At 62.5% G+C, this 49,330-nt stretch carries 42 protein-coding genes; 17 read left to right on the top strand and 25 right to left on the bottom strand.

What is annotated here, in order from left to right:
* Positions 1-210: 210 nt before the first annotated feature.
* Genes NKI24_RS30345 through NKI24_RS30330 form a run of 4 tightly spaced genes read right to left on the bottom strand, consistent with a single transcriptional unit; the run spans position 211 to position 4,293 of the window.
* Complete coding sequence (locus tag NKI24_RS30345; protein ID WP_352742602.1) at positions 211-864, bottom strand: ABC-type transport auxiliary lipoprotein family protein; 654 nt, start codon at positions 862-864, stop codon at positions 211-213.
* 37 nt (positions 865-901) lie between these two features.
* The gene (locus tag NKI24_RS30340; protein WP_352540616.1) at positions 902-2,275 is read right to left on the bottom strand and encodes an MlaD family protein; all 1,374 of its coding nucleotides are present in this window, start codon (positions 2,273-2,275) and stop codon (positions 902-904) included.
* A 13-nt stretch (positions 2,276-2,288) separates the two neighbouring features.
* The gene (locus tag NKI24_RS30335) at positions 2,289-3,107 is read right to left on the bottom strand and encodes an ABC transporter ATP-binding protein (protein ID WP_352471729.1); all 819 of its coding nucleotides are present in this window, start codon (positions 3,105-3,107) and stop codon (positions 2,289-2,291) included.
* 1 nt (position 3,108) lies between these two features.
* Positions 3,109-4,293, bottom strand: a complete 1,185-nt coding sequence (locus tag NKI24_RS30330; RefSeq protein ID WP_352540617.1) for an ABC transporter permease — start codon at positions 4,291-4,293, stop codon at positions 3,109-3,111.
* 78 nt (positions 4,294-4,371) lie between these two features.
* Here NKI24_RS30330 and dgcA point away from each other — a divergent pair, with 78 nt between their 5' ends.
* Positions 4,372-5,355 carry an N-acetyl-D-Glu racemase DgcA gene (gene dgcA, locus NKI24_RS30325; RefSeq protein ID WP_352502484.1) on the top strand — a complete coding sequence of 328 codons (984 nt, stop codon included), beginning with the start codon at positions 4,372-4,374 and terminating at the stop codon, positions 5,353-5,355.
* On the opposite strand, the gene NKI24_RS30320 is transcribed toward dgcA, so the two are convergent.
* Positions 5,326-6,543 (bottom strand): MFS transporter, encoded by a 1,218-nt coding sequence (locus tag NKI24_RS30320; RefSeq protein ID WP_352540619.1) that lies wholly within the window; start codon positions 6,541-6,543, stop codon positions 5,326-5,328. The two genes, dgcA and NKI24_RS30320, sit on opposite strands and share 30 nt — an antisense overlap.
* A gap of 127 nt (positions 6,544-6,670) precedes the next feature.
* Positions 6,671-7,492, bottom strand: a complete 822-nt coding sequence (locus NKI24_RS30315) for a UDP-2,3-diacylglucosamine diphosphatase (RefSeq protein WP_352502515.1) — start codon at positions 7,490-7,492, stop codon at positions 6,671-6,673.
* 120 nt (positions 7,493-7,612) lie between these two features.
* Between NKI24_RS30315 and NKI24_RS30310 the strand changes: the two genes are divergently transcribed.
* Positions 7,613-8,392 carry an SDR family oxidoreductase gene (locus tag NKI24_RS30310; RefSeq protein ID WP_352750197.1) on the top strand — a complete coding sequence of 260 codons (780 nt, stop codon included), beginning with the start codon at positions 7,613-7,615 and terminating at the stop codon, positions 8,390-8,392.
* A gap of 140 nt (positions 8,393-8,532) precedes the next feature.
* Here the strand turns inward: NKI24_RS30310 and NKI24_RS30305 are convergent, their stop codons facing one another.
* Positions 8,533-9,198, bottom strand: a complete 666-nt coding sequence (locus tag NKI24_RS30305) for a hypothetical protein (protein ID WP_352448725.1) — start codon at positions 9,196-9,198, stop codon at positions 8,533-8,535.
* A gap of 24 nt (positions 9,199-9,222) precedes the next feature.
* Positions 9,223-10,623, bottom strand: coding sequence for a selenium-binding protein SBP56-related protein (locus tag NKI24_RS30300; protein ID WP_352750196.1), 1,401 nt, complete (start codon positions 10,621-10,623; stop codon positions 9,223-9,225).
* A gap of 397 nt (positions 10,624-11,020) precedes the next feature.
* Between NKI24_RS30300 and NKI24_RS30295 the strand changes: the two genes are divergently transcribed.
* The gene (locus tag NKI24_RS30295) at positions 11,021-13,345 is read left to right on the top strand and encodes an NADP-dependent malic enzyme (RefSeq protein ID WP_352750195.1); all 2,325 of its coding nucleotides are present in this window, start codon (positions 11,021-11,023) and stop codon (positions 13,343-13,345) included.
* Positions 13,346-13,357: 12 nt separating this feature from the next.
* Here NKI24_RS30295 and NKI24_RS30290 read toward each other — a convergent pair whose 3' ends face one another.
* Positions 13,358-13,978 carry a DUF1287 domain-containing protein gene (locus NKI24_RS30290; protein WP_352750194.1) on the bottom strand — a complete coding sequence of 207 codons (621 nt, stop codon included), beginning with the start codon at positions 13,976-13,978 and terminating at the stop codon, positions 13,358-13,360.
* 263 nt (positions 13,979-14,241) lie between these two features.
* On the opposite strand from NKI24_RS30290, the gene NKI24_RS30285 reads away from it, so the two are divergent.
* Positions 14,242-15,453 (top strand): DUF2865 domain-containing protein, encoded by a 1,212-nt coding sequence (locus NKI24_RS30285; RefSeq protein ID WP_352750193.1) that lies wholly within the window; start codon positions 14,242-14,244, stop codon positions 15,451-15,453.
* Here the strand turns inward: NKI24_RS30285 and gltX are convergent.
* The 5 genes from gltX to NKI24_RS30260 form a co-directional block, all read right to left on the bottom strand.
* Positions 15,371-16,744 (bottom strand): glutamate--tRNA ligase, encoded by a 1,374-nt coding sequence (gene gltX / locus NKI24_RS30280; protein ID WP_352750192.1) that lies wholly within the window; start codon positions 16,742-16,744, stop codon positions 15,371-15,373. The two genes, NKI24_RS30285 and gltX, sit on opposite strands and share 83 nt — an antisense overlap.
* Positions 16,745-16,878: 134 nt before the next feature.
* Positions 16,879-18,684, bottom strand: a complete 1,806-nt coding sequence (locus NKI24_RS30275; protein WP_352750191.1) for an ABC transporter ATP-binding protein — start codon at positions 18,682-18,684, stop codon at positions 16,879-16,881.
* 281 nt (positions 18,685-18,965) lie between these two features.
* Positions 18,966-19,469 carry a GNAT family N-acetyltransferase gene (locus NKI24_RS30270; RefSeq protein ID WP_352750190.1) on the bottom strand — a complete coding sequence of 168 codons (504 nt, stop codon included), beginning with the start codon at positions 19,467-19,469 and terminating at the stop codon, positions 18,966-18,968.
* 27 nt (positions 19,470-19,496) lie between these two features.
* Positions 19,497-21,179 carry an NAD+ synthase gene (locus tag NKI24_RS30265; protein ID WP_352750189.1) on the bottom strand — a complete coding sequence of 561 codons (1,683 nt, stop codon included), beginning with the start codon at positions 21,177-21,179 and terminating at the stop codon, positions 19,497-19,499.
* 65 nt (positions 21,180-21,244) lie between these two features.
* Entirely contained in the window at positions 21,245-21,958 is a 714-nt protein-coding gene (locus tag NKI24_RS30260) for a DNA-3-methyladenine glycosylase I (RefSeq protein WP_352540625.1), read from the bottom strand.
* 83 nt (positions 21,959-22,041) lie between these two features.
* Between NKI24_RS30260 and NKI24_RS30255 the strand changes: the two genes are divergently transcribed.
* Positions 22,042-22,605 (top strand): DUF1003 domain-containing protein, encoded by a 564-nt coding sequence (locus NKI24_RS30255; protein ID WP_352750188.1) that lies wholly within the window; start codon positions 22,042-22,044, stop codon positions 22,603-22,605.
* Complete coding sequence (locus tag NKI24_RS30250; protein ID WP_352750187.1) at positions 22,602-23,189, top strand: DedA family protein; 588 nt, start codon at positions 22,602-22,604, stop codon at positions 23,187-23,189. The genes NKI24_RS30255 and NKI24_RS30250 overlap by 4 nt, the downstream gene beginning before the upstream one ends.
* Before the next feature lie 3 nt (positions 23,190-23,192).
* Here NKI24_RS30250 and NKI24_RS30245 read toward each other — a convergent pair whose 3' ends face one another.
* From NKI24_RS30245 to NKI24_RS30220, 6 genes are all read right to left on the bottom strand, one after another.
* Positions 23,193-23,780 carry a hemerythrin domain-containing protein gene (locus tag NKI24_RS30245; protein ID WP_352750186.1) on the bottom strand — a complete coding sequence of 196 codons (588 nt, stop codon included), beginning with the start codon at positions 23,778-23,780 and terminating at the stop codon, positions 23,193-23,195.
* A 99-nt stretch (positions 23,781-23,879) separates the two neighbouring features.
* Positions 23,880-24,239 carry a diacylglycerol kinase gene (locus NKI24_RS30240; RefSeq protein WP_352705814.1) on the bottom strand — a complete coding sequence of 120 codons (360 nt, stop codon included), beginning with the start codon at positions 24,237-24,239 and terminating at the stop codon, positions 23,880-23,882.
* 76 nt (positions 24,240-24,315) lie between these two features.
* A complete protein-coding gene (locus tag NKI24_RS30235; protein WP_352448711.1) occupies positions 24,316-24,735 on the bottom strand; it encodes a GFA family protein in 420 nt (139 codons plus the stop codon).
* A gap of 149 nt (positions 24,736-24,884) precedes the next feature.
* A complete protein-coding gene (locus tag NKI24_RS30230; protein ID WP_352750185.1) occupies positions 24,885-26,258 on the bottom strand; it encodes a class II 3-deoxy-7-phosphoheptulonate synthase in 1,374 nt (457 codons plus the stop codon).
* Positions 26,259-26,437: 179 nt separating this feature from the next.
* Positions 26,438-29,935: a transcription-repair coupling factor gene (mfd, locus tag NKI24_RS30225; RefSeq protein WP_352750184.1), complete on the bottom strand. Its 3,498-nt coding sequence runs from the start codon at positions 29,933-29,935 to the stop codon at positions 26,438-26,440.
* Positions 29,936-29,948: 13 nt separating this feature from the next.
* Positions 29,949-30,236 (bottom strand): FAD assembly factor SdhE, encoded by a 288-nt coding sequence (locus tag NKI24_RS30220; RefSeq protein WP_023680023.1) that lies wholly within the window; start codon positions 30,234-30,236, stop codon positions 29,949-29,951.
* Between the two features lie 91 nt (positions 30,237-30,327).
* On the opposite strand from NKI24_RS30220, the gene recG reads away from it, so the two are divergent.
* The gene (gene recG / locus NKI24_RS30215) at positions 30,328-32,436 is read left to right on the top strand and encodes an ATP-dependent DNA helicase RecG (protein ID WP_352682933.1); all 2,109 of its coding nucleotides are present in this window, start codon (positions 30,328-30,330) and stop codon (positions 32,434-32,436) included.
* Here the strand turns inward: recG and NKI24_RS30210 are convergent.
* Positions 32,388-33,140: a DUF502 domain-containing protein gene (locus NKI24_RS30210; RefSeq protein ID WP_023680026.1), complete on the bottom strand. Its 753-nt coding sequence runs from the start codon at positions 33,138-33,140 to the stop codon at positions 32,388-32,390. The two genes, recG and NKI24_RS30210, sit on opposite strands and share 49 nt — an antisense overlap.
* An 80-nt stretch (positions 33,141-33,220) precedes the next feature.
* Positions 33,221-35,044, bottom strand: a complete 1,824-nt coding sequence (gene glmS, locus NKI24_RS30205) for a glutamine--fructose-6-phosphate transaminase (isomerizing) (RefSeq protein WP_352455656.1) — start codon at positions 35,042-35,044, stop codon at positions 33,221-33,223.
* A 227-nt stretch (positions 35,045-35,271) separates the two neighbouring features.
* On the opposite strand from glmS, the gene NKI24_RS30200 reads away from it, so the two are divergent.
* Complete coding sequence (locus tag NKI24_RS30200) at positions 35,272-35,625, top strand: ADP-ribosylation/crystallin J1 (RefSeq protein ID WP_352742573.1); 354 nt, start codon at positions 35,272-35,274, stop codon at positions 35,623-35,625.
* A gap of 1 nt (position 35,626) precedes the next feature.
* Here the strand turns inward: NKI24_RS30200 and glmU are convergent, their stop codons facing one another.
* Together glmU and NKI24_RS30190 are read right to left on the bottom strand one after the other, a co-directional pair.
* On the bottom strand, positions 35,627-36,988 hold the full coding sequence (gene glmU / locus NKI24_RS30195) for a bifunctional UDP-N-acetylglucosamine diphosphorylase/glucosamine-1-phosphate N-acetyltransferase GlmU (RefSeq protein ID WP_352750183.1): 1,362 nt from the start codon (positions 36,986-36,988) through the stop codon (positions 35,627-35,629).
* A 130-nt stretch (positions 36,989-37,118) separates the two neighbouring features.
* Positions 37,119-38,066, bottom strand: a complete 948-nt coding sequence (locus NKI24_RS30190; protein ID WP_352742570.1) for an AraC family transcriptional regulator — start codon at positions 38,064-38,066, stop codon at positions 37,119-37,121.
* A 129-nt stretch (positions 38,067-38,195) separates the two neighbouring features.
* Here NKI24_RS30190 and NKI24_RS30185 point away from each other — a divergent pair, with 129 nt between their 5' ends.
* Complete coding sequence (locus NKI24_RS30185) at positions 38,196-39,101, top strand: SDR family oxidoreductase (protein ID WP_352750182.1); 906 nt, start codon at positions 38,196-38,198, stop codon at positions 39,099-39,101.
* A gap of 53 nt (positions 39,102-39,154) precedes the next feature.
* Here the strand turns inward: NKI24_RS30185 and NKI24_RS30180 are convergent, their stop codons facing one another.
* The gene (locus NKI24_RS30180) at positions 39,155-39,901 is read right to left on the bottom strand and encodes a cytochrome c biogenesis CcdA family protein (protein WP_352750181.1); all 747 of its coding nucleotides are present in this window, start codon (positions 39,899-39,901) and stop codon (positions 39,155-39,157) included.
* 200 nt (positions 39,902-40,101) lie between these two features.
* Between NKI24_RS30180 and NKI24_RS30175 the strand changes: the two genes are divergently transcribed.
* From NKI24_RS30175 to rpmG, 8 genes are all read left to right on the top strand, one after another.
* Positions 40,102-40,479 carry a COG4315 family predicted lipoprotein gene (locus NKI24_RS30175; RefSeq protein ID WP_352750180.1) on the top strand — a complete coding sequence of 126 codons (378 nt, stop codon included), beginning with the start codon at positions 40,102-40,104 and terminating at the stop codon, positions 40,477-40,479.
* Between the two features lie 447 nt (positions 40,480-40,926).
* Complete coding sequence (gene topA / locus NKI24_RS30170) at positions 40,927-43,542, top strand: type I DNA topoisomerase (RefSeq protein WP_352750179.1); 2,616 nt, start codon at positions 40,927-40,929, stop codon at positions 43,540-43,542.
* Between the two features lie 6 nt (positions 43,543-43,548).
* A complete protein-coding gene (rnr, locus tag NKI24_RS30165) occupies positions 43,549-45,855 on the top strand; it encodes a ribonuclease R (RefSeq protein WP_502901501.1) in 2,307 nt (768 codons plus the stop codon).
* Positions 45,855-46,307 carry a DUF983 domain-containing protein gene (locus NKI24_RS30160; RefSeq protein WP_352724859.1) on the top strand — a complete coding sequence of 151 codons (453 nt, stop codon included), beginning with the start codon at positions 45,855-45,857 and terminating at the stop codon, positions 46,305-46,307. The genes rnr and NKI24_RS30160 overlap by 1 nt, the downstream gene beginning before the upstream one ends.
* A 72-nt stretch (positions 46,308-46,379) precedes the next feature.
* The gene (locus NKI24_RS30155) at positions 46,380-47,114 is read left to right on the top strand and encodes an NUDIX hydrolase (protein WP_352750178.1); all 735 of its coding nucleotides are present in this window, start codon (positions 46,380-46,382) and stop codon (positions 47,112-47,114) included.
* A 16-nt stretch (positions 47,115-47,130) separates the two neighbouring features.
* Entirely contained in the window at positions 47,131-48,306 is a 1,176-nt protein-coding gene (locus NKI24_RS30150; RefSeq protein ID WP_352448698.1) for an MFS transporter, read from the top strand.
* Between the two features lie 110 nt (positions 48,307-48,416).
* Positions 48,417-48,872 (top strand): YqfO family protein, encoded by a 456-nt coding sequence (locus NKI24_RS30145; RefSeq protein ID WP_352750177.1) that lies wholly within the window; start codon positions 48,417-48,419, stop codon positions 48,870-48,872.
* 138 nt (positions 48,873-49,010) lie between these two features.
* Positions 49,011-49,178, top strand: coding sequence for a 50S ribosomal protein L33 (gene rpmG, locus NKI24_RS30140; RefSeq protein ID WP_006201775.1), 168 nt, complete (start codon positions 49,011-49,013; stop codon positions 49,176-49,178).
* Positions 49,179-49,330: the final 152 nt, after the last annotated feature.

Here is a 49,330-nt window from a genome sequence, read left to right as displayed (position 1 = left end):
GGTCGCGTCATCCGATGCTGGCCTCCACTCCAGCCAGCATCTTGAATCACAAAACCGACTGATCCGGAATCCCCTTCGATTCCGTTAAATCAGGAACCGCTCTAAGCGGCGGGACAGAGAACAAACGAAAAGGCGGGATTTCCCGCCTTTTTTATGCCGTACTGAATTCCATTGGCGCTGTAGAGTGCCGTGCCGGCAGTTCCGGCTGTGTCAGATCACGGTGTCCGTCCAGCGGACGATTTGCCCTGCCGCATCGCCGAACGCGGCATCGAGCGCGCCGACATAGGCCTGGTTGCCATTGCCCGAAACGGGCGCGATGGCGCTAAACGTCTTCGACGCCCGCACTTCACCGTTGCGATCGTTCAACAGGCGCACGAACAGCTCGACCTCGGCATGTTCGCCGCCGTCGACACGCACCTCGAACGAGCGGATCTCGACGATCACCTGATAGTCGATCGCCAGCCCCTCGCCTGGCTTGCCAACGCCGGTGAAGCTGCCCGAGCGCTGGAACGTCTCTGCCAGCCGCGCCTGTACGATCATCGGCAGCCGGTCGGCCCATTGCGCGCCCTTGAGATACTGGATCGATCGCGGCGATGGCTTAATGACGATGTTCTGGCTGTCCAGCGCCTTGAGCGCCGATGGCTGGGCGATGAGGATCTGGCGACGGCTGTGGGCACGCGCTTCCAGCGACGGCGCCGAAAGCTCGAACGTATCCAGCGGCGCCGGCTTGCCGCCCAGCGCCGCGCAGCCGGCGAGCGAAAGCGCCAGCAGTGCCACTCCGGCCTTGAACCCACTCGATCTGACGCTGCCTGAACTGATCGACTTCAAACGCGATCCCCCCCGGATCGTGGAAACAATGCGCATCTGCCAGCTATGTTCTTGCGGTGGGCGCAGGCCGAAGTCAACGGCGCACCCTGCCGTCGAACTGCCGGACCTCACCCTCGCCGCCGGACAGGATCCGCTGTGGATTGCGGCTGAGGTCGGTCACCGCCTCTTCGATGCGGTTGATCGAACGACGGCTGTCCTGGACCAGCGATTCGACGTTTTGCAGCCCCTGTCCCGAGAACCGCGCCAGATTGTCGGTGATGGTGCCGAGGCGGGCGTTCAGCGTGTCGGCGACCTGCTTGAACGATTTGAGCGTCGCCCTCGCATCGGCCATGACGCCGTCGGCCTGACCGGAGCCGAGCAGTTTGTCGACCTTGGCAAGGATACCGTCGACTCGCACCGAGGCATCGTTGAGGCGTCCTGCGAGCTGGTGCGCGTCTTTGATGGTTTCATCGATGTCGTCGGCTCGGTTTGCGAACTTGTTGGTCACCTTGGCGATGTCGGCGGCAGCCTCGTTGGCGTTTTCGCTGGCCTTCTGGATATTGGCCAGCGCGGTGCGAACCTCAGCCGGATCGATGCCGTCGAGAACGCCGTCGACCTTGGCCAGCGTGCCTTGCGTCTTCTGGGCGAAGTCGTTGATCGAGCCGACCGCGGTGTCCACGTTCTTGATGACCGTGTCGAACTGCTTGCTGGTTTCCTTCAGGTTGGAAGTGACTGTGTCGACATTGGCGACGATGCTCTTGATCTGGTCCTTGTCGACGGCGTTGAGTAGCCCTTCCGCCGCCTTCAGGGTGCCGTCGAGCTTGCCCGAAACACCCTTCAGTTCGTCCGCCAGCGAGCTGACGCTAGCCAGGAACTTGTCGACGCCGTCCGCATTCCTGGCCAGTGCATCGGAGAAGGTCTGGACATTGTTGACGGTCTGCGTCAGCGGCCCGCGAACATCCTTGGTGAAGCCTTCGAGCTCCGAAAGAACCTTGTCGGCGCGGGTGAAGATGTTCTGCGCCGTCTGCAGCAGGTTGGTGACCGCCGACGGATTGGCGACGATCTCGGCGACACGGCCTTCCTTTTCCGCCTCGTCGAGAAGTTTTGGCTCCTTGGGGTCGGCGCCCTTGAGCTCGATGTTGGCCTGGCCGGTGAGGCCGGCAAGCCCGATATCGGCCTGCGTCGACTTGGTGATAGGTGTATTCCGGTCTATTTCGGTGTCGGCGATAGCAGCGGTCGGATTGTCGACGTCGATATAGACACGGCGCACGTCGCCGACTTTGACGCCATTGAACAGCACGAAACTGCCACGGCCGAGCCCCGAAGCGGAGCCTGGAATGCGCACGCGCAGCACCGTCGTCTCACCCTTTTCGCCGATTGCCGCCGTCCAATAGACGAAAGCGAAAGCCGCGAGGATCGCGGCCAGCGTGAAAATGCCGACAATGACGTAGTTGGCCCTGGTTTCCATTGCTCACTTATGGCTATGCGCGCGCCGCAAGATCAAGTTGCCGGGCGCGTTTTCCGCGGAAATAGGATTTTACCCAGGGTTCCTCGCTCCTGAGCATGTCGTCGATCGTGCCCTCGACCAGCACTTTCTTTTTGCCAAGCACCGCCACGCGGTCGCACGCCGTAAACAGCGTGTCGAGATCGTGCGTGACCATATACACGGTCAAATCCATCGTATCGCGCAGCTTGACGACCAATTCGTCGAACTCAGCCGCGCTGATCGGATCGAGCCCGGACGTCGGTTCGTCGAGAAAAACGATGTCCGGGTCGAGTGCCAGGGCGCGCGCCAGCGCAGCACGCTTGATCATGCCGCCCGAGAGCTCGGAGGGGAATTTCTGCGCCGCATCCGGCGGCAATCCGACCAGCTCGACCTTGAGCATGGCAAGTTCGTCCATCAGCTTCTTCGGCAAATCGAGATATTCGCGCATCGGCACCTGAACGTTTTCGAGGACCGTCAGCGCCGAAAAAAGGGCGCCATGCTGGAACAGCACGCCAAGCCGCATGTCGATGCGAAGGCGCTCCCTTTCGGTTGCCTTCTCGACGTCGACGCCGAACAGTTTGATTGTTCCCGATTGCTTGCGCGTCAAGCCAAGGATGGTGCGCAAGAGAACAGATTTGCCGGCACCCGAGGCACCGACGAAGCCGAGAATCTCCCCGCGCCAGATATCGAGCGACAATTTGTCGAGAACAACCTGGTCGGCGAACGACACCGTGATGTCGTGCGCCGACAGCACGATCTCGTCTTCTTTGGCCTTCGCCGCCACCTTGGTCGTGTTTGTGCCCGGCAGCGCCATGTCAGAACTCGATCGCTGCATAGAACATGGCGAAAAGCCCGTCGAGGATAATAACCACGAAGATCGACTTCACCACTGAGGCGGTCACATGCTGGCCAAGCGATTCGGCGCTGCCGCCAACCTTCATGCCCTCGACCGAGGCAATTATGCCGATGATCATGGCCATGAACGGCGCCTTGATCAGGCCGGCAAAGATGGTGCTGAGGTCGATTGCGACACGCAGCCGGTCGATGAACGCTGCCGGTGCAATATCGGAGTAGAGCCATGCAGCCAAAATGCCGCCGCCCAGTGCGGCAAAGTTGGCGATGATCGTCAGGCAAGGCAACGCGACGACCAGCGCGACGAGCCGCGGAAACACCAGCACGCCGATTGGATTAAGGCCGATCACCTTCAGCGCATCGACCTCCTCGCGCATCTTCATCGAGCCGATCTCGGCGGTGATCGCACTGCCGGAGCGGCCGGCGATCATGATCGCCGTCATCAAAACGCCGAGCTCGCGCAGGATCAGCACGCCGACCAGGTCGACGACGAAGATGTCGGCGCCGAAATAACTGAGCTGATAGGCGCCTTGCTGGGCGACGATCGCACCGACGATGGCCGACATCAGCACGACCACCGGTATGGCGCCGACACCCATGCGATCGATCTGGTTGAAGATCGCCGCCATGTTGACGGCATGGCCGCGGCCAAGCTTCATCTGAGAGCCGCGTATCGTGGCGCCGAGGATATTCATTGCGGCCAGGAAATCGTCGCGCATCTCATAAACGCGCCGACCTACCGCCTCGAGCCCGCGAATGATGAAGTTGGGCGGCTTTGCCGGACCTGATTCGGGCTCGCGACGAACGGCGTCCCCGACGGCGCCAAGCAGGATCGAGGCGATCTCGCTCTGCCCCTGCATCGTGATCTCGACGCCCTTTTTTTCGAAGCTGCTGACCAGGCGGTCGATCAGCCACGCCCCGGCAGTGTCCATCTTCTCGATTTGTGAAAGGTCGAGCGCCAGCGTCTTGAAGCCGCCGCGCTTCTCGATCTTGCGCATCTCGGCATCGACCAGCGCCACGGTACGTGTCGTCCAGGTTCCCGAGAAAGCGCAGCCGAGAACGTCGCCCTCCTCGCCGATCGCGATGCGCGGCTGGTGGTCGGGCTCCTTGGCAGGGCCGCTTGCGTCGCGTTTGCGGATGGTCAACATGGCGTCCTGTTTAGCCTGACGGGGCCGACCTGTCGATTTGCCGACATCCTCCTTGTTGCACAGCCGGAGCAGAAAAATATGGCGCGTGTCATTTCGGTCGAGGCCGAGCGCTTTCCGATAGCCGGGACCTTTACCATTTCGCGCGGCTCGAAGACCGAAGCGGAGGTGATTTCCTGCGCTATCACCGAAAACGGCCGTACAGGACGCGGCGAATGCGTCCCTTACAAGCGCTATGGCGAAACCATGGAGGGTGTGCGCGACGCGATCGAGGCGATGCGCAGCGAGATCGCGCACGGCATCAGCCGCATCGCCCTGCTCGATGCCATGCCTGCCGGCGCGGCACGCAACGCCATCGATTGCGCGCTCTGGGACCTGGAAGCGAAGATCAGCGGAACACCGGTGGCGCATACGATACGAACCGTTCCGTTACGACCGCTCGAGACTGCGTATACATTGTCGCTCGCCGAGCCGGAGGCGATGGCGGCGCAGGCCCGCGCCAACGCCCAGCGCCCGCTACTCAAGGTCAAGATCGGCGGCGACAACGACATCGCGCGCATCCGTGCAGTGACGGCGGCAGCACCCGACAGCCGAATCATTCTCGACGCCAACGAGGGCTGGAATAACGACAACATCGTCGCAAACCTCGCCTTTGCCGCCGAGCACGGTATCGCCTTGATCGAACAGCCGCTGCCGGCGGGACATGACAGTATTCTTCGCCACATCGCGCATCCGGTACCGATCTGTGCCGACGAAAGCGTGCACGAGGCGAAGGACCTTGAAGCACTTGTCGGCCTTTACGACGCCGTCAACATCAAGCTCGACAAATCGGGTGGCCTGACCGCTGCACTCGTGCTTCGCGACCGCGCCCGCGAACTGGCTCTTGGTGTCATGGTCGGCTGTATGGTCGGCACATCGCTTGCGATGGCGCCGGCCGTGCTGTTGGCGCAGGATGCCGATTTCGTCGATCTCGACGGTCCGCTGCTGCTGGCCCGCGACCGCGTTCCCGGTCTCGTCTACCAAGGTTCGCTGGTGTCACCGCCCGAGCGGGCGCTGTGGGGCTGAACGCGCGGCAAGCCCGATCAGAGCCAGGCCCGTCAGGGCGATCGGGATCATCGCAAAGAAGCCATTCGCGCCGAAGCGGTCGTAAAGAGGACCGGAAATCAGCGTCGCCGCCGCCATGAAGAAGCCATTGGAGAAGTAGGCGATGCCTTGCGCCGCCCCGGTGCGTTCTTCCGCGACCGTCTCACCGATCATCTTTTGCAGGCCGATCAGCACCAGCGCCACCGAAACCGCGTGCAGCGTCTGGATCGCGAAAAACCCGCCAACGCCAAGCCCAAGCGGCCAGATCAGCGGAAAGGCGAACCAGCGCACGATCGCGCCGATCCCGGCAATCAGCATGATCGAGACGACCGAGAAGGAGGCGAAAGCGCGGGTGAAAACGACGAACATGCATATCTCGGCGACGACGCCCCACCCCCACAGAAGCCCGACAACCGAATCGCTGATGCCGATCGACTTCCAGTAGATCGACACGAAACCGTAGAGAAATGCGTGGCTGGCGGTGATGACGCCGACGCCTGTCGAAAAATAGAGGAAGTACCGGTTGAGGAGTTTCGGTGCCGATTGCTGGATATCGGCGGCCGAAAGCGGCGAGGCGCGGCGTGGACGGCCAAGGCGCGGCGCAATCAGTCCGGCGGCTAGCGCGGCACACAGCGCCGCGAAGATGATCACCGGGACAGCCTGGGCACCGCTCGCCGACAGGATGAAACCGCCGGCGAGATTGGCACAGAGATAGGAGATCGAGCCCCATTTGCGCATGCTTGCGTAATTCGAGCCGAAGCGGCGAACACCTGAAAGGGCGAGCGAATCGGCAATCGGCGAATGCGGCGTCCAGACGACCGTCAGGGCCAGCGACACGGCAAGTACCGTTGCGTAGGTCGGCGGCAGGAGGTAGCCGGCGGACAGGATCAGCGATGCGGCGACCAGCGCAACATAGACATTGGCGCGGTCGCTCGCTTTGTCTGCGAGCGCAGTAAGAAAAGGCGTCGTCGCCACGCGCAGGAACATCGGCGCGGCGAGGATCACGGCTATCTGTTCGGCATGGAACCCCTTCGCCTGCAGCCACAGCGGGAAATACGGCACATGCGTCCCGAGCGGAACGAAGAGCGTAAAGAAGATCAAGCTCATGCGCAGTTCGAAATGGCGTGGCTTGACGAGCTGTTCGGGCGAAAGCGGCGGCAGCGAGGACATTGACAGGCGATCCGTCGGCACGGCATTCAGCCGGGTCGGCCCGCCACACCTGCCGCTGCTTAACACGGCGAAAAAGTCGATGAAACCGCTGGACTAACCGATTGAAGCGAGATGCGGCCGGATTTGGTCAAGCCGCCTGGACTGCCCTGCCCTTGATGTCGATCGGCACGAGCACCTCGCTGCCGACCGGAGTCTCCGGCAGGACATGCGCCCAGTGCAGGATCTCCATCCTGCCGTCAAAATGCTCGACCACCGCCGTGCAGCTCTCCACCCAGTCGCCCGTGTTGATGTATTGCACGTCCTCATAGCTTTCGATCGCGGCATGGTGGATGTGCCCGCAGATCACGCCGTCGACATGCGAGCGGCGCGCCTCCTCGGTCAGCACGGTCTGGAACGAGCCGATGAAATTCACCGCCTTCTTGACCTTGACCTTGGCCCAGGACGAGAACGACCAGTAAGGCAGGCCGAGCACCTGGCGCAGACGTGTGATGACGCGGTTGAGCAGCATCGCCGCGTCGTAGGCATAGTCGCCGAGATAGGCCAGCCAGCGCGCATTATGGACGACGGTGTCGAACTGGTCGCCATGGATGACAAGAAGGCGTTTGCCGTCGGCGGTCTCGTGGATGGCGCGGTCGGCGACGACAATGCCGCCGAAATGAACGCCCTGGAACTGTCGCGCGAACTCGTCATGGTTGCCGGCGATGTAGGTGATGCTGGCGCCCTTGCGCGCCTTGCGCAGCAATTTCTGGATCACGTCGTTATGGCTTTGCGGCCAATGCCAGCTTCGTCTCAGGCGCCAGCCGTCGACGATGTCGCCGACGAGATAGATGATATCGGCATCGTGATGGCGCAGGAAATCGATCAGGAATTCGGCCTTCGCCGCCTTCGATCCGAGATGGACGTCGGAGATGAACATGCTGCGGAAAGTGCGAGGCTCTGCGCCGGACATCATTTGTCACCGTTGCTTTCGCCTGAGCCTATGCTCCGATTCATGCAACAACCGTATGACGGTTGCGATTGGTCCAGCCATCCAGATAGGTTGCCGCGGCAATCAGAGGAGAAAATCACCATGGATCTCGGCATTCGCGGCAAGAAGGCCATCGTCTGCGCTTCGAGCAAAGGCTTGGGACGCGGCTGCGCCATGGCACTGGCAGAGGCAGGCTGCGATCTGGTCGTCAATGGCCGCAACGCCGACGTGCTGGCCAAAACCGCCGCTGAACTGCGCGAGAAATTCGGCGTCAAGGTGACCGAGATCGTCGGCGACGTATCCAAGCCCGATGTCCAGAAGGCGCTGCTTGCCGCCTGCCCCGATCCCGACATCCTCGTCAACAACAATGGCGGTCCGCCGTTTCGCGATTTCCGCGCGCTCGACCGCGAAAAGATCCTCGAGGGCGTCACCCAGAACATGGTGACCCCTGTCGAACTGGTTCAGGCCGTGATCGACGGCATGGCGGCGCGCGGCTTCGGCCGCATCGTCAACATCACCTCGCTGTCGGTCTATGTGCCTATCCCCGGCCTCGACCTGTCGTCCGGCGCCCGCGCCGGCCTCACTTCGTTCCTCGCCGGCGTCGCGCGCACGGTGATCGACCGCAATGTGACGATCAACAACATGCTGCCGGGAAAACTCGACACCGACCGGCTGCGCGGCCCGCACGAGGCCGGCACGCCCGAAGATCCGGCCGCCGCCGCCGCACGCAAAGCCAAGGCGGCGGCCAACGTTCCGGCCAAGCGACTCGGCATGCCGGAGGAATTCGGCCAGATCTGCGCCTTCCTGTGCTCGGTCCATGCCGGCTACCTGACCGGGCAGAACATACCGGTGGACGGCGGCCTCTATGTCAGCGCGTTTTAGTGGCAGAATCCAAGGCTTGATACCCGCTGGACGGCGGAAGAACGACCCTTTGCGGTTGTTGGGTTGCGAGCGCCGCATGATGCGATCTGATCTTTCCTGACATCCGGAGAAGGGAGAATTCCTTTGCCAATGCATGCAACCTACCGAGCGAATCCGATACTCGCGATCCCAATTCCCCCCACCAGGATCAGGCTCACGGCCCACACAGTGTCGAGATTGAACCAGCTTTGTGAGATGAACTTGGGTCCGAGCCATCGATAGACGGCAATGGCGATAACACCGCCGCTTACAATCATCGCGGCCGTATGGACTACGGAGACGGCGGTGGCGGTGATCAGATTACCTGCCATGAGCGTGATAGCCGCCTGGTGTCCAACATCGAGATCGCCTGCCTGGCACAGGCCGAGATAAATCGGCACCAGCATCAGCCCGGCGCCATGCGCGGTGGCGGCCGCGAAGGACCACAAGGCCAGTTGTGCCGGCGGGATACGGGCAAGAACACGCGGGTGGCGCCGGTTGATCAGGAGATAGATCCCGGCTGCGATCACAATCAATCCCGCCGCGATGCGAATCTGTCGTTCCCAGACGATGAGCGTCAGCATCGCGCCGAAGGGCAGCAGGATACCGATCATCGCCACAAAGTGGCCCATTGCCAAAAGGCCGAGCGCCCGGAACAATTCGCCGGCACGTCTATCCAAAAGTCCGGTCGAAACGGCCAACGGCCAGCCCATGCCAGGATTGATACCGTGATAAATACCGCTGGCGACGACGGCCAGCCAGAGACCGGCCGTCGTCCACTCGCTCATCGCTTTATTGACCCGGGCAGTCGGTTACACCGACGGATAGCAGAACGAATCCGTCGAGCAATCGCCGCCTTCCAGACGAATCTGGTGGGAGCGATACCCCTCGGGGAACTCGACATAAAAGTCCTTGTCCAGGGTGATCCCACCGTTCTCGCCGACATTGGCCTTGACCATGGCTGCCGGAATACCATCGCGATAGAACTGGTCGTCCCAAGTCGAATACAGGGAGTTGGTCCAGTAAACGCGTTTGCCGTCGCGGCTGATCTCGACCATCTGCGGTCCGCCCCTGTAGTCGCCGCCGCCGGGATGCTTGGTCTTGCGCGTGATGCCGCCAATATGGATGGACCCTGCAAGCTTAGGCTTCATCGGATCGGTCACATCGTATTGGCGCATCTCGCCGGTGCCCCAGCAGGATACGTAGAGGAATCGGTCATCGAGCGACAGGTCGATGTCGGTTACTAGCGGCGGCACCGCCTCGAAGCCCTGAAGCAACGGCGGCAGGTCATCCTTGGCGGCTGCCTCGGGCGGGATGGTCGCCGTCTTTTCGCAATGGAATTTGCCGCCCTCGCGCCACCAGGTCCAGATCGATCCCTCGAGGTTTGTCGTGTCGACGACCACTCCAAGGAAACCGTATTCCTTGACCGGGTCATGGGCGGGGCGGACTTCCAGCGCCATCTGGTGGTTGGCGCCCAGATCGATGGTCTGCACGTTCCTACGTTCGCGCAAATTCCAGAAATGCACCCGGTGTCCATATTTGTTCGACAGGAGGTCTTCAGGCACGATGCCCTGCTCGAACTGGGGCGGAAGGGCCCACTCGCTCGACACCATGTAGTCGCGTGGCAGGTTCCACCAGAAATCATATTGCTTGTCCTGCGGCCCGCGATCGATCTCGTAGCGCCCGATGACGTCGAACGTCTGGCAATCCATGACAAAGATGCCGGGAGGTCCGTCGGTGCCGTCAGGGCCACCGCCCCCAAGCGTCGAGACATAAATACCTTCCGGACCGCAGTGAATCGTATGAGGCCTGGAATAGCCCGTCTTGGCAAACACCTCTTCTGGCTCGATGACCTTGTGGATCTTGGCCTTGGTCGGTCCGCCCTTGGTGTCTATGACGTAAATGCGCGAAGATCGAATACCGGGAATGATCAGAAAGCGGCGCTCGAGAAACGGGTGACCATTCAGCGGCGAAAGGGCCGACGAGCACGCGTTCCAGCCGAAATGGTGAAACTCGTCGCCCTTGTTCGGCATTATCACGCTATGGACGACCTTGCCGTAGTCCTTCGACTTCGGGTTTACGTCAACTATGGCTAGTCCATCTGGCTGAGAGAAGTCGGGACTCAACATCAAAGTGTAGGCAAAATTTTCGACTGGCGCCTGCATTGCGAGCTTGGCAGTCGCGTGGAAAGTCGGGTCTGGCCGTACAGTCATTGTCGTCCTCCCTTGGCAGGTTAAGCAGTCCGACCGACAATCAGGGGCACGATCTGTGATGCGTTTGGATGTCCGCCGAAAACGTCGGGGCGCTTTGTTGTTCGCACGCTATTTCGTGCGACTTTTCGAAGAATCTCACGGATTTTGGAGAACTGCAATGTCGACTTGTTTCGCCGCGAGGCCTCTGAGCGACGAGCGCCACCAGACATTCGAACTGGGCGGCGTACCTCGCCGCAGCACCCCGCCTATCGCCCCAACATCTCAATGGCAGACCGCACAGGAGGGCGGGGGTGCAAGCCGCAAGCTCGCGCTTGCGACATATCACCTCTCGAAATGCCACGGCTGCATGCTAAGAGACTCAAAACACCAAACGGACTGAACTGAGGAGGCGGCCGTCATGACAGGCGAAAGCAAGAAGGCGGCCCGATCCGACCTCGACGAAGCAGCGCTCTACTTCCACAAGCACCCCCGTCCCGGAAAACTTGAAATCCAGGCGACGAAACCGCTGGGCAACCAGCGCGACCTGGCGCTTGCCTATTCGCCGGGTGTAGCTGCCCCCTGCCTTGAAATCCGCGACGACCCGGCAACCGCCGCCGACTATACGGCCCGCGCCAATCTGGTCGGCGTTGTCACCAACGGTTCGGCGGTGCTGGGCCTCGGCAACATCGGTCCGCTCGCCTCCAAGCCGGTGATGGAGGGCAAAGCGGTGCTGTTCAAGAAATTCGCCGGCATCGATGTCTTCGACATCGAGATCGATGCACCGGGCATCGAGCGCATGGTCGAGACGATCTCGGCGCTGGAACCAACCTTCGGCGGCATCAACCTTGAGGACATCAAGGCGCCCGAATGCTTCGAGGTCGAGGAGCAGCTGAAAGCCCGCATGGGCATACCGGTCTTCCATGACGACCAGCACGGCACCGCCATCATCGTCGCCGCCGCCGTGCTCAACGGGCTGGAATTCGCCGGCAAATCCATCGCGGACATCAAGATCGTTACGTCAGGCGCCGGCGCTGCGGCGCTTGCGTGCCTCAACCTTCTGGTCTCGCTCGGCGCGCGGGTCGAAAACATCTGGGTCACCGACCGGTTCGGCGTCGCCCATAAGGGCCGTGTCGAGGAGATGGACCGCTGGAAAGACCCCTATGTGAAGGACACCGAGGCGCGCACGCTGGCCGACGTTCTGCCCGGCGCCGACGTGTTTCTCGGCCTGTCTGCCGCCGGCGTGCTGAAGCCGGAATTGCTCCACCACATGGCGCCCAAGCCGCTCATCCTGGCGCTGGCCAACCCCAATCCCGAGATCATGCCGGAAGCGGCGCGGGCAGCGCGGCCCGACGCGATGATCTGCACGGGCCGCTCCGATTTCCCCAATCAAGTCAATAACGTACTCTGTTTTCCTTATATCTTCCGTGGCGCGCTGGATTGCGGCGCAAGCGCCATCAACGAAGAGATGAAAATGGCCGCGGTGCGGGCGATTGCAGCGCTTGCCCGCGAAGAGCCGTCCGACGTTGCCGCCCGCGCCTATTCCGGCGAGACGCCGATCTTCGGCCCGGAGTTCCTGATCCCCTCGCCTTTCGATCCGCGGCTGATCCTGCGCATTGCCCCTGCCGTTGCCAAGGCAGCCTGCGAGACCGGCGTCGCGACCCGGCCGATCACCGATTTCGCCGCCTATATCGACAAGCTGAACCGCTTCGTCTTCCGCTCCGGCCTGGTCATGAAGCCGGTATTCTCGATGGCCAAGACGTCGAGCGCCAAGCGCGTCATCTATGCCGACGGCGAGGACGAGCGCGTGCTTCGCGCCGCGCAGGTCGTGCTCGAGGAAGGCATTGCCGAACCGATCCTGATCGGCCGCCCGCACGTCATCGAGGTGCGGTTGAAACGCTATGGGCTGCGCATCAAGCCGGGCGTCGATTTCGGCTTGATCAACCCGGAAGACGATCCGCGTTACCGCCACTATGTCGACCTTTTGATCGAGCTTGCCGGCCGCCGTGGGGTGACGACGGAAGCCGCGCGCACCATGGTGCGCACCGACAATACGGTGATCGCCGCCCTTGCCCTGAAGCGCGGCGACGCCGACGCCATGGTCTGCGGCCTCGAAGGCCGTTTCGAGCGCCATTTGCGCAACGTCACGCTGATCATCGGGCCACGCGCCGGCATTAGGGATCGCGACCTGTCGACGCTTTCCATGCTGATCTCGCAGCGCGGCATCATTTTCCTCACCGACACCCATGTCTCCGTCGATCCGACCGCCGAAGAAATTGCGGAAATGACCGTTTTGGCGGCCGAGGAAATTCAGCGTTTCGGCATTGAGCCCAAGGCAGCGCTGCTGTCGCATTCTGATTTCGGCTCCCGCGATTCGCCAAGCGCCATGAAGATGCGGCAGGCGGCGGCGATCCTGGCGCGCATCGCGCCAGACCTGCAATGCGACGGCGAGATGCATGCCGACTCGGCATTGTCGGAGCAGCTGCGCCAACGCGTCTATCCGCATTCGCGGCTGAAAGGCGAAGCCAATCTGCTGGTGTTCCCCAATCTCGATTCGGCGAACATCACACTGACGGCGCTGCGCACAATGATGGAGGCGCTGCATGTCGGCCCGATCCTGCTCGGCACCGACAGCCCGGCGCACATATTGACGCCGTCGGTCACGTCGCGCGGCGTCGTCAACATGACGGCACTGGCAGTGGTCGAAGCCGCGCACAAGGCGCAAGCCATCGTCGATCTGGGGTAGCCGCGGGCTTTCTCAGATTGGCCTGAACCGGAAATGCCCTGTCTGCCTGAAGGCAAACAAAGTGTCCTCTTCCCTGGCGCCGCCGCCGATATTGTGAATGACCAGTCTTCTTGTCGGTACCAAAGTGGAGCGATTGGACGACACGATGGCAATATGCGACAGATTGCCGGGCAGCATCTGGGCGATGAGATCCCCTGGCCGATAGTCGGCCGGGTCTTGGCTGACGGGCAAGGCAGCACCGCGCCGCTCGAAATAGACCGCAAGGTTGGGCACACGGCGATGGTCGATGTTGCGGTCCGGCGCTTTCAGGCCCCAAGCCTTCGGATAGGCGGCAAAATTGGCCCGCATATCCTCATGCACCAATTCTTGCAGGTCGAGATCGAAGGCGCGGCGATAGGCACGGATCACGACATCCGTACACACACCCCGCTCGGGCTCAACGTCCCCGCCCGGATAGGCCAGGCGTGTATAGGTCGGATCGTAGAGCGTGGTGACGCCGATCTGCTCACGGGCGGCTTCGACCAATTTGGTGCCCCAATCCGACGTGATGGGCTTTTGCTGCGCCCTGGCAACCGGCATCGCCAGGCACAAAAGACCAAATTGTACTGCGGCTCGACGGGTAATCGCGGTCATGCCAAGCCTCCGGGCATTCTGGATCCGGGCATTCTTCTGGGCGAATACGCCTTTTTCGTGCATCGCCAGGATGTCTCGGCCGTGGCTCTGTCCGAGTATGTCGTGCGGCGTGGTCGATATGACAGCGCTGGTCGTGGTCGAAGCCGCGCACAGGCGCAAGCCATTCGATTTGGGATGAAGCCGGAATCGGCGGTATGCTAAACAAACGGTTAACCGCAAGCGCGGTAGCTTTCTGAACGACAGACAGGCGGAGTTTCGAAGGGATGACGGGCGCATGTTGGAGGCTGACGCGGGCCGCCGCGCTGCTCGGCGCTCTGCTACTGTGCGGCATTGCCGTCACTCAGGCGCAGGCCGCTTCGCGCCTCTGCCGCCAGCTTGAAGCCGATCTTGCCGCCGCTTCTCGCGGTGGCGGCGGCAAGCCGGCTTTGCTCAGGAAATATGACGACGCGATCGTCTGGCAGCGCCAGCAGATTTCAAAGGCCGTCAGCCAGGCCAGCAGCGCCGGCTGCGGCTTTTCGCTGTCTCGCCGCAACGCCAACGTATGCGCGGCACTCGACGCCACCATCGATCGCATGGCTGCCAATCTCGACGCCCTGCAGGCCAAGCGCGCCGACCTTGCCGGCGGTGGTTCGCGACGCGATCGCGCGCGCATATTGACGTTGCTTGACGCCAATGGCTGCCGCGATGATGCGGCGGCGCGGACGCCCGCGCCGGTCCGCGAAGCCAGCCGTGAAAACGGCCACCGAAACCTGCTCGACCAGCTTTTGGGCAGTGACGCAACTGAACCGGGCGCGCCCGACCAGCCTAAAGGGCCCAGCCAGGCCGAAGAGCTAAGCCAGCCGGGCAACATCCGCACCATGCTCAACAACGCCGACATGGGCCAGCCCCAAGGCGAATTCCGCACCATGTGCGTGCGCACCTGCGACGGTTATTTCTTCCCGATGTCGAATGCCGCCTCACTGGGCGATTTCGAGCGCGACCAGAAGAATTGCGAATCGAGCTGCCCCGGCACCGAAATGCAGGTTTTCTACACGCGCGGCATGAATGGCGATTCGGCGTCCATGACGTCTTCGGCGACCGGCAGGCCTTATATCGAACTGCCGACGGCCTACCTCTACAAGCAGTCCGACATGCCGCGGCCGCCGGCCTGCGGCTGCAATGCCGCGCAGAATTTCGAGATCATCGCCGGCAACCCGCCAACCCGGGAACAATCTGAGGCGAACGTGGCGACCACCCCGTTCATTCCGCTGCCGGTTGCCAGGCCTGATCCGGGCGCCGATCCGGAGTCCTTGGCCAATGCGCAAGGCGGCCTCGACCGTGAGGCGATCAGACGTCTTGCCGTCAAGCCCGTGCCTTCGCCGACATCGCTGCCGCCGCCGGAACAGCGCAAGGTCAGGGTCGTCGGGCCAACGTTCCTTCCCGACCCAGCAGCGGCAACAGATCTGCAAGCTCCGGACCCGAAGGCTGTCCCGTAAGCGCCAGCCTGAGCGGCATGAACAGCGCCTTGCCCTTACGACCGCTCGCTTCTCGGATCTTGCCGGTCCAGTCTTTCCAGACGGCGCCGTTCCAAGGCTCCTCCGGCAGCAGTTCGAACGCCTGGCGAAGAAAGTCGCGGTCATCGTCGGAAAACTCCGCCGGCTCCTCTGGACCGTCTCGAAGCGTACGCCACCAGATCGCCGCATCAGCCAGCCTGTCTAGATTGCCGCGCACCGCCAGCCAGAAAGGCTCGGCCTGTTCGCCGGAGATGCCGAGCACGATCAGCCGGTCGCGCGCCTCGGAAAACGGCATGTGATGCAGCAGCGTGCGGTTGAGCGCGAAGAGCTCGTCCGGGTCGAATTTGGCGGCGGATTTCGATGTTGCAGCCGGATCGAAGCGCTCGGCTAGCTCGGCCATCGTTGGCACCGCCACGACGTTTTCCGAGGTGCCGACGAGCACCGCCAGCGAAGCGATCGCCATCGGCTCGATGCCGCTCTCACGCAGGCTCTGGATGGACAGCGCGCCGGTGCGCTTCGAAAGTCCCTCGCCTGATGCCGTTGTCAGGAGATTGTGGTGGCCGAACACCGGCGGCTCCGCGCCAAGTGCTCGGAACAGGGCTATCTGGACGCCGGTATTGGTGACGTGGTCGTCGCCGCGAATGACATGGCTGACGCCCATGTCGATGTCGTCGACAACCGAAGGCAATGTATAGAGGTAGGTGCCGTCCTCACGCCGCAGAACCGGGTCTGAAAGCGAGGCGAGGTCGACGGTCTCTTCGCCGCGCACCAGATCGTTCCAGTGGATTTCAGTGCGCTCCGGCTGCAGCGGATCGCCGGTGAAGTTGGGCAACAGAAAGCGCCAGTGCGGCCGCCGGCCATCGGCCTCATATTCCGCGACCTGCTCGGGTGCCAGCGTCAGCGCCTCGCGGCCATAGACTGGCGGCAGTCCACGCGTGCGGCGCACCTTGCGCCTCAGGTCGAGCTCTTCAGGTGTCTCATAGCAGGCATAGACGAGGCGCGCCTCCTTCAGTCTTTCCAGTGCGGCATCATAGATTTCGACCCGCCGCGACTGATACTCCGTGGCGTCGGGGAAGATGCCCAGCCAATGCAGGTCATAAAGGATGGCGTCGGAAAACTCCTGCGTCGAACGGGCAACGTCGGTGTCGTCGAAGCGCTGGATGAAGCGGCCCTTGTTCTTGATGGCGAACAGCCAATTGAACAAAGCGGTGCGCGCATTACCGATATGGATGCGGCCGGTCGGTGACGGGGCGAAACGGACGGTAACTGTCATGAGCGGGGCGTACCGGATGGTTTTGCTGTTGACAAGACGCGCCCCCGCGCTCTGCGGCAGACATAGAACATGACGAAGGCGAAGAAAAGACGGCAGCGCCACGCGTCCGTTAAGACGCGCGGCACCGCAACCCGTCAGATCACCAGGCCTTTGGTCAGCTCAAGCGCCTGGCGTTCGAACAGCCGGCGGTAGATGCCGCCTTGCAGCCGGATCAGCTGGTCATGCGAGCCCTCTTCGACGATGCGGCCGCGATCGAACACCAAAAGCCTGTCCAGCGCGCGCACCGTCGACAGCCGGTGGGCAATGACCAGCGTCGTGCGGCCGACCATCAAGCGCTCCATTGCCTGCTGGATCAGCACCTCCGATTCCGAATCGAGGCTCGACGTTGCCTCATCCAGGATGAGAATGCGCGCATCGGCAAGAAAGGCGCGTGCGATTGCAACGCGCTGACGCTCACCACCCGATAGCTTTACGCCACGCTCGCCGACCAGCGTGCCATACCCTTTCGGCAAATTGGCGATGAAGTCATGCGCGCTGGCCAACCGCGCCGCGTGCTCGATCTCGGCCTGCGTGGCGTCCGGCCGGGCATAGGCGATGTTTTCGGCCAGCGACCGGTGAAACAGGATCGGCTCCTGCTGGACAATCGCGATCTGTGCGCGCAGCGACGCCTGCGCCACATTGGCAATATCCTGGCCGTCGATCAGGATATTGCCCGCAGTCACGTCATAGAGGCGCTGGATCAGCTTGACGAATGTCGTCTTGCCGGACCCCGAATGGCCAACCAGCCCGACCCGCTCGCCCGGCGCGATGTCCACCGAAAAGTCGCGATAGAGCGGCAGGCGGTGGCTGCCATAATGGAACGTGACATTGTCGAAGGTGGTACGGCCATCGGTGATCCGGATCGGTTTGGCGCCGGGCCGATCCTCAATGCCGAGTGGTTCGGACTGGAAGTCGACCAGTTCCTCCATGTCGTTGATCGAGCGCTGCAGATTGCGGATATGCGTGCCGATGTCGCGCAAATAGCCTTGCAGCACGAAGAATGAGGTCAGCACGAAGGCGACGTCGCCGGCGCTCGCCTGCCCCCACGACCACAACAGCAGGGAGAATCCGATGACCGCTGCCCTCAAAAGCAGCAGCATCGTCCCTTGCGTGGTGCCGTTGACAGTGCCGCGCATCCAGGTGCGGCGCGTGCGGCCGCGCCATTTAGCGACGACCTCGGCAAGCCGTGTCTCCTCGCGTTCCTCGGCGCCAAAACCCTTGACCACGGCGTTGCAGCTCACCGCGTCGGCCAGCGAGCCGCCGAGCCGCGTATCCCACGCATTGGCAAGCCTTGCCGCGGGCGCGACATAGCCAAGCGACAGCATCGTCGTCACCGCGATGAACAGAACCGAACCGGTGGCGACGACAGCACCCATCAGCGGCCAGAACCAGCCAAGCAGCAGCGTCGAGCCGACGAGCATGACGACCGATGGCAGCAGCGCGATCAGGATCGTGTCGTTGAGCAGGTCGAGCGCCCACATGCCGCGCGTTATCTTGCGCACCGTCGATCCGGCGAAGCTGTTGGCGTGCCAGTCGGTGGAGAAGCGCTGGACGCGGTGGAAGGCGTCGGCGGCGATATCCGCCATCATCTTCAACGTCAGCTCGACAATGGCCATGAAGGCGAGATTGCGCAGCACGACACCGGTGAGCGCCAGGGCCACCAGCATCGAAAAGTCCGCTGTCGCCGCGTTCCACGCAACATCGTCGGCCGCAGCACTGCTGGCGACGGCGTCGACCAGCCGGCCGGAATAGAGCGGCGTCAGCACGTCGGCCAGGGTCGACAGCAGGAACGCTCCCATGATCAGCAAAAGCCGCCGCGGCTGACGCCGCCAATGGCTGAGCGTGAAGCCAAGAACGCTGCGAAAGGCGCCCGCGCGCAAATCTATTCGAAAACGAGTCATGATCTCATTCGGGCGCAAACGAGCCCGATCCCGGAAAGGTCGAAATTGAAAAAAACCGCGTCGGGCGAATTAGCACCCAAGGAATGCGGACGTTCGGCACATTTGGCGGCTCGCCCGAATACGGGCGGCGACCGGCATCGACGAATGCCTGTTCTCAGCTCGGCTTCGCCGCAAAGGTAAGGACCTTCTGGCTTGCCGATTGAGACCTAGGCTTCGCGGCCTCGCATAGCGATGTCAAATCCTGGCATTCGGTCCTCCCCAAGGGGATCGCGGAAAGGCGTTTATAGAGACGCCTCAACGCCGCGCCAAGTCACTAGATAGCCCAAAGCGCATCTGGTCCAAGCAGTGAGACGATTTTGCAACAATCGCGGGTTGTGCGCCCTCATCGGTCGAAGCGCATATAGCGGCCCGTCGGTGGAAGGCCTGAAGCCGAGCTTTTCGTAAACCGCATGGGCGTCGTTGGTCGACAGGCTCCAATGCGTGACCGTCTTGACGTCCGGGTGGTCGATAAGCGCCTGGACAAGCCGGGTTCCGATGCCTTGTCCGCGATACCCGGGCCAGACAATTATGTCGGCGAGATAGGCAAATACCGTACGGTCGGTGATCGCCCGGCCGAAGCCGACCTGATTGCCGCCGACATAGACACCGATGCACAGTGAGTTGGCGAAGGCGCGGCGGTGCAGTTCGTCGCTGCGGCCACTGCCCCAATAGCTCTCCTTCAAAAGGTCGGACGTCGCCCGGAAGTCGATCCGCGACGGGTCGAAGCTGATTTCAAGGGTGGCCATGGCTAAACCGTTAAACAGGCCAATCGCCTATCCGCCATCCCTGAACCGGTTGGTAATGGGATAGCGGCGGTCGCGGCCAAAGTTCTTCCTGGTGATCTTCACGCCGGGCGCCGCCTGCCGGCGCTTGTATTCTGCGACGTAAAGCAGGTGCTCGACGCGCGTCACCGTCGCCCGGTCATGGCCGCGCGCGACGATGTCGTCGACACCCATCTCGTTTTCGATCAGGCACTCCAATATGTCGTCGAGCACCGGATAGGGCGGCAGCGAATCCTGGTCCGTCTGGTTCTCTCGCAGTTCCGCCGAGGGCGCCTTGTCGATGATGTTGGTCGGGATCACCTCGCCGGACGGACCGAGCGCACCCGGCGGCACATGCGCGTTGCGCCAGCGCGACAGCGCATAGACCTGCATCTTGTAGAGGTCCTTGATCGGATTGAAGCCGCCATTCATGTCGCCATAGAGCGTCGCGTAGCCGACCGACATCTCGCTTTTGTTGCCGGTAGTGACCACCATCGAGCCGAACTTGTTGGAAATCGCCATCAGGATGGTGCCACGGGCCCGGCTCTGCAGGTTTTCCTCGGTGATGCCTTCCTTGGTGCCCTCGAAAAGCTGTGTCAACGTGTGCAGGAAGCCCTCGACCGGCTCGAAGATCGGCACGATATCGTAGCGGCAGCCGAGTGCGCGGGCGCAGTCCTCAGCATCCTTCAGCGAGTCCTTCGAAGTGTAGCGGTAAGGCATCATCACGGCGCGCAGCCGTTCCTCGCCCAGCGCATCGACGGCAAGTGCCGCGCAGATCGCCGAATCGATGCCGCCGGAAAGGCCGAGCACGACATTCTTGAAGCCGTTCTTGTTGACGTAATCGCGCAGGCCCAACATGCAGGCGCGGTAGTCGGCCTCCTCCTTCTCCGGGATTTTCGACATCGGTCCATCAGAGCAGACCCAGATGTCATTCTTTCGCTTCCAGGTGGTGACGTTGACCGTCTCCTCGAACTGGCTCATCTGGAAGGCCAGCGTCTTGTCAGAACCTATGGCAAACGATGCGCCATCGAAAACCAGCTCGTCCTGGCCGCCAAGCTGGTTGGCATAGATAATCGGCAGTCCGCATTCGATGACCTGGCGGATGACGATCTGGTGGCGGACGTCGACCTTGCCGCGGTAATAGGGCGAGCCGTTCGGGACCAGCAGGATTTCCGCGCCGCTTTCGGCCAGCGTCTCGCAGACGGCAACCTCGCCCCAGATATCTTCGCAGATCGGCACTCCCACGCGCACGCCGCGGAAATTGACCGGCCCCTGGATCTCGGGACCGGCCTGGAAGACGCGCTTCTCGTCGAACTCACCGTAATTCGGCAGATCGAGCTTGTAGCGTTCGGCAAGGATCTTGCCGCCATCGGCAAAGATGATCGAATTGTGCGTGCCGGTCTTGCGCTTCAACGGCGTGCCGATGACGAAACCCGGGCCGCCGTCGGCGGTATCGCCGGCGAAATCCTCCGCCGCCCGCTCGCAGGCCTTCAGGAAGGCGGGCTTCAGCACCAGATCCTCAGGCGGATAGCCGGCAAGGAAAAGCTCGGTAAACAGCACGAGGTCGGCGCCTTGGCGGGCGGCATCCGCCCTCGCCTCGCGTGCCTTGGCAAGATTGCCGGCGACGTCGCCGACCGTCGGATTGAGCTGGGCGACGGCGATGCGCAATATGTCTGGAGCGGTCTTGTCTGTCATGCCCGTGGGTTTAGCGCGGCAAAATTCGTCGAGCAATGGCGTTCGTTTGGACCAAACAGTCGATCCTATTCGCCCATATATTCGCGCAAGGCTTCCGGCGGATGGTTCTCGCCGATCGACATTGCCAGAATGCGCGAAATGTGCCGGCGCGGCAGCCCGGTTTCCGCCGCCCAGGCGTTTATCTGCACTTGGATCTTGCCCAGGTCCTTCTTCGATGTCGGGCTCTGCGCGAGGTCGAGCCCGGCGTCGCGCAGCGCTGCCGCCATGTCGGCCGAGACGATGAAGGCGTCCCACTCCAGCCAGCGCAGAAAATACTGGCCGGTATTGCCGCCGAGCCGGCTGCCATGCTTGCCGAGATAGGCCATCAATCCGACCTGGTCATCCGCCGGCCAATTGGCCAGGAACTTGCCGAAGCTGCCATGCTCCTTCGACACGCGCTCGACGAAGGCTGCGTTGTCGCGTACGGATTTGATCTTCTGCGGATTGCGGACGATGCGCTTGTCGGCTGTGAGATCGTGCCAGAAATCGTCAGGCTGGAACAGCAGCCGCTTCGGCTCGAAGCCAAGAAATGCTTCCTCGAAACCCGGCCATTTCTGCTCGATGACGCGCCAGACAAAGCCGGCGGCAAAAACCCGCTCGGCCATGGTCGACAGGATCCGGTCGTCCGCAATCTTTGCCACCGCGGCATTATCGGGCATAGGACCCAGCAGCGACGTCAGCGCTGCCTCACCGCCTTTGCGCTTCGCTGCACGGGCGCGAATTTTCTGGAAATCCACCATTGTTTCCTGACCCCATCGCGTCAATCTACCACTTCCCGTATGAACCGGCAGCTTCTACCTCATCGCTGACGACGGAGGCGACGATGAACAAAACGATCGAGGAGCTGGCAAGCCGCTGGCTGAAGCGAAAGCCGGACGGCCTCAGCGCGCTCGAAAGCCGGGTACTGCAATCTACGCTCGAGCGCACCACGATCTCCAAGGACACCAACAAGGCCGTCGCCTTTCACCAGACGTTTGGAGATCGCCTGGCCGACACCATCGCCCGGATCGGCGGCTCGTGGTCCTTCATCCTGGCATTCATTGGCTTCCTGATCCTGTGGACGGCAGGCAATGTCTGGCTCTTGTCGCGCGCCGCCTTCGATCCCTATCCCTTCATCTTCCTCAATCTCGTGCTTTCCATGGTTGCCGCCCTGCAGGCGCCAGTGATCATGATGGCGCAGAACCGCCAGACGGAGCGCGATCGAATCGACGCCGCCCACGACTATGAGGTCAATCTCAAGGCCGAGATCGAGATCATGGCGTTACACGAAAAGCTCGACGAACTGCGCCACAGCCAGATCATCGGCATGCGAGACGAGATCGCCCGGCTGGCCGAGCAGGTGAAGCGCATCGACGACATTCTGTCGAAGCAGCGAACGTCTTCATGACGGAAGTCATCCATCGTCTCATTGAGCAATATGGATTGGTCGCGGTTTTTCTGGGCTGCGTCGCCGAGGGCGAAAGCGCCGCAATTCTTGGCGGTTTTTTTGCGCATCAGCATGTCTTCGTCCCGTGGCAGGCGTTTCTCGCAGCCGCGCTCGGCGCCTTCGGTGGCGACACGTTGTTCTTCATCTTGGGACGGAGCTTCGCCGACCATAAATTCGTGATCAGGCTCCGAGCCCGGCCGGGCTTCAGCCACGCCTACCGCCTTGTCACCTCTCATCCCAACATTTTCGTGCTGTCGAACCGTTACATCTATGGCCTGCGACTGGTCGGCGGAATCGCGGCCGGGCTGTCGGGCATCGCCGCGGCGCGCTTCATCATCCTCAACGCCATCTCGTCGGTAGTCTGGGCGGCACTGTTCTGCACTGTCGGTTATGTCTTCGGGCTGGGCGCGGAGCACATCGTCGGCCAGGCGCTGGCCCGCCACAAGCGGTTGCTGATCGCTCTGGCAATCGGCCTCATTGTGGCCATCCTCGGCTGGCTCGCGGCCCATATCGTCGCCAAGAAGGAACTCCACAAGGGAAGCTGATCGTCAATCAATGCCGAGCGCACGATCACCCTTCTCGAGGATCAGCGGAATGATCAGGTCTTCCTCGTCGGCAAGATGCCGGGTCAACATGGCGATCAGCCGGCTGTTCTCGTCAGCATAGGCATCGGCGGCGAAACGCTGTTTGTCTTCGCTCTCCTGAAGCGTGCGGATGAAGGCATTTGCCGCCTGGGCATTGCGCTCCAGTCCCTCATGGATTGTGTGGTGATCGGCATCCAGGATTTCGAAGCCGCGCTTCAGACGGGTCTCGGCCCTGGCGAAGACCGGGAAATAATGATGGTCCTCGACATTGTGGTGGCCGTCGAGATTGCCGAGGAAATGGTTGAGGCGCGGCGCGAACCAGCGCGCGAATTCCTGCGCGTTCAGCCTACCTTCTCGATAATCGCCGATACCACTGGCGAGCATGCCGCCAAGCTCGCGGAACATGTCGTGCCGCTGCAGCCACATATTGGCTATGCCGTGGATGTTGGCATGCGCCTGCCAGACCTCGCGCGGAAATTTTTCAACCAGCCAGCGCAGATCGTCCGGCAGGCCCTCACGTTCGAGCAGCAGAAATCCGGCGGTATCGGCCATATCGGTTTCCTCAGACCATGATCCCGAAAGTGGTACCGGTCTTCGGAAAAGATCATGGTCAAAACGAGAGATGCAGTGACGGCATGTAGTGTCTGAAACTCAGATCGGTACCCCGAGGATCCGCTCGATGACGGCGACGCCCCAGACGCCGGCAGCGATCACCACCGAAATCAGCACCGCCAGCGAACCGCAATCCTTGGCCAGTTGGATATCGATGTTGAATTCGCGGCTGAACGCGTCGCATGCCGCCTCGATGCCGGTATTCAACACCTCGATCATGATCATGAGCAGCACCGCGCCGATCAGCAACGCATAGCCGCGCCACGATTCCGAAAGGAACCAGCCGAGCGGCAAGGCAAGCACGAGCAGTGTCAGCTCCAACTGGAAAGCCTCCTCGCTGGCCGCCAGTTTGCGAAACGCCCGCACCGAATTGTAAAAAGCGTCGATCAGCCGCTGCATACCAAAACCCTTCGGAATCACCGGCAGGGGATTAGCGCAATGGCTGGACCAAGGGAATAAGGCGACCTCTTCAAAATCAGTCGCCTGCCACCTTGATCGACGGCGTCGACTTCTCGAACTGCGGCAGCCCATCATCGATGGCGTAATAATCGCCCTTGTCGCCGACGAAGATATGGCATTCTCCTTGAAGCCCGGTTGGCGCGTCGAACAGCCCTGCCATGACCGAAACATAGCCGTCATCGCTCGGCTTCCAGAACAGCAGAGAGCCGCATGTCTTGCAGAAGCCGCGCCTGGCGAACGAAGAGGCCTCGTACCAGGTGATGCTCTCCGCGCCGGTGATTGTGATGTCGCGGTCGGCAACGTTGGCCGCCGCATAAAAATGCCCGCTCTGCTTCCGGCACTGCGAGCAATGGCAGTAGACGACACCGCGTAGCGGTCCTCGTGTCTGGAACCGCACTGCCCCGCACAAGCATGATCCGCAGTGACTGTCAGTCATGTCGGCCTCCCGATGCAATTGCCATCGCCTGGCAGGATTCCAGTTTTGCGCGCGTTAGGCACGAGCAAATGCGACACCGGCGGGATTGAATAGAAAAAGCGCCGGTTTTCGCCCGGCGCTTCTTCAATGACATCAAAGTTCAGATCGTATCAGCCATTGACGGCCTGCTTGTGCTGCACCGGATGGGTCTTCTTGAGCAGATCGGAGACCAGGAACGCCAACTCGATCGCCTGGTCAGCGTTGAGGCGCGGATCGCAATGGGTGTGGTAGCGATCCTGCAGCTCTTCGGCGGTGATGGCGCGGGCGCCACCGGTGCATTCCGTGACGTTCTTGCCGGTCATCTCGACATGGATGCCGCCCGGATGCGTGCCTTCGGCGCGATGCACCTCGAAGAAGGTCTGCACCTCCTTCAGGATGCGGTCGAACGGCCGTGTCTTGTAGCCGGCGGCCTCGATGGTGTTGCCATGCATCGGGTCCGACGACCACACCACGCTGCGGCCTTCCTTCTGCACCGCGCGCACCAGTTTGGGCAGATGGTCGGCGACCTTTTCGGAACCGAAGCGGGCGATCAGCGTCAGCCGGCCGGGCTCGTTCTCCGGATTGAGCAGGTCGATAAGCTGCAACAGGCCATCCGGCGTCAGCGACGGGCCACATTTCAGGCCGAGCGGGTTCTTGATGCCACGGCAGTATTCGACATGGGCATGGTCGGGCTGGCGCGTGCGATCGCCGATCCAGATCATGTGGCCGGAGGTGGCGTACCAGTCGCCGGAGGTCGAATCGACGCGGGTCAGCGCCTCCTCATAGCCGAGCAGCAACGCTTCGTGGCTGGTGTAGAAATCGGTCTCGCGCAGCGCGTAATTGGTCTCCGAGGTGATGCCGACGGCCTTCATGAAGTCCATCGTCTCGGTGATGCGGTTGGCGAGCGATTCATATTTTTCGCCTTGCGGGCTGTCGGAGACGAAGCCGAGCATCCATTGATGCACGTTCTCCAGGCTGGCGTAGCCGCCCTGGGCGAAGGCACGCAAAAGGTTGAGCGTCGCCGCCGACTGGCGGTACGCCATCTCCTGTCTTGCAGGATCGGGAATGCGCGACTTGGCGTCGAACTCGATGCCGTTAATGATGTCGCCGCGATAGCTAGGCAGCGTCACACCGCCCTTGGTCTCATTGTCGGACGAGCGCGGTTTGGCAAACTGGCCGGCGACACGGCCGACCTTCACCACCGGCTGCGCGCCGGCGAAGGTCAGTACCACCGACATCTGCAGGAAGACGCGGAAGAAGTCGCGGATATTGTCGGCGCCATGCTCGGCGAAGCTCTCGGCGCAATCGCCGCCCTGCAGAAGGAATGCGTCACCGGCAGCGACGGTCGCAAGCTGCTTCTTCAGCTTGCGCGCCTCACCTGCAAAAACCAACGGCGGAAACGTGGCAAGCTGGGCTTCCGTGTTCCTCAGCGCGGCAAGATCCGGATAGGCAGGAACCTGCTGGATCGGCTTAGCTCTCCACGAATTCGGCGACCATTTCGTCATCGAAGCACCTAACGCTCTTTCACACGGACGCCATCGCCCGCCAATCCGCCCCATATGGGGTCGCGGCTCCATACACGAAGCCGATTTCCTATTCTAGACCGGAAGTGGTCGCGTGGCGAATGAGCACGGCACTGCGAAAGTGCCGGTGCGGCTGTGCCCAGAGCACCAGCGACGCGCTGCTACGCCGCCTTCTCCACCAGCCGCGCCAGCTGCGTCATGACAACCGCTGAGCCAGCCAGCCGCTTCTCGGGCGTCGCCCAGTCACGGCTGAAGACGACGCTCTGGTCGGGTCGGATCTTGGCCAGCGAGCCCTGTTCGCCGATGAGCTTGACCAGCCCGACCGGATTGGGGAATTCCCGCTTGCGGAAATGGATGACGACGCCTTTCGGCCCGGCGTCGAGCTTCTCCACGTTGGCCTTGCGGCAAAGCGCCTTGATGAAGACGATCTTCAACAGATGCTTTACCTCTTCCGGCAGCGGCCCGAACCGGTCGATCAGCTCGGCGCCGAAAGCATCGATCTCTTCCGTATTTTCGAGATCGCCAAGACGGCGATAGAGAGCCAGCCTGAGCTGCAGATCCGGGACGTAGCTTTCCGGGATCATCACCGCCGTGCCGACGGCGATCTGCGGCGACCAGCCGCCGTCCTGCACCTCGCCGGAATCCTTCACTTCGGCCACCGCCTCCTCCAGCATCTGCTGGTAGAGCTCGAAGCCGACCTCCTTGATGTGGCCCGACTGCTCTTCGCCAAGCAGATTGCCGGCGCCGCGGATATCGAGGTCGTGGCTGGCCAGCTGGAAACCGGCGCCTAGCGTATCGAGCGACTGCAGCACTTTCAGCCGACGCTCGGCTGTATCGGTTAGCTTGCGGTTGGCGGGCAGAGTGAACAGCGCATAGGCGCGCACCTTCGAACGGCCGACGCGGCCACGCAACTGATAGAGCTGCGACAGGCCGAACATGTCGGCGCGATGCACAATCAGCGTGTTGGCAGTCGGAATATCGAGGCCAGATTCGACGATGGTGGTCGACAAAAGCACATCGTACTGGCCGTCATAAAAGGCATTCATGATATCGTCGAGCTCGCCGGGCGGCATCTGGCCATGGGCCACCGCCACTTTCAGCTCAGGTACAGATTCGCGCAGAAAATCATGGATTTCCGCGAGATCGCTGATGCGCGGTACGACGTAGAAGGAATGGCCGCCGCGGTAGCGTTCTCTGAGCAGCGTCTCGCGGATGACCAGCGGATCGAAGGGCGAGATGAAGGTGCGCACCGCCAGGCGGTCGACCGGCGGCGTAGCGATCAGCGACAACTCGCGCACGCCGGTCAAGGCAAGCTGCAGCGTGCGTGGGATCGGCGTCGCCGACAAAGTCAGAACGTGGACGTCGGTCTTCAGATCCTTCAGCCGCTCCTTGTGCTTGACGCCGAAATGCTGCTCCTCGTCGATGATCAGCAGACCAAGATTCTTGAACGAGATCGAGGAGCCGAGCAGTGCATGCGTGCCGACGACGATGTCGATCTGGCCTTCGGCGATGCCCTTCTTGGTCTCCGCCAATTCCTTGGCGCCGACCAGCCGCGAGGCCTGGGCGACGCGGATCGGCAGGCCGGAGAAGCGCTGCGAGAAAGTCTTGAAATGCTGGCGCGACAACAATGTCGTCGGCACCACTATGGCCACCTGAAAGCCTTCCATCGCCCCAATGAAGGCGGCGCGAAGTGCAACTTCGGTCTTGCCGAAGCCGACGTCACCGCAGATCAGTCGGTCCATCGGCTTTCCGGCGCCTAGATCATCCACGACTGAATCGATCGCGGTCTGCTGGTCATCGGTCTCCTCATAGGGAAAACGCGCTGCAAACTCGCCATAGAGGCCTTCCGCCGGCACCAGCGCCGGTGCTGCCCGCATTTGCCGCTCGGCGGCAATGCGGATCAGCTGCCCGGCCATGTCGAGCAGGCGTTTCTTCAGCCGCGCCTTGCGCGATTGCCAGGCGCCACCGCCAAGCTTGTCGAGCGTCGCCTCGGCCGAATCCGAGCCATAGCGCGACAGCAACTCGATGTTTTCCACCGGCAAGAATAGCCGATCGTCGCCGGCATAGTGGATCTCGAGGCAATCGTGAGGCGCACCAACCGCCTCGATGGTACGCAACCCGATGAAACGGCCAATGCCATGGTCGGCATGGACGACGATATCGCCTGACGACAAGGCCGAAGCCTCGGCGATGAAGTCGGACGCACGCTTCTTGCGCTTCGAGCGCCGGATCAGCCGGTCGCCGAGAATGTCCTGCTCGGCGACGACGACGAGTTTCTCAGTCTCGAAGCCGGATTCGAGCGGCAGCACGGCCAGTCCCGCCTGCCCTGGCTCAAGCCTTTCGGCTTCGGCAAGCGTCGCCACCGGCTTCAGATTGCCAAGGTGATGCTCGACCAGGATCTGGCCGAGCCGGTCGAGCGAACCTTCAGTCCAGCCGGCGACGACGACACGGCGGCGTCCAGCGCGCTCGTCGGAAATGTGTTTTACGACGACGTCGAAAACGTTGGCGTTAGGATCGGCGCGTTCCTCGACGAAGCTGCGGCCGTGGCGCGAGCCGGCATGGAACACCTTTTTCGCGCCGGCATCGGGCGCGTCGAAGGCCGTGAAATCTATCGCCTCGCGCGGGCCAAGCGAGGCAATCAGGTTCTCGGGCGACAGATAGAGCAGATCCGGCGGCACCGGCTTGTAGGGCACCGCGTCCTTCAAGGCGCCGTCGGCCTGCTTCTTGCGCGCTTCGTAGTGGTCGAGGATTAGAGTGTGGCGCTCGGCCAGTGCCTCATGCGCCAGATGGTCGAAAACCACAGGCGCATCGGGCAGGTAGTCGAAGACGGTTTCCAGCCGCTCATAGAAGAACGGCAGCCAGTGCTCCATGCCGGCAAACCGCCTGCCCTCGCTGACCGCCGCATAGAGCCCATCGTCGCGGGAGGGCGCACCAAAGGCTTCGATGTAGGCGCGGCGGAAGCGGCTGATGGTTTCCGGCGTCAGCGCCACCTCGCTCATCGCCTGCAGCGCCATCGATTTGCGTTGGCCGATGGTGCGCTGGGTTGCGGTGTCGAAGACGCGGATCGATTCCAGCGTATCGCCGAAGAAATCGAGGCGCAGTGCCTCCGTCCAGCCGGGCGCGAAGAGATCGAGAATGCCGCCGCGCACCGCAAATTCGCCGATACCGCGCACCGTCGGCACTCGCTCGAAGCCGGAATTCTCCAGCCGCGACACCAGCACGTTCATGTCTATCTGGTTGCCGGGTTTGGCGTGGAAGGTCTGCGCCTCGACGAGTTCAGCCGGCGGAATGCGTTGCAACAGCGCATTCGCCGTGGTGAGGACGACGGCGCGGTGCGGCTTCTTCGCCAGCGCGATCATCGCTGCCAGCGCATCGAGCCGCCTTGCGGCGGCGTCGGCGCCGGGCGAGACGCGGTCGTAAGGCAGGCAGTCCCAGGCCGGCAGTTCCAGCACCGGAAGGCCCGGCGCGGCAAAGGCAAGCGCCTCGACGATCGCAGGCAGACGCTGCCCGTCGCGCGCCACGAACAGCACCGGCTTGTCAGGGGCGATCTCGTGCGCAGTCTGCACCAGCGCAAAAGCTTCGTAGCCGTCGGCGACGCCATCGACGATGAACTGGCCGGCGCGGCCTTTCGGCAGACCGATCGTAGGGATAAGGCTCATGGCTACACGTTGTTCAGAAGGTCATCTCCCGGCGCGAAGCCAGGATTTTTTGCAGGACGGCACAGTCGATATCCGCCGGAACCGGGCGTTCGCCAGTGACGAGAGGCAGGAATTCGGTGTCGGGAATGTCGAGGAGCCTCTCATATTGGTCGATTTCGTCGCCGGTCAAGGCGCCGATCTCGGCGTCGGCGAAGCTGCCGAGTATAAGGTCCATCTCGCGCATGCCGCGGTGCCACGAACGAAACAGAAGCTTGCGGCGGCGGGCATCGAGCCCCTCGCTTGATCGTTTCGTTCCAGTCATCTTGCAACATCCTTGCCCAGGCGGCGCATATAGCGTGGATAGAAGGCGGTGTCAGCCTTGCGCTACAGTCGCTGCAACATAAGCTGACATCATGCGTCCCTCCCTCCTCGATCCGCTGTTTGTCCCGATCACCTCGCTTGCCGGGGTCGGGCCAAAAGTTGGCGCCCTGATCGAAAAAGTCGTAGCAGCCGACCTCGGCGACCGGGCCGCGCGCGCCGGGGATCTCTTGTTCGTGCTGCCGCATACTGTCATCGACCGCCGCAACCGGCCGGGCATCGCCGGCTCGGCGGAAGGCGCCATCGTTACGCTCGACGTCCGCATCGACCGCCACCAGCCGCCGCCACGCGGCAACAGGTCGGTCCCGTACCGGGTCTACGCCCATGACGACACCGGCGAGATCGCGCTGACCTTCTTCCATGCCCATGCCGCCTATCTCGAAAAAGCAATGCCCGCAGGCGAGCATGTCGTCGTCTCCGGCCGCATGGAATGGTTCAACGGCCGCCCGACCATGGTTCACCCCGACCATATCGCACTTGCCGGTGACGCGGAAAACCTGCCGCTGGTCGAGCCGGTCTATCCGCTGACCGCCGGGCTCTCGGGCAAGGTGCTGCGCCGGGCCATCGGCCAGGCGCTGGCCCGCCTGCCGGTGCTGCCCGAATGGCAGGACGGTGAGTTCCGGCGCCGCCATGCCTTTCCTGCTTTCAGCGATGCGCTCAACCGCATCCACAATCCTGCCGACCCGATCGACGTCTCTGTCGACGGCGCAGCGTGGCGGCGCCTTGCCTATGACGAGTTCTTGGCCGGCCAGGTATCGCTGGCGCTGGTGCGGGCCAAGGTCCGCCGATTATCTGGCCGGCCACTCGTCGGCGACGGCCGCATAGTCGAACAACTGCGCGTGGCACTCCCCTATTCGCTGACCATGTCGCAGGAAATGGCGCTTGCCGAAATCAACGCCGATCTCGGTGACCCCGAACGCATGCTGCGCCTTTTGCAGGGCGATGTCGGCTCCGGCAAGACGGTGGTCGCGCTGCTTGCCATGGCGCGTGCCGTCGAGGCCGGCGGCCAGGCGGCATTGATGGCGCCGACCGAAATCCTGGCGCGCCAGCATCTGGCAACGATTGCGCCGTTGGCGGAACGGGCCGGCCTGCGTGTCGCCGTCCTCACAGGTCGCGAAAAGGGCCGCGAGCGTGCCGACACGCTGACCGGACTGGCCAATGGTGACATCGACATCGTCGTCGGCACCCATGCGCTGTTCCAGGAAACGGTGACGTTCCGTGACCTCGTGTTCGCCGTCGTCGACGAGCAGCACCGTTTCGGCGTCCACCAGCGCCTTGCCATTACCGCCAAGGGCGATGCGCCCGACATGCTGGTGATGACGGCAACGCCGATACCGCGGACGCTGGTGCTGACTGCATTCGGCGACATGGATGTGTCGAAGCTGACGGAAAAGCCGGCCGGCCGCCAGCCGATCCGCACCGTCACCTTGCCGCTTGAACGGCTCGACGAACTGATCGGACGCATGCTCGACGCCGTCGCCGATGGCCAGAAAATCTACTGGATCTGTCCGCTGGTCGAGGAATCCGAGGAGATCAAGCTGATGTCGGCCGAGGACCGTTTTGCCTCGCTGAAGCCGCTGTTCGGCGACCGCGTCGGCCTGGTGCATGGTCGCATGAAAGGCGCCGACAAGGACGAGGCGATGCGCGCCTTTAAGCAGGGCGACACCCGTATCCTGATCGCCACCACCGTCATCGAGGTCGGCGTCGATGTGCCGGACGCGACAATCATGGTCATCGAGCATGCCGAACGTTTTGGCCTCGCCCAACTGCACCAATTGCGTGGCCGGGTCGGGCGCGGCGACAAGCCTTCATCCTGTGTGCTGCTCTACAAGGACCCGCTTGGCGAGACGGCAAAACGCCGGTTGTCGGTGATGCGCGAGACCGAGGACGGCTTCCGCATCGCCGAAGAGGATCTGAAGCTGCGCGGCGAAGGCGAGTTGCTCGGCACCCGTCAGTCCGGCACGCCGGGCTTCCAGGTGGCGCGCATCGAGGCGCATGCCGACCTGCTCGAGGCCGCTCGCGACGATGCGCGGCTGATCCTGTCGCGCGATCCGGAACTGCAGTCCGAACGCGGCACGGCGCTGCGCCTGTTGCTCTATCTGTTCGGCCGCGACGAGGCCGTGCGGCTCCTGCGTGCCGGCTGAGGCATCGTGTCGAGCGGAGGATTGGCAAGCGCGCCGTGGATCTGCTCGCCATTCACCGTCACCATTTTGACCGCCGGCGCCACCAAGCCGGCCGACACGATCAGCTTGGCTCCGTCCTCGATTGTCATGTCGAGCAATACGATGTCGGATTTCGGCACATACATCAAAAAGCCCGTCGTCGGGTTGGGCGTACATGGCATGAATACGGCAATCAGCGGATCGCCTTCCCGGTCGAGCTTCTGGTTGATCTCGGTTTCCTTCTCGCTGGCGACGAAGACCAGCGACCAGACCCCTTTGCGCGGATATTCGACCAACCCGACCTGGCGAAACATGTCGCCCTTGTTCGACAGCACGGTCTCGAAAATCTGCTTCAGCGAACGGTAGATGCCGCGCACCAGCGGCATGCGGCCAAGCAGGCGCTCGCCGAAATTGACGATGGCGCGGCCAACGATATTGGCGGTCATAAAGCCGATGAAGGTGATGAGGATCAAGGCAACGATCAGCCCAAAACCCGGCACTGGAAACGGCAGGTAGGTGTCCGGATTGTAGCGTACCGGAATGTAGGGTTTCACCCAGGAATCGACCCAGCCGATCAGCGACCAGGCAATGTAGGCGGTAATCGCCAGCGGCGCGCAAACGACGAAGCCGGTCAGGAAATAGTTTCTCAGCCGGGTCATGCCTGAGGTCTTGAGAGCATCCGACATGGTTCACCGCAGCGTGTGTTTGCAGCGCGACACTACTGAACCCCAAGGCGCTTTGGAATGGCGAAGTTTTTAAACGAGACCTATTCCACCGTTACCGATTTCGCCAGGTTGCGCGGCTGGTCGACATCCGTGCCCATGAACACGGCGGTGAAATAGGCGAGCATCTGGATCGGCAATGCGTAGATGATCGGCGAGATGATTTCCGGCACGTCCGGCAAAACGATCGTCTCCATCGTCTTCACCGTAGCGTGTGCGGCGCCCTTGCTGTCGGTGATCAGGATGATCTTGCCGCCGCGTGCCGCGACCTCCTGCATGTTCGACACGGTCTTTTCGAAGATGCGGTCATGCGGCGCGATGACGATGACGGGCATGTTCTCGTCGATCAGCGCGATCGGGCCGTGTTTCAACTCGCCGGCAGCATAGCCTTCGGCATGGATATAGGAAATTTCCTTGAGCTTCAGCGCGCCTTCCATGGCCAGCGGAAAATTGGTGTCGCGGCCGAGATAAAGCACGTTTTTGTAGTGCGAGAGGTCGCGCGCGACCTTTTCAATCTGCCCGTCGAGCTTTAGCACCTGGTTCGCATAACGCGGCGCTTCCGACAGCTCGCGTATCAGCGTTTTCTCCTGCTCCTGCGAAATCGTTCCGCGCGCCACGCCCGCCCGCACCGCCAGCGAGGCCAGCACGGAAAGCTGGCAGGTGAACGCCTTGGTCGAAGCGACGCCGATCTCCGGGCCGGCCAACGTCGGCAGGATGACGTCGGATTCGCGCGCCATGGTCGATTCGCGCACATTGACGACCGCGCCGATCTTCATGCCAGCCTTGCGGCAGTAGCGCAGCGACGCCAGCGTGTCGGCGGTCTCACCCGATTGCGAGATGAAGAAAGCGGCATCGTTCTTCGACAGCGGCATCTCGCGATAGCGGAACTCCGAAGCGACATCGATGTCGACCGGCAGCCGCGCATAGCGCTCGAACCAGTATTTGCTGATCAGCCCGGCGAGATAGGCGGTGCCGCAGGCCGAGATCGCCAGCCGGTCGATCTTGGCGAAATCGAACGGCAGGTCGAGCGGCTTCGAGACGCCGCTGACGAAATCAACATAATGCGCCAGCGTGTGCGAGATCACTTCCGGCTGCTCATGGATTTCCTTTTCCATGAAATGGCGGCGGTTGCCTTTGTCGACCATGAAGCTCGTGCTGAGCGACTGTTGGCGTTTGCGGTCGACCTTGTTGCCGCCCATGTCGAAAATATCGACCTCGTTGCGGCGCACCACCGCCCAGTCGCCGTCTTCCAGATAGGTGATCGAATTGGTGAAAGGGGCAAGCGCAATGGCGTCGGAGCCAAGGAACATCTGGCCGTCGCCATGACCGACCGCGAGCGGCGGGCCATTGCGCGCGCCGACGATCAGATCCTCGTCGCCCTTGAACATGATGGCGAGCGCAAAGGCGCCTTCCAGCCGCTTCAGCGCCTTGTGCGCCGCCTCAACCGGCTTCAGCCCCTTGGCCAGTTCGCGCGCCACCAGATGAGCGACGACTTCGGTATCGGTCTGCGAGGCGAAGCTGTAGCCGTCGCGCATCAGCTCGTCGCGCAATTCAGCGAAATTCTCGATGATGCCGTTATGGACGATGGCGACGCCGTCGGAAAAATGCGGATGCGCATTGCTCTCGTTTGGAACGCCATGTGTGGCCCAGCGCGTGTGGCCGATGCCGATCATGCCGTCGAGCGGTTCGTCCTTCAGCCGGCGCTCGAGATTGACCAGCTTGCCCTCGGCGCGGCGGCGGTCAAGCCTGCCATGCTCGATCGTGGCGACGCCGGCCGAGTCATAGCCGCGATATTCGAGCCTTTTCAGCGCATCGACGATAAGCGGCGCGACCGGCGAGTTACCGACAATTCCAACGATACCGCACATGGCGCTTGCCCCCGATTCCGACCTCAAACCCGGCGCTATTTAGAGACTGCCGGGCTGTCGCGAAAAATCACATTCCATTTCGTCCGGTATCAGCCGGACTATCCTGCACAGATGCACCATGACAGGGCGCACTTGCAATCCGGTTACTGCAATTGCTCAGTTTCTCCGCTTATGTATCCTATCTCGGCTCAACGGCTCCAGAAATCAGTCAAAGACATGATGCGGCTATGAACGAACGAATTGACACGGTGACGCTTTGGCGTCCGGTTGGCCCCCGCGAACTGGAGTTAATCCAGAGGGCAGGGATGCGCGCCTTTCCTCCTCGACTTGCCGATCAGCCGATCTTCTATCCGGTCACCAGCGAGGCCTATGCCACCCAGATCGCCCGAGACTGGAATGTGCCCGCGAGCGGATCAGGTTTCGTGACGCGTTTCGAGGTGCGTCGCAGCTTTCTGGACCGTTACAGCGTCCAGCATGCCGGCAGCCGGGCGCATCTGGAATACTGGATCCCGGCCGAAGACCTGTCGACGTTCAACAATGCAATCGTTGGCGAAATCCAGCTTGTCGCCGAGTTCCGCTAGTCTACCCTTTTTTGCGGGCCGCCGCGGCCTGAGAAAAACGCTCTCGCAACTCCTTGCCCTTGCCGGGTAGAGTCCGCTGGCGGGCGCGGCCGAAGGCCAGCGCATCGTCGGGTACGCTTTCGGTGATGACGCTGCCCGAGGCGATGTAGCCGCCCTTGCCGATCGACACCGGCGCCACCAGCGAGGAGTTCGAGCCTATGAAGGCGCCTTCGCCGATATCGGTGAAGAATTTCGAATAGCCATCATAATTGCAGGTGATGGTGCCGGCGCCGATATTGGCACCGGCGCCGATGCGGGCATCGCCGATATAGGTCAGATGGTTGACCTTCGCGCCCTCCTCGACGATCGCCTGCTTGACCTCGCAGAAATTGCCGACCTTGGCCTTGTTTCTCAGATCGGCCCCGGGCCGCAGCCGCGCGAACGGCCCGACATCGCAATTCGACGCGATGGTGGCGCCTTCGATATGGCTGAAGGCATGGATCTTGGCGCCCGTGGCGATTTTCACGCCCGGTCCGAACCAGACATTGGGCTCGACGATCGTGTCGGCACCGATCTCGGTATCGTGCGAGAAGAACACGGTTTCGGGCGCGATCAGCGTAACGCCGGAAAGCATCGCCTCGCGCCGTCGGCGCTGCTGCCAGATACCTTCCGCCTGGGCAAGCTCGGCACGGTTGTTGATGCCGAGCGCGTTCTCGAAACTTGCTTCGGTGGCGACCACATCAAATCCCTGCGCAGCGGCGATCTCGACGATGTCGGTGAGATAATACTCGCCCTTGGCGTTCTTGCTGCCGACTTGATCGAGCAGATTCAGCGCGTGCCTGCCGGCGACCGCCATCAGCCCGCCATTGCAGAAGGTGATTTTCTTCTCCTCGTCCGAGCAGTCCTTCTCCTCGCGGATGGCCACGAGCCTGCCGGCCTTTTCGATAAGCCGGCCGTAGCCCGAAGGATTTTCCGTACGGAAGCCGACCACGACGACGGCCGCACCTTCCGCCAGCTTCAGCCGCGCCGCCGCGAGCGCTTCCGGATCGATCAACGGCGTGTCGCCAAACATCACCAAGATGTCGTCATAACCTTTTGATATTGCTGCGCGTGCGGCAAGCACGGCGTGCGCGGTGCCGAGACGTTTTTCCTGAACGAAAGCCTCGGCCTTCGGCGCAAACTTGAGTGCGGCCTTGCGCATCTCATCGGCGCCGTGGCCGATCACCAGCGCCAACTCGCCGCTGCCGGCGGCTTCGGCCGCCTTTACGACATGGGCAACCATCGGCAGGCCGGCGATTGTGTGCAGCACTTTCGGCACTGCACTCTTCATGCGCGTGCCTTCGCCGGCGGCGAGGATGATGGACAGGCAGGATCTCTGGCTCATGGGGACAGCAACCGTTGAAAGGGGTCTGGAATCGAAGCGTTAGTAGCACCGGCGCCATGCTGCACCAATGCGGTTAAATTCCGGTGAGACGGTGGAACCTCCAACCCGCGACACGCTCAGACCGATCGGCTCAGGCGGCTTCCGCCTCGTTGCGTGATGCGAAACTGGAGGCTCGCCCACGGCCGTATTGCCGTGGCGAACAGTTCATGACCCGCTTGAAGGCTGTGCTGAAGGCGCTTTCGGATTCGTAGCCGAGCGAAAGCGCTATGACGGCGACGGGATCGCTGGAATTCGTCAGCCGGTCGCCGGCCAGCAGCATTCGCCAGCGCGTCAAATAGTCCATCGGCGACGCGCCGACCGTCTCCTTGAATCTGAGCGCAAAGGTCGATCGCGACATGCCGGCCCGTTCCGCCAGTTCCTGTAACGTCCAGCCATGCGCCGGATCGTCATGCATCGCGCTGATCGCCGCGCCGATCTGTTTATCCGCGAGGGCAAAGAGCCAGCCGATGCCACCTTTCAATCCTTCCGAAAGATGCAGCCGCAGCGCCTGAACCAGCATCATGTGGGCGAGGTGCTGGATCATCAGAAAGCCGCCCGGCTGCGGCTTGCGCAGCTCCTGCATCATCCGCTCCACCGACCAGCGCAGCGCCGACTGGTCCGACTCTTTGCGGATATGCACAATGGCTGGCAGCATCCGCAACAGGATGCCGGCATGATTGCCGCCAAGTGCGAAGCGGCTGCTGACCAGAAAGAAATCACCACCGCCATTGTGGGTCACGACACCGCCGGCTCGCGCAGGCGGAAAAATCTTGACGGCTTCAACAGGCGTCAAGCTCATGTCGCTTGCAAGGCGGAAAGGCCGTCCACGCGGCAGCAGGAAGCAGTCTCCCGTCTCAAGGCGCACTGCGTCAGCAACGCCCTCCACAGATAGCCAGCACCGGCCGGAGACCACCGCTCCGGTCTTGATGCTTTGCTGCTGGTCGGGGAACTGGATCGACCATTCACCACCAGCATCGAAACCGGCCGACATATAGTTTCGCGGCTTCAGCAGCGAGAGCACATCTGAAAGGGGATCCACAGGTCATTCCGGACGATTGCGAAGATAATACGGACTTTACCGCATAGATCGTATTTTCTCAAGCGCCTATCACGACACAACTGAGCCGCGAAAATGGTCGTGGTCAGAAACGAACAAGGAGAAGTCGTGATGCGTGTTTTCGTTACCGGAGCGACCGGATTCGTCGGTTCTGCCGTCGTTCAAGAACTCATCGGCGCCGGCCATCAGGTGCTCGGCCTCGCCCGCTCGGCGGCGTCGGCCAAGTCGCTTGCAGCCAACGGAGCCGAGGTGCATCGAGGTGACCTCGACGACCTCGAAAGCCTCAGCAGGGGCGCAGCGGCAGCTGATGGAGTGATCCATACCGGCTTCAACCACGACTTCTCGAAATTCGCGCAAAATTGCGAGATGGACCGGCGCGCCATCGAGGCCTTGGGCGGTGCACTCGAAGGCTCCGAGCGGCCCCTGCTCGTCACCTCCGGAATCGCGCTCCAGGCGCGGGGCCGTATCGCGACCGAGGAAGATGCGCCTGTCCCCTCTTCCGCTTCGTATCCCCGCGCCTCCGAAGCGACAGCCGCCGCGCTGGCGGCACGCGGGGTGCGAGCGTCGGTTGTGCGCCTTCCTCCGTCGGTCCATGGCAAGGGCGACCACGCCTTCGTTCCTATTCTCATCGACCTCGCTCGCAACAAGGGCGTGTCGGCCTATATCGGCGAAGGGCTCAATCGCTGGCCTGCCGTGCATCGGTTCGATGCCGCTCGCGTTTACCGGCTTGCGCTCGAGCATGGAGCCGATGGCGGGCGATATCACGCGATCGCCGAAGAAGGCGTGCCGTTCAAGGACATCGCCGGCGTGATCGGCCGGCGCCTGAACGTGCCGGTCGTCGCCAAGTCCGCGGAAGAGGCCGCCGATCATTTTGGCTGGTTCGCGATGTTCGCGGCGATGGATGTCCCGACCTCGAGCGAGCGGACTCGCGCGCTGCTGGGGTGGGCGCCGAGCGGACCCGGGCTCATCGCCGATATCGACCAGCCGGGCTATTTCGAAGGTGAATGGACCGCGTAGCTGCGGTGCCTTTCGCCGCAGCTACGGCCTCGCGCATCGGCCGGGCGGCAAACCTATCCCAATTGCCCCAGCACCGGAAAATTCTCGAGCAACCAATAGGACACCGCCTGCACGCCGCCGGTCAGGAAAAACACGCCGGCGACCACCAGCAACGCGCCGATGGCCTTTTCGACGCGGCCGAGATGGACGCGGAATTTCCCGAGAAAGCGCATGAAGGCGCCTGAAAACAGCGCCGCAACGAGGAAGGGAATACCGAGGCCGAGCGAATAGGCGGCAAGCAGCAGCGCGCCCTCGCCCACCGTCTCGCGGCCGCCGGCAAGCGTCAGGATCGGCCCCAGCACCGGGCCGATACAGGGCGTCCAGCCAAAGGCGAAGGCCAAGCCCATGACGTAAGCGGCGATCAGGCTGGCCGGCTTGCCTTGTGACTGGAAGCGCGCCTCGCGTGAAAGCAAAGGGATGCGCAGTACGCCGAGGAAATTCAGCCCCATCAGGATGATCAGCACGCCGGCCGCCATTGCCAGCGGCTCCTGCCAGACGCGCAGCAGATGGCCGATGGTCGAGGCGCCGGCGCCGAGCGCGACGAAGACGGTCGAAAAGCCGAGCACGAAGACGATGGAGGAATTAACCAGCGCGCCTCGCGCACCGGCCTTTGCCGTAATGCCGGCCTCGCCGCGGAAATCGTCGACCGACACGCCGGCCATATAGCACAGGTAAGGCGGCACCAGCGGCAGCACGCAGGGTGACAGGAACGAAATCGCTCCCGCCCCGATCGCACTGACATAGCCGACGTCCAATGCCATTTCCGTCTCCCGATGACTGCGCAGCCATACTGCGCAGCCATATAGCCGCGACAACAGCCGTCCGCCAATCACCATCGCGTGGCCCCATCACATTGGGTAGCAAGTCGACGCCCGCCAGGGAAGAAAGGGCAGCCAGGCAGCGTTGATCAAACGAAGCTGCGTTGTTCCGCGCGCTCTTCGAATGATCCAGGGAGAAGTCCATGAAAACGATCGCAATTGGCATGGCCGCGCTTTTGCTCGGCACCACGGCGTCCTTGGCCGCCGAGGCGTGGAAGGAAGCAGAGGTCGGCGGCACAAAGATCTACACCGACGCCAGCGGCATGACGCTCTACACCTACGACAAGGACGAGGCGGGCAAGTCGAACTGCTACGACAAATGCGCCGCCAATTGGCCGCCGCTGAAGGCTGACGCCAACGCCAAGGCCGAGGGCGAGTGGACGATCGTCGACCGCACCGACGGCACCAGGATGTGGGCCCACGAAGGTAAGCCGCTCTACACGTTCATCAAGGACAAGAAGGCCGGCGACGTGACCGGCGAGGGTGTCGGCGGCGTCTGGCATATCGCCAAGGCCGACTAGGCCTTGAGCTTCTAATCGGCTGTAACAGGCAATAACACGGCTGGTCGCTGGGAACTCGACCCAACCGCCCCGGCGGCCAGCTTTTCAGCACGGTACTTCCTTGCGACTGTCCGAGCAAAATGCCGGGCAAGCGATTGCGCGCTTTACAGCATCTGTTCAAGCAGGGCTGGCGCGTGCTCCATGTTTCTCTTATATCCGCGGGAGAGTTTGTCCCGTTCTCCAGGATCAATTGCCGGGTTTGTCCAGCGATAGGCTGCTCATTTCCCTTGTCCAGGATTGCGGAAATCGCATGGCGCGCCGTTGGGTTGCGCATTCGGTACAGGGCCGCATTTTGACTGCTTGGCCTTGACCGGATGCAAAAGCGCGGCCATGTGAGCGACACATTGAACGAGATTTCGTCGCGCGCAGCGGAATTCTTCTGCCGCATCACAACTGATATGAGACCGTATGGACGTCGTCGTCGTCGAATCGCCGGCCAAGGCGAAGACAATCAACAAGTACCTCGGCAAGAACTACAAGGTTCTGGCCTCGTTCGGCCATGTCCGCGATCTGCCGGCCAAGGATGGCTCGGTGCGTCCGGATGAGGACTTTGCCATGTCCTGGGCCGTCGACACCGCGTCTGGAAAGCGTCTCGCCGATATCGCCAAGGCGGTCAAGGACGCCGACGGGCTGATCCTCGCCACCGATCCGGACCGCGAGGGCGAAGCGATCTCCTGGCATGTCCTGGAGGTGCTGAAGCAAAAGCGCGCGTTGAAGGACAAGCCGGTCAGCCGCGTCGTCTTCAACGCCATCACCAAGGCGTCCGTGCTGGAGGCGATGGCCAATCCGCGCCAGATCGACGCGCCGCTGGTCGATGCCTATCTCGCTCGCCGCGCGCTCGACTATCTGGTCGGCTTCACGCTGTCGCCCGTGCTGTGGCGCAAGCTGCCCGGCGCCCGCTCCGCCGGCCGCGTCCAGTCGGTGGCGCTGCGTCTGGTCTGCGACCGCGAATCCGAGATCGAGCGCTTCATCCGCGAGGAATACTGGCAGGTCGCCGCCATTCTCGGTACGCCGCGCAAGGATAATTTCGAGGCGCGGCTGACCGCCTTCGAGCGCAAGAAGCTGCAAAAGCTCGACATTTCCAACAAGGCGCAGGCCGACGACATCAAAGCGATGCTCGAAGGCGCCAGCTTCAAGGCGGCGTCGGTCGAAGCCAAGCCGACCAAGCGCAATCCCGGGCCGCCCTTCACCACCTCGACGCTGCAGCAGGCAGCCTCATCGGGTCTCGGCTTTTCGGCCAACCGCACCATGCAGGTGGCGCAGCGGCTCTATGAGGGCATGGAGATCGGCGGTGAGACCACCGGCCTGATCACCTATATGCGGACCGATGGCGTGCAGATGGCACCGGAGGCGATCTCTGCCGCGCGCGATGCGATTGCCAAGGAATTCGGCCCTAAATACCTGCCTGAAAAGCCGCGCTACTATTCCGCCAAGGCCAAGAATGCCCAGGAGGCGCACGAAGCGGTCCGTCCGACCGATTTCATGCGCACGCCGGCTTCCGTCAGGCAGTATCTCGACGCCGACCAGGCGCGGCTTTACGAGATGATCTGGAAACGCGCCATCGCCAGCCAGATGCAGCCGGCCGAGATCGAGCGCACCACGGTTGAGATCGAGGCGATCAACGGTTCGCGTTCCGCCGAGCTTCGTGCTGTCGGCTCGGTTGTTCGCTTCGACGGCTTCCTTGCCGCTTACATCGAGCAGAAGGAAGAAGATTCGGAAGACGAGGAAAGCCGCCGCCTGCCCGAGATCCGTCCCGGCGAGCAGCTCACACGCGAGGCGATCAACGCCACCCAGCACACCACCGAGCCGCCGCCGCGTTATTCGGAAGCTTCGCTGATCAAGAAGCTGGAAGAGTTGGGCATCGGCCGGCCGTCGACTTATACGGCGATCCTGAAGACGCTCGAGGATCGTGACTATGTCACCATCGACAAGCGCAAGCTGGTGCCGCAGGCAAAGGGCCGGCTATTGTCGGCCTTCCTCGAAAGCTTCTTCGAGCGTTATGTCGAGTACGACTTCACCGCTTCGCTGGAGGAAAAGCTCGACGAGATTTCCGACGGCAAGCTCGCATGGAAGGACGTGCTGCGCGATTTCTGGAAGGATTTTTCCGGCGCCGTCGCCGACATCAAGGAGTTGCGCGTCACCGACGTCCTCGATGCATTGAACGAGGAACTGGCGCCGCTGGTCTTTCCCGCGCGGGAAGACGGTTCGAACCCGCGCATCTGTCCGAAATGCGGCACCGGCAACCTGTCGCTGAAGCTCGGCAAGTTCGGCGCCTTCGTCGGCTGTTCGAACTATCCCGAATGCTCCTTCACCCGCCAGCTCGGCGACGCCGCCAATCCCAATGGCGAGAACGGCGGTGGTGAAGACGGCACCAAAGTGCTCGGCAAGGACCCCTATACCGCCGAGGAGATCACGCTGCGCAATGGCCGGTTCGGCCCCTATGTCCAGCGCGGCGACGGCAAGGATGCCAAGCGCTCCAGCCTGCCCAAGGGCTGGACGGTCGATTCGATCGATCACGAAAAGGCGCTCGCCTTGTTGTCGCTGCCGCGCGACGTCGGCAAGCATCCGGAATCCGGCAAGATGATTTCGGCCGGGCTGGGGCGCTACGGGCCGTTCGTGCTGCATGACGGCACCTACGCCAATCTCGACAGCATCGAGGACGTGTTCTCGATCGGCCTCAATCGCGCCGTCTCCGTGATCGCCGAGAAGCAATTGAAGGGCAAAGGCGGCCGCAATGGCGGCACAGCCGCTGCGCTCAAGGAACTAGGCGATCATCCTGCCGGCGGCGGCAAGATAGTCGTGCGCGACGGCAAATACGGGCCTTATGTGAATTTCGGCAAGGTCAATGCGACGCTGCCGAAGGGCAAGGATCCGCAATCGGTGACGATCGAGGATGCGGTGGCGCTCATTGCGGAAAAGGAAGCCAAGGGCGGCAATGGCGCCAGGAAGCCCTTCCGCAAAGCGGCCGCGCCTGCGAAGAAATCGGTTGCGGCCAAAAAACCGGCGGCCAGGAAAAAGGGATAGGACGGGTTGGCGCGCAAAGTCTCCGGAAGAAGCCACGGCGATCTGCGCACCGCCGATACCCGTGCCAAGGTCAGGGACAATTACCGGCCTTCACGCGACGAGATACTGCGTTATATCGCCGAAAATCCGGACCGCGCCGGAAAACGCGACATCGCCAAGGCGTTTGCGCTGCGCGGCGAAGACCGTATCTGGCTGAAGGACGTCTTGCGCGACCTGCAGGATGAAGGCCTGCTGACCAAGGAGCGCAAGCGGCTTGCCCGTGTCGGCGCCCTGCCCCACGTCGCGGTGCTCGACATCTTCGGCCGTGACGCCGACGGTGTGCTGCTGGCGCACCCGACCGAAGCGATTGGCAATGGCGAACCTCCGGTCATAGCGATCCGCGTGTCGCGCGGCGGCAATGGCCCGACGCCGGGCACCGGCGACCGCGTGCTGGCCAAGACCTTTCCGACCGACGATCCGGCAGGCCCGGCCTATACCGGCCGGGTGATGAAGATATTCGAGAAGCGCACCGATGCGGTTCTCGGCGTTTTCCGTGTGCTGAAGGACGGCACGTTCCGCATCGAGCCGGTGGAAAGGCGTCAGCCGGAGCTGGTCGTCGACAAGGAATTCCAGAACGGCGCCAAGAACGGCGACCTGGTCGAGGTCGAGCCGGCGCGGGCCTCGCGCTACGGGCTGCCGCGAGCCAAGGTTCTGGCGGTGTTGGGGTCGCTGACCAGCGAAAAGGCGGTCTCGATGATCGCCATCCACGCACACGACATTCCGCATATTTTCCCCGCCGACGTTATCGCCGAGGCGGAGGCGGTCAAGCCGGCGACGCTTGCCGGCCGCGAGGATTGGCGCGAGCTGCTGCTGCTCACCATCGATCCGGCCGACGCCAAGGATCATGACGACGCGGTGTTCGCCATGCCCGACACCGACGAGAAGAACGCCGGCGGCGTGGTTGTCACCGTCGCCATTGCGGATGTCGCTGCATACGTGCGCTATGCCACGGCGCTCGATCGCGAAGCGCTGAAGCGCGGCAATTCGGTCTATTTTCCCGACCGAGTCGTACCGATGCTGCCGGAGCGCATTTCGAACGACCTCTGTTCACTGCGCGAGGGCCAGGATCGTCCGGCGATAGCGGTGCGTATGACTTTCTCGGCCGATGGCCACAAACTCAGACACTCCTTCCATCGCGTCATGATGAAGTCGGCGGCGAAACTCGCCTATCAGCAGGCGCAAGCGGCGATCGACGGCGCACCGGATGACACGACTGGCCCGATCCTCGATACGGTGCTGAAGCCGCTATGGGACGCCTACGCGATCCTTAAGCGCGGCCGCGACACGCGCCAGCCGCTCGAGCTCGATCTGCCCGAGCGCAAGATCCTGCTCAAGCAGGACGGCACCGTCGACAAGGTCGTCGTGCCTGACCGGCTCGACGCGCACAAGCTGATCGAAGAGTTCATGATCCAGGCCAATGTCGCCGCCGCCGAGACACTCGAGGCGAAGCGCCAGGCGCTGGTCTACCGCATCCATGATGCGCCCTCGCTCGCCAAGCAGGAATCGTTGCGTGAATTCCTGCAGACGCTCGGCCTGTCGCTGGCGCGCGGCGCGCAAATGCGGCCGAACCAGTTCAACGGCATCCTCGCTCGCGTGCGCGGCGCCGACAATGAGGGGCTGGTCAACGAAGTGGTGCTGCGCTCGCAGAGCCAGGCCGAATATTCGCCCGCCAATATCGGCCATTTCGGCCTCAACCTGAAGCGCTACGCGCATTTCACCTCGCCGATCCGTCGCTATGCCGACCTGATCGTGCATCGCGGGCTGATTGCCGCACTCGGCCTTGGTCCGGGAGGCCTGACGCAGGACGAGGCGGAGCGGCTGGAAGAGGTCTCGGCGCTGATTTCGGCGACCGAGCGGCGCGCGATGGCCGCCGAGCGGGACACGGTCGACCGGCTGATCGCCGCCTATCTCGCCGAGCGCATCGACGACCGTTTCGACGCCCGCATCTCGGGCGTCACCAAATCGGGCCTGTTTGTCCAATTGCCGCAGTATGGCGCTGATGGCTTCATTCCGGTTTCAACCCTGGGCGGCGACTACTATATATACGACGAAACTGCTCGATCGCTTTTCGGAGAACGCACCGGCAAGGGCTATCAGCTTGCTGATCGCGTCGAGGTTCGCCTGATCGAGGTGGCGCCGATGGCCGGCGCGATGCGTTTCGAGATGCTGACCGAGCCAAAGCCGCTGCCCGGCTCCAAACGGTCGTTCCACAAGGCCAAAGGCCGCGCCCGGGCGTCGCAATCGCGTCCAGGCTCGCGCGGCAGGAGACGGTAATGCCAACAGAACTGCAGGTGGAAGAACGGGTTTTCGGCGGCGAACATCACTCGGGCCGGACCGCCCGGCCGCTATGGACGGCAATGAAGCGCGGCACGCTCGGCCGCTGCCCGCATTGCGGCGAGGGCAAGCTGTTTCGCGCCTTCGTCAAGACCGTCGACAAATGCGATCATTGCGGCGAAGAGCTCCACCACCATCGCGCCGACGACCTGCCGGCCTATCTCGTGGTGGTCATTGTCGGCCACATCGTGCTCGGTGCCTTCATGGGTGTCGAGGCGACCTCGACGCTGTCTACCTGGCAGCACATCGCCATCTGGGTGCCATTGACCATCATTCTGGCCGTCGTCCTGCTGCAGCCAGTCAAGGGCGCTGTCATCGGCCTGCAATGGGCATTTTATATGCACGGCTTTGGCGGTGAAGAAGATCTGATCGAGTCGCATCCCGAGGCTTGAAACCGAGGCTGGCGCAATCGGCATGGCTGGACGCCACTTTCGCATCGGAGAAGATTCCGCTAGGTCGAGCGCATGGACGTTATGACCAAGGCGGAAGTCGACAAGGTTGAGCGGAACGCGCTCGAGGCCAAGCCTATACGCCCGCGCGACGCCGCGACGCTGATCCTGCTCGACCGCAAGGGCGACGAGTTCCTGGTGCTGATGGGCCGGCGCCACGCCCGTCATGCCTTCATGCCGGGAAAATTCGTGTTTCCCGGCGGCCGCACCGATCCGGCCGACAGCCGCATCTCGATAGCCACCGCACTTCATCCCGAGGAAGAAGCGAGATTGACCGCTGGCATCGGTCGCACCAGCCCGGCTCGCGCCCGCGCCATTGCCTTGTCGGCAATCCGCGAAACCTATGAGGAGGCCGGCCTGCTGATCGGTCAAAAAGGCGTGTTCGCAACCGCCAGGCGCGACTGGCAGGGCTTTGTCGAACACGGCGTCATCCCATCACTGCAAGCGCTGCGCTTCGTCGCACGCGCCATCACCCCGCCCAACCGGGTGCGCCGCTTCGATACGCGCTTTCTCGCCGCATGGCGCGACGATGTCGCCGTTGAACTGCCGGATGGCGGTCCGACCGACGAGTTGGAGGACGTCGTTTGGCTGCCGCTGGCCAAGGCCCGGCAAGCCGATATTCCAGACATCACGCGCACGGTCCTGGAGGAGCTGGAAACCCGGCTCGCCCGGGATCCGCTGCTGAGCCCCGGCGGTCCGGTGCCGTTCTACCGGCTTGTCCGCAATCGCTTCGTCCGCGAAATTCTCTAGAGCAGCCAGGCAATCCATGACAGTCGATATCCAGCCGCAGGGCAAGGAACGCGTACACTGGCTGCCGATGGTCGCGGCGATCTCGTCGATCAGCGTCGTCGGCATTGCCATCGGCCTTGGCATGCCGCTGCTCAGCGTGATCCTGGAAACGCGTGGCCATTCCGCGTCGATGATCGGTCTCAACACCGCGGTCGCCGGCCTCGCTTCGATCGCCGGCGCGCCGCTCGCCACTCCGCTTGCCATGCGGTTCGGGGTCGCCTGGACGATGCTTGCCATGATCGCCGCCGGGGCGCTGGCCTTTGTCGGTTTCCATTTCGCGCCAGCTTTCTGGATGTGGTTTCCGCTGCGCGTGCTGCTGCATATCGCGCTGACGGTGCTGTTCATCCTGTCGGAATTCTGGATCAGCACCTCGGCGCCGCCACACCGGCGCGGACTGGTCCTCGGCATCTATGCCACCGTGCTGTCTCTCGGCTTTGCCGCCGGGCCTTGGCTGTTCGCCCATCTCGGCAGCAGTGGCTTCCTGCCCTTCGGCGTTACCATCGCCTTGGTTACGCTCGCTGCCATACCGGTCCTGGCGGCACGCAACGAGAGCCCGACGATCGTCTCGGACGGCGAAACCAGCAATTTCCTGCGTTACATCTGGCTGGTGCCAACGGCGACCGCCGCCGTGCTGGTGTTCGGCGCGGTCGAGACCGGCGGCTTTGCACTGTTCCCGGTCTACGGTAGCCGCATCGGCTACTCAGAGGCGGACGCCGCCCTTTTGCTCACCATGATCGGGCTTGGCAATGTGCTGTTGCAGATCCCGATCGGCATGATCAGCGACCGCGTAAGCGACCGTCGCTATCTGCTGATGGCCTGTGCCACCGTCGGGCTTGCCGGCACGGTCTTCATGCCGTTCTTCGCGCAGAACTGGCATTTGATGGCAGCGCTTCTGTTCATCTGGGGCGGTGTGGTCGCCGCTATGTATACAATCGGTCTTGCTCACCTCGGCTCCCAGCTTTCCGGCCACGAACTGGCCTCCGCCAACGCCGCCTTCGTGCTTTGCTACGGCGTCGGCATGGTGCTTGGCCCGCAGGCAATCGGCATCGGCATGGACGCTTTCGGGCCGTCGGGCTTTGGTTGGGCGCTCGGCCTGTTCTTCGCCTGCTATATCGTGCTGGTCGGCACCAGGCTGCTCCGCAAAATCCTCTGAGTCGGCCCAGCTGCCGACATCGCTCCCACTGCTGACCAACTCCTGACACAACCATGTCAGGAGGGCTCGAGTATATGCTCCCCCAAAGTGCACAAGCAGGGAGACCTCGGATGATCGATAGTGGCTTTGAAACGAAATCGCTGCGGATGGAATTGCTGCTGCTGGTGACCTTTCAGGCACCGGCAGCTGATGTCGACCGCATCATGGAGGCGGTGGTCGCGATCGCACCGCTCGGAATGGGCAAATATGACAGCAATGCCTTTCAGTCGGCGGACGGCATCGAACGTTACCGGCCGCTTGAAGGTGCCGCCGCCGGCGCCGAGACGGAATTGCGCAGGCAGTCGGGCACTGTCGAGGTGTCGTTCGAACTGCCCGATGACCAGAAGCTCGCCGCACGCGTCGTCGAAGCGATTTATCAGGTTCACAGCTATCAGGAACCGGTGATCCGCATTCAGCCACTGCTTGCCAGCCGCTCCAAGGGTCTCGACGACCGCGCCAACCCGAACCGCTGGTGGAACACGACGGGAGACTGGAAGAAGGCGTTGCCAGTCAGGGAAGACGCATAAACCTGGACAAGGGTGAATGTGGACAAGGGTTGACTTTCCGGGCGCGTTCTTTATGTGTCGCGGCAAGTTTCCCGCGTCCGGGTGTTTTCCCCGTGCTCCAGCGGCCAAAACTCCACGAACATTTAACGGACGAACATCATGGCCAAAGCCGCAAACATCAAGATCAAGCTTCTGTCGACCGCCGACACCGGTTTCTTCTACGTGACCAGCAAAAACAGCCGCACCAAGACGGACAAGCTGTCGTTCCGCAAATACGACCCGGTCGCCAAGAAGCACGTCGAATTCAAGGAAACCAAGATCAAGTAATCGGGTTTTCTCTCGCGGTACCGAATCGCCGCCCTCCGGGCGGCGTTTTTCGTTTCGGGAATACAGGACTAGAGCCTTTCACGTTTTGATGGAAGCGTAGCCGGCGTTTGCGAAGTAGTTGTTGCATTCGGTTGCCTCGATCGTTTCAACGA

Origin of the sequence: Mesorhizobium sp. M0701 (genome assembly GCF_040320365.1) — a bacterium.
Lineage (GTDB): Bacteria > Pseudomonadota > Alphaproteobacteria > Rhizobiales > Rhizobiaceae > Mesorhizobium.
The sequence above is the reverse complement of the archived record's forward strand: the minus strand, read 5'-3'. Positions and strand labels throughout refer to the sequence as shown.

Excerpts from the sequence above, each read along its gene's own strand:
- NKI24_RS30155 (WP_352750178.1), top strand. The coding sequence starts at position 46,380 with ATGGACGTTATGACCAAGGCGGAAGTCGACAAGGTTGAGCGGAACGCG.
- NKI24_RS30265 (WP_352750189.1), bottom strand. The coding sequence starts at position 21,179 with ATGACAGACAAGACCGCTCCAGACATATTGCGCATCGCCGTCGCCCAG.
- NKI24_RS30145 (WP_352750177.1), top strand. The coding sequence starts at position 48,417 with ATGATCGATAGTGGCTTTGAAACGAAATCGCTGCGGATGGAATTGCTG.
- topA (WP_352750179.1), top strand. The coding sequence starts at position 40,927 with ATGGACGTCGTCGTCGTCGAATCGCCGGCCAAGGCGAAGACAATCAAC.
- NKI24_RS30185 (WP_352750182.1), top strand. The coding sequence starts at position 38,196 with ATGCGTGTTTTCGTTACCGGAGCGACCGGATTCGTCGGTTCTGCCGTC.
- dgcA (WP_352502484.1), top strand. The coding sequence starts at position 4,372 with ATGGCGCGTGTCATTTCGGTCGAGGCCGAGCGCTTTCCGATAGCCGGG.
- NKI24_RS30295 (WP_352750195.1), top strand. The coding sequence starts at position 11,021 with ATGACAGGCGAAAGCAAGAAGGCGGCCCGATCCGACCTCGACGAAGCA.
- NKI24_RS30335 (WP_352471729.1), bottom strand. The coding sequence starts at position 3,107 with ATGGCGCTGCCGGGCACAAACACGACCAAGGTGGCGGCGAAGGCCAAA.
- NKI24_RS30175 (WP_352750180.1), top strand. The coding sequence starts at position 40,102 with ATGAAAACGATCGCAATTGGCATGGCCGCGCTTTTGCTCGGCACCACG.
- NKI24_RS30345 (WP_352742602.1), bottom strand. The coding sequence starts at position 864 with ATGCGCATTGTTTCCACGATCCGGGGGGGATCGCGTTTGAAGTCGATC.
- recG (WP_352682933.1), top strand. The coding sequence starts at position 30,328 with ATGCGTCCCTCCCTCCTCGATCCGCTGTTTGTCCCGATCACCTCGCTT.
- NKI24_RS30275 (WP_352750191.1), bottom strand. The coding sequence starts at position 18,684 with ATGACTCGTTTTCGAATAGATTTGCGCGCGGGCGCCTTTCGCAGCGTT.
- NKI24_RS30330 (WP_352540617.1), bottom strand. The coding sequence starts at position 4,293 with ATGTTGACCATCCGCAAACGCGACGCAAGCGGCCCTGCCAAGGAGCCC.
- NKI24_RS30290 (WP_352750194.1), bottom strand. The coding sequence starts at position 13,978 with ATGACCGCGATTACCCGTCGAGCCGCAGTACAATTTGGTCTTTTGTGC.
- NKI24_RS30320 (WP_352540619.1), bottom strand. The coding sequence starts at position 6,543 with ATGTCCTCGCTGCCGCCGCTTTCGCCCGAACAGCTCGTCAAGCCACGC.
- NKI24_RS30310 (WP_352750197.1), top strand. The coding sequence starts at position 7,613 with ATGGATCTCGGCATTCGCGGCAAGAAGGCCATCGTCTGCGCTTCGAGC.
- glmS (WP_352455656.1), bottom strand. The coding sequence starts at position 35,044 with ATGTGCGGTATCGTTGGAATTGTCGGTAACTCGCCGGTCGCGCCGCTT.
- NKI24_RS30255 (WP_352750188.1), top strand. The coding sequence starts at position 22,042 with ATGAACAAAACGATCGAGGAGCTGGCAAGCCGCTGGCTGAAGCGAAAG.
- NKI24_RS30270 (WP_352750190.1), bottom strand. The coding sequence starts at position 19,469 with ATGGCCACCCTTGAAATCAGCTTCGACCCGTCGCGGATCGACTTCCGG.
- NKI24_RS30160 (WP_352724859.1), top strand. The coding sequence starts at position 45,855 with ATGCCAACAGAACTGCAGGTGGAAGAACGGGTTTTCGGCGGCGAACAT.
- NKI24_RS30200 (WP_352742573.1), top strand. The coding sequence starts at position 35,272 with ATGAACGAACGAATTGACACGGTGACGCTTTGGCGTCCGGTTGGCCCC.
- NKI24_RS30305 (WP_352448725.1), bottom strand. The coding sequence starts at position 9,198 with ATGAGCGAGTGGACGACGGCCGGTCTCTGGCTGGCCGTCGTCGCCAGC.
- NKI24_RS30240 (WP_352705814.1), bottom strand. The coding sequence starts at position 24,239 with ATGCAGCGGCTGATCGACGCTTTTTACAATTCGGTGCGGGCGTTTCGC.
- NKI24_RS30220 (WP_023680023.1), bottom strand. The coding sequence starts at position 30,236 with ATGACTGGAACGAAACGATCAAGCGAGGGGCTCGATGCCCGCCGCCGC.
- NKI24_RS30260 (WP_352540625.1), bottom strand. The coding sequence starts at position 21,958 with ATGGTGGATTTCCAGAAAATTCGCGCCCGTGCAGCGAAGCGCAAAGGC.
- NKI24_RS30210 (WP_023680026.1), bottom strand. The coding sequence starts at position 33,140 with ATGTCGGATGCTCTCAAGACCTCAGGCATGACCCGGCTGAGAAACTAT.
- gltX (WP_352750192.1), bottom strand. The coding sequence starts at position 16,744 with ATGACAGTTACCGTCCGTTTCGCCCCGTCACCGACCGGCCGCATCCAT.
- NKI24_RS30315 (WP_352502515.1), bottom strand. The coding sequence starts at position 7,492 with ATGTCCGGCGCAGAGCCTCGCACTTTCCGCAGCATGTTCATCTCCGAC.
- rpmG (WP_006201775.1), top strand. The coding sequence starts at position 49,011 with ATGGCCAAAGCCGCAAACATCAAGATCAAGCTTCTGTCGACCGCCGAC.
- NKI24_RS30180 (WP_352750181.1), bottom strand. The coding sequence starts at position 39,901 with ATGGCATTGGACGTCGGCTATGTCAGTGCGATCGGGGCGGGAGCGATT.
- NKI24_RS30285 (WP_352750193.1), top strand. The coding sequence starts at position 14,242 with ATGACGGGCGCATGTTGGAGGCTGACGCGGGCCGCCGCGCTGCTCGGC.
- NKI24_RS30230 (WP_352750185.1), bottom strand. The coding sequence starts at position 26,258 with ATGACGAAATGGTCGCCGAATTCGTGGAGAGCTAAGCCGATCCAGCAG.
- NKI24_RS30340 (WP_352540616.1), bottom strand. The coding sequence starts at position 2,275 with ATGGAAACCAGGGCCAACTACGTCATTGTCGGCATTTTCACGCTGGCC.
- mfd (WP_352750184.1), bottom strand. The coding sequence starts at position 29,935 with ATGAGCCTTATCCCTACGATCGGTCTGCCGAAAGGCCGCGCCGGCCAG.
- NKI24_RS30235 (WP_352448711.1), bottom strand. The coding sequence starts at position 24,735 with ATGACTGACAGTCACTGCGGATCATGCTTGTGCGGGGCAGTGCGGTTC.
- NKI24_RS30150 (WP_352448698.1), top strand. The coding sequence starts at position 47,131 with ATGACAGTCGATATCCAGCCGCAGGGCAAGGAACGCGTACACTGGCTG.
- NKI24_RS30300 (WP_352750196.1), bottom strand. The coding sequence starts at position 10,623 with ATGACTGTACGGCCAGACCCGACTTTCCACGCGACTGCCAAGCTCGCA.
- glmU (WP_352750183.1), bottom strand. The coding sequence starts at position 36,988 with ATGAGCCAGAGATCCTGCCTGTCCATCATCCTCGCCGCCGGCGAAGGC.
- NKI24_RS30245 (WP_352750186.1), bottom strand. The coding sequence starts at position 23,780 with ATGGCCGATACCGCCGGATTTCTGCTGCTCGAACGTGAGGGCCTGCCG.
- NKI24_RS30250 (WP_352750187.1), top strand. The coding sequence starts at position 22,602 with ATGACGGAAGTCATCCATCGTCTCATTGAGCAATATGGATTGGTCGCG.